Below are 57,671 nucleotides of genomic sequence, written 5' to 3' on the forward strand. Positions count from 1 at the left end.
TTTGTAAGATGGTATTTAATAGACCCATATGCGGTGTAATATTCCGGTCTTTCAATGAATGAATGAACTGGACCTGTTCTTCCGGACGCTTCAGCATATCATCTATGTTGACCTCACTTCCGGCGTCCTCATCTTCATCTAAAATCTCTTCAGGTGATTCGATCATTTTTCTGCTAAATTCGAGCAGCTTGTAAAAATGCTCCGCGCTTTCTGCCGGAAGGTGGTTTTCCTCGAGCACAGCCTCAATCGTCTGTTTGACTTCTTCATATTCTTTCAGCTGAATGAGGATCGTCATATACACTTGGAGCACAGTGAAATAGTGGCCATATCCTTCATGCAGCATTTTTTCACAAACACGCTTTGCATCCTGCAGCTCACCCAGCTCCAGAAAACAAATGGCCATTCCAAGGTGAATATCGGATTCTTCATCGTCATCGTACGATTTAGCTTCTGAAAACAAGTGAAGCGCCTCTTGATACTGTTTATCTTTTAATGCTGCCATTCCTTTTTCAATCAGTCTTTCTTTCAGACCAGGAAACAAAATGACATTATCTTTCTTCTTGTCATGCTTCATGCTTACGTTCCTTTCGGGCGCATATTTTTTATCAGTTTACCAACGAAGATTAGTAAACACAAGTAACGAGAGGTTTTCATGCAAAAAAGAAGCCGTCACACCTCGGGCGGACAGCTTCTCGTTGCTTAAGCGCGCAGCCAGCTGCTGCGCTTTTCTTCAAATGCTTGAATGTCATCTTCTAGAAGTAATGTTAATGAAATCTCATCATAACCATTTAGGAGCATTTCTCTCCAGTGAGGGTCGACTTGAAAAGGGGTGATATTCCCTTCATGATCTTCTATCTGCTGTTTTTCAAGATCAACCGTCATCTCATACCCTTTGTTCTCATATGACGCAGCAAAGGTTTTCCACACATCATAATCAAGGCGAATCGGAAGCATACCATTTTTAAAGCAGTTTTGATGAAATATATCTGCGAATGATGGTGCGATGACAATTTTAAAGCCATAATCATCAAGCGCCCAAGGAGCATGTTCCCTAGATGATCCGCAGCCAAAGTTCTCCCCTGCGATCAAAATGGATGCTCCTTCATAGATCGGCTGATTTAGTTCAAAATCTGGATTTGGGCTGCCATCGGCTAAATAGCGCCAGTCGAAAAAGGCAAAGCGGCCATATCCTGTTCGTTCGATTCTTTTTAAAAATTGCTTCGGAATAATTTGATCTGTATCTACATTGATACGGTTAAGCACAGCGGCTTTTCCTTTATGAGTGACTAAAGGCTCCATCTATGACAACTCCTTACACGACTGTTTTCTCTTGATTAAACTTCCTGACATCGACAAAGCGGCCATGTATCGCAGCCATTGCAGCCATTGCCGGGCTGACAAGATGTGTTCTCGCACCCTTCCCTTGACGCCCTTCAAAGTTACGGTTTGATGTGGACGCGCAGCGTTCGCCCTCCGGTACCACATCGTTATTCATACTAAGGCACATACTGCAGCCTGATTCTCTCCATTCAAATCCTGCTTCAAGGAAGATTTCATGAAGACCTTCTTTTTCTGCTTGCAATTTGACACTTTGAGAGCCAGGCACCACAATCGCTCTGACATGATCTGCTACTTTTTGTCCTTCAATCATAGAAGCAGCTTGACGTAAATCAGTCATTCTTGAGTTCGTACATGAGCCGATAAAGACATGCTCAATCGTAATATCTTCTATACGCTGATGCGGGTGGACACCCATGTATTCGTAAGCACGAATCGCTTCTTTTTGATCATCTTCTTGTGCAAAGTCCTCAGGTCCTGGGATTGATGCATCCACAGGCAGTACCATTCCTGGGTTAATTCCCCACGTAACCATTGGTGAAATCTCATTTCCATCTAACACAATGGTTTTATCGTAGGTTGCACCTGGATCTGTTCTAAGTTCTTCCCATTCTTTAATAGCTGCTTCCAAGTCTTCACCCTGCGGTGCATATTTGCGGCCGCGGCAATATTCGAAGGTGACTTCATCAGGTGCAATCAATCCTGCTCTTGCGCCTGCTTCAATTGACATATTACAAACGGTCATCCGCTCATCCATCGTCATGTTTCTGAATACTTCCCCAGTGTATTCAATGACATAACCTGAGCCGAACTTCACGCCGTGCGCACCAATGACGGCTAAAATGACATCTTTGGCGGTTACCCCTTTTTGAAGCTTTCCGTCTACTCTAATTTCTAGCGTTTTCGGACGCTGCTGCCAAAGTGTTTGTGTAGAAAGTACATGTTCAACCTCACTAGTACCGATCCCAAAGGCAAGTGCACCAAACGCGCCGTGAGTTGATGTATGACTATCTCCACAAACGATTGTTTTCCCCGGAAGTGTCAATCCAAGCTCAGGTCCAACGACATGGACGATTCCTTGGTCAACACTGTGAAGGTCAGCAAGACGAACGCCAAATTCCGCACAGTTGCGCTCTAAGGCACTCACTTGCTTTTTAGCAATCTCATCTTTGATCACAAACCGATTCACAGTTGGGATGTTGTGATCCATCGTCGCAAACGTGTTTTGAGGTCTTCTCACCTTGCGCCCTTTTTGTCTTAATCCTTCAAATGCTTGAGGTGATGTCACTTCATGCACCAAGTGCAGATCAATATATAAAAGGTCTGGTTTTCCCTCGCCGCTTTTGACTACATGCTGATCCCATATTTTTTCGATGATTGTTCGAGGCATAACCCTTTTCCTCCCTCTACCTAATTCCACAAGATTCTATTTACACAATGGTTTGCACGCGCTGCTTGAGTGCGTCTACAACCGCATTAGTGATTTCTTCAGTCGTTTGATAAGTTCCCTCTTTTGCTGCTAAATCTTTTGTTCGTTTGCCAGAGGCAAGAACAGCTTCGACAGCTTCTTCTATTGCAGCCGCTTCTTCTTCTAATGCAAAGGATGTTCTAAGCAAGCTTGCTGCTGATAAAATGGTTGCCAGAGGGTTTGCAACGTTTTGCCCCGCAATATCGGGTGCTGAACCATGAATTGGCTCATATAAATGAAGGCCACTGCTTGATAAACTAGCAGATGGCAGCATGCCAAGTGATCCAGTAATCATAGAAGCTTCGTCACTTAAAATATCACCGAACATATTCTCCGTCACAATGACATCAAATTGAGCGGGCTTGTAAATCAGCTGCATGGCAGCATTGTCGACGAGCATATGCTCAAATTCAACTTCTGGATATTGAGCAGCAACTTCTTCTACTGCATCCCGCCATAGTTTACTAGAAGCAAGGACATTCGCTTTATCCACAGACGTCACTTTTTTCCGTCTTGTTAAGGCCATGTCGAACGCTTCTTTTAATACGCGGACAATTTCTTCCTTTGTATAAAGGAGCGTATCAACGGCAGCTTCTTTTCCTTCATCATCCGTATAGCGTTCGCTTGGTTCACCAAAATAGAGACCGCCTGTTAATTCACGAACGATGACGAAATCGACTCCGTTAATATGATCTTGTTTTAACGGAGATGCCTCGCTTAAGCTATCGAACACCTTTACAGGGCGGATGTTGGCAAATAAGTCCAGCTGTTTACGAATGGCGAGCAGGCCTTTTTCTGGACGGAGCTCTGGCGGGTTTTGATCCCACTTTGGTCCGCCGACTGCTCCTAATAAAATCGCATCAGCGTTTTTGCATACATCTACTGTTTCCTTTGGAAGCGGGTTGTTTTTTTCATCTATTGCGATACCGCCAATGAGCGCAGTTTCGAATTCAAATTCGTGCTTAAATTGCGCCGCCGTCTCTTGAAGGACAGCGACCGCAGATGTCACGACTTCCGGTCCGATTCCATCGCCGGGCAAAAGTGCAATTTTCTTTTTCATGAGAACCTTCCTCCTTTCCTATGAGATCGCGTGATGTTTCTCAATTTCAATCAGATTTGATTTGAAGATTAAATGTCTGTTCACTGCATTGACGTAAGCTTTTGCTGATGCTTCAAGTACATCTTGCGCTACACCGCGTCCTGCTGTTTCTTTTCCTTCTATTGAAACAGTGACATATACTTCTGCTAGTGCATCTCTGCCTTTTCCATTTGATTGAATGCGGTAGTCCAGCAAATGAATTCTTTCTTCCATACAGCGCTCAAGCGTGTTGTACACAGCCTCTACACTGCCTGCACCTGTAGCTGCTTCTTGAATGACTTCCTGTGTTTCTTGATTTTTCAGAGAAACTGTTGCTGTTGGCATTTGTTCTGTTCCATAGTGCACTTGCAGACTTTCAAATTCGTAGCCGATTTTTCGGTCTGCTACTTTTTCTTCTAATATAATAGAGATCAAGTCATCATCTGTAATTTCTTTCTTCTTCTCTGTCAAGTTCTTGAAAGTCTCAAAGAATTTATTGATTTCGTCTTCCGTTAGTTTAAAGCCTAGTGTTTTCATACGGTCTTTAAACGCGTGTCTTCCGGAGTGTTTTCCAAGGACAAGCACATCTGTTGTCACGCCGACAAGCTCTGGAGAAATAATTTCATAGGTTGTTTTTTCTTTGAGGAAACCATCTTGGTGAATACCTGATTCATGTGCAAATGCGTTGTTTCCAACGACTGCTTTATTACGCGGCACAATCATTCCTGAGTATTTGCTCACTACATCACTTGTACGCTTAATTTCATTCAATTGAATCGTTGATTCGACCTGGTAAAAGTCTTTTCGAATATGAAGAGCTACTGCAATTTCTTCTAAAGCGGCATTTCCAGCGCGCTCGCCAATTCCGTTGACAGCCGTTTCAATTTGATCTGCTCCATTTTCAATGGCAGCAAGTGAGTTTGCTACAGCCATTCCTAAATCATCGTGACAGTGAGCGGACAAGTTGACGCGGTCGATATTCGGAACGTGTTCCTTCATATATTTAAAGATGTTTCCGTACTCTTTTGGCGCTAGGTATCCAACTGTATCTGGCAAGTTAATGACACTCGCCCCAGCGTCAATGACCTTTTCTACAATTTCTGCTAAGAAAGCAAGATCTGTACGGCACGCATCTTCTGCTGACCATTGGACAACTGGAAAACGTTCTTTCGCATATTTCACCATTGCGACAGCCTGTTCTACGACTTCTTCACGTGTTTTCTTGAGTTTATGCTTCAGGTGAATGTCAGAAGTGGCAATAAAGACATGAAGCCTTGGCTCCACTCCATCTTTTAATGCTTCCCATGCAGCATCAATGTCACCTTTCACACATCGTGCAAGACCAGCAACAGAACAGTTTTTAATCGTTCTTGCAATTTCTTGTACGCCTAAGAAATCCCCTCGGGATGAAGCGGGAAATCCCGCTTCAATGATATTAACCCCAAGGCGCTCAAGCTGCTTTGCAATGATTAGCTTTTCTTGTGCATTTAAGTTCACTCCTGGTGATTGCTCTCCATCCCGAAGTGTTGTGTCAAAAAAATTAATTTTCCGCACCGACGCTCACCGCTTCCTTTTTCTTTCCTTGTTTAACGAAAGGCATCATTTCACGAAGCTTTCTACCAACGATTTCAATTTGGTGCTCATTTTCATTTGCATTGATCGCATTGAAACGTGGACGATTCACTTGGTTTTCAACAATCCATTCTTTTGCAAATGTTCCGTTTTGGATATCAGTCAAAACAGCTTTCATTGACTCTTTTACTTTTGCATCCACAACGCGTGGTCCTGATACGAAATCACCCCATTGTGCTGTATCAGAGATTGAATATCTCATGCCTTCTAATCCTTCTTCATACATAAGGTCAACGATCAATTTTAGTTCATGCAGACACTCGAAGTATGCAAGCTCTGGCTGATAACCAGCTTCTGTTAACGTTTCGAATCCTGCTTTTACTAGTGAAGTAAGACCTCCACAAAGAACTGCCTGCTCACCGAATAGATCCGTTTCTGTTTCTTCTTTAAATGTTGTTTCAAGAACACCCGCTCTTGCTCCGCCGATCGCTTTCGCATAAGCAAGTGCTTTGTCTTTCGCTTGGCCAGATACATCTTGATAGATAGCAAATAGGGCAGGTACACCAGCGCCTTGCTCATATGTTCTTCTCACAAGATGTCCTGGTCCTTTTGGAGCTACAAGATACACGTCTACGTCACTTGGAGGAACAATTTGATGGAAGTGAACGTTGAATCCGTGTGCGAATACAAGTGAGTTGCCAGCTTCTAATTGATCTTTGATTTCTTCATCATATACTTTCTTTTGCTGCTCATCTGGAAGTAGTACCATCACGACGTCTGCTTGTGCCGCTGCTTCTTTTACTGTGAATACTTGATGACCGTCTTCTTGTGCTTTTGTATAAGATCCGCCTTTTCTTACGCCGACGATCACATCTACGCCGCTTTCTTTTAAGTTCAATGCATGTGCATGACCTTGTGAACCGTAACCAATGATTGCTACCTTTTGACCATTTAATACGTTTTCTTGAATATCACCGTTATAATATACTTTTACCATTTGACTCTCTCCTTTTGTTTAGACAATTGAAATTGTTTTATTTGTTTGCGGCTTTTGCTGATTATCTCTCGCAAAGGCCGTAGTGCCAGTTCTGGCGACTTCTTTAATGCCGTATGGCTTAAGTAATTCAATGAGTGCTTCAATTTTTGAAGACTCACCTGTCACCTGAATGACGACACTCTCTCTGCTCACATCTACAATAGAAGCTCTAAACGGTTCAATGACCCCTGTGATCTCCATTCTAGATGCTGGTGCAGATACGACTTTTATCAAAGCCAGCTCTCGCTGAACGATTGATTGGTTTGTAATGTCTGTTACTTTCAGCACATCGATTTGTTTGTTCAGCTGTTTTGTCAGCTGCTCGATGTCTTTCTCCTGGTCTACATGGACGACGAACGTGATGCGTGATACATCTTGAATCTCAGAATGGCCGACCGTAATGCTTTCAATGTTGTAGTGTCTTTTAGTAAAGAGGCCTGTGATTCTGTTCAGTACGCCTGATCGATTTAATACAGTCAACACAATAATTCTTTTCAAGGTTTCACCCCCACCATCTCATGAAGTCCTTTCCCCGGTGCTACCATCGGGAATACTTTTTCATCTCGCGCTACATTGACATCGATGAAAACAGGCTCTCTAGAGGTTAAGGCTTCTTCAAGCTTTTCTTTCGCCTCTTCGTCTGATGAGATTCTGATTCCTTTAATGCCATAAGCTTCAGATAATTTGACGAAGTCTGGCTGCTCTGAAAATTTAGAATGTGAGTAGCGTTCTTCGTAGAAAATTTCTTGCCATTGTCTTACCATTCCAAGGCTGTGATTATTGAGTACAATCACTTTGACTGGAAGGTTCAGCTCACGGATAACGGCAAGTTCTTGCAGGGTCATTTGGAAACCTCCGTCTCCTAAAATCGCCACAACAGTTGCCTCTTGATCAGCCAGCTGAGCGCCGATGGCTGCTGGTAATCCGAAGCCCATTGTGCCAAGACCTCCAGATGTGACCCACTTATCTGCATTTTCAAATGGATAGAACTGCGCTGCCCACATTTGATGCTGTCCGACATCAGTTGCGACAATGGCTTCACCTTTTGTGAATTGATGAATGTATTCAATCAGCTTTTGAGGCTTAAAGCCTTCTGCTTCGTTTTCAACGTACCAGAGTGGATATTCTTCCTTCCACTGATCTAATTGATTTTTCCATTCGTCTGATTCCCCTTGCTTCCCGTCTTGCTTGATCAGTTCTTCAAGAACGAGCTTACTGTCTCCAACAACCGGGATATGGGTATGAATGTTCTTGCCGATTTCCGCTGGGTCGATGTCAATATGAGCGACCTTCGCATGTTTCGCAAAATGATTGAGGTTACCTGTTACCCTGTCATCAAATCTTGCTCCGATTGAAATGAGCAGATCACATTGATGAAGAGCCATGTTCGCTGCATATGTGCCATGCATCCCAGCCATCCCTAGGAAAAGAGGGTGCTTTGCCGGGAATCCGCCAAGTCCAAGCAGTGTATGAGCGACTGGGATTTGCTGCTGCTCTACATACTGTCTTAATTCTTCAGATGCTTTGCCATGAAGTACGCCGGCTCCTGCTAGAATGACTGGTTTTTTCGCTCTGCTGACAGCTTCTACTAATTTGCGAATTTGCAAATAGTTCGGCTCTACTTTTGGCTGATAACCAGGTAAATCAATTGGCTGATCATATTCAAAGGTTCCTTCAATGCCTGCGACATCTTTTGGAATATCAATCAAGACTGGACCAGGTCTGCCTGTTGTTGCGATATGGAATGCCTCTTTAATGACACCCGGTAATTCCTCTGGATTCCTTACCTGGTAGCTGTGCTTTGTAATTGGCATTGTGATGCCGAGTACATCTGCTTCTTGGAATGCATCCGATCCAATGACTGACGTTGCCACCTGCCCTGTGAATACAACAAGGGGAAGTGAATCAATCATCGCATCTGCAATTCCTGTCACAAGGTTTGTCGCTCCCGGCCCTGATGTGGCAATGACAACACCCGGTTTACCAGATACTCTTGCGTATCCTTCTGCTGCGTGAATCGCTCCCTGCTCATGTCTTGGCAGGACATGAAATAAACCAGAATCGTAAATTTTATCGTAGATTGGCAAAACTGCTCCGCCCGGATAGCCGAAAATGACTTCTACTTTTTCTCTTTTGAGTGCTTCAATTAACATGAGTGCACCGTTCATCGTTTGTGGTGCTTTTGATTTTTCCGTCTCCATTTGTACATTTGTCCCCATTTGATTTCCTCCTCTTTGTCTTGCTTCAGTCAAGTCCTTTCACCCTTTTCCATTCAAGATAGAGATATGAGACCATATAAAAAAGCCTTCTCACCCCACAATGACACTACTTTTCACTAGGTCAAAGGGGCGAAAAAGCTTTGTTTTTCGCGGTACCACCCTTGTTCACGGCAAACCCTGCTGCCGTCTCATGGACATCTTTCGTCCATTTTGGTAACGAGTGAGCAATGTCACTCGGTCTGCCCTACTATCATTTCAAGCAGACACTCAGAGGTGAGTTCACTTTAGAAAGTAACACCGGTTTCCAGCTAGCACCGGCTCTCTGTAGATACTGACTCTAAAGCTACTAGTCCTCTTCAACGTTTATCGATATCTATTTAACTTGCATGAATGTTTTCATCTGCAAAAACGACTTTTTCTCCCTCTTCAACTACTCGCTTACGGAATTGTTCAAGAAGTTTGTTTGTGTGGAACCCAGGTTTTCCTTCACCGATTGTACGGCCGTCAACTTTTACAACGGCGATGACTTCGGCTGCGGTTCCTGTTAGAAATACTTCTTCAGCTGTATACACATCATGTCTTGTGAATGGTTCTTCTTTCACTTCGTAGCCTAAGTCTTCTGCAATCTCCATGATGGCATTTCTTGTGATGCCTTCAAGTGCTCCGATATAACCTGGCGGTGTATAAAGCTTGCCTTTTTTATAAATAAACACGTTGTCTGCAGAACCTTCCGCCACGTACCCTTGATCGTTCAGCATCAGCGCTTCACTCACACCGGCCATATGGGCTTCGATTCGGACAAGAATGTTATTTAAATAATTTAATGATTTCACTTTTGGGCTAAGGACATCTGGACGATTTCGTCTTGTTGGAACCGTCACAATATCAATACCCGTTTCATATAGGTGCTTTGGAAAAATGGCCAGCGGCTCTACAATGATCACTGTGTTGGCTCTCCCGCAGTTGTTAGGATCTAAACCAAGATCACCCGCTCCTCTTGAGACGACAAGGCGAATATAGGCATCCTTTAGGCCGTTCCTTTCAACTGTATGAATCATTTTCTCCGTGAGTTCCTCAAGTGAATATGGAATGTTCAGCATAATGGATCTAGCGGAATCATACAGGCGGTCTAAATGTTCTTTCATTCGAAAGATATTTCCGTTATACACGCGAATCCCTTCGAAAACACCGTCGCCATATAAGAAGCCATGATCGTAAACTGAAATTTTCGCATCCTCTTTTTTCACGAGTTCATCGTTTAAAAAGATCCACTGTTCCTTTTGGTCTTCCATTTTCAGTGAGCACCCTCTCTTTCAAACAAAAAGTAGTTGAATTTTCAGACACTTTATATTGAAGTGTCTCTCGCTTGCACTGCGTGTTTGTTTAGCTTTTGTTGAACCCATCTTACGCCGCTTTCCATACAGTGTCAACAGCATTTTTAAAATTATTAGACAATTTAGACTAATCAAAATTAAATGTATACGCTTACACCTTTGCTAGACAAGGAATGAAAAAACTTAAAATTTTTTGTATTTTTTCTTCAATTTATTTACTTTACATGAACGGTTTTCTTTTGAGAAAACTTTTGTGATATTTTTTCACAACATTTTTGATGAATATTGTGAGATTTCATTGACTTTGTTTTTCTTTTAGCATGCCTTTCTAAAGCGTTTTCCTATGAATTTATGATAGAATGAGAGCATCTAATAGAAGGAGGGCAATACATGGCTAACATCAGAGGTTATATCGGTACGTATACAAAGGGAGACAGTAAAGGTGTTTATACGTTTACATTAAATACGGACAAGCAGCAGATTGAGCAAGTAGAAGTCGCTGCTGAGCTTGAAAATCCTACATATTTAACCGTGTCAGAGGATCAAAAGTTTGTTTATGCTGTTGTGAAAAAAGGATCACAGGGCGGCCTTGCTGCGTATCAAATTGATTCAACAACAGGCAGACTTCACTTCATCAACCAAGAGCTTGCCGATGGAGCTTCTCCTTGCCACGTCAGCGTGGACAGTCAAACGAAAACGGCGTATACAGCGAACTATCATAAAGGGACAGCAGAGATGTATGAAATCGATGCTGAAAACGGCTCAGTGATCCGCACGCTCTCACAGGCGCAGCATGAAGGAACTGGCCCTAACGAAGATCGTCAGGAAAAGCCGCACACTCACTTTATGGGTCTCACGCCAGATGAACAATTTGCAGTGGCTGTTGACCTTGGAACAGATGGAATTTATACGTATAAGAAAGAAGACGGCAAACTTGAGCTTGCTCATACATTTGAAACAAAGCCAGGCAGCGGACCTCGTCATATCACATTCCACCCAACGAAACCTGTGGCATATGTCATGACAGAGCTAAGCTCAGAGGTCATTGTGCTTCGTTACTTTGAAGATGGTCATTTTGAAGAGATCCAAACAATCGCGACCATTCCAAGCGATTTTACGGAGAACAATCAAGGAAGTGCCATTCATGTCTCTTCAGACGGACAATTTGTTTATGCAGGAAATCGCGGTCATGACAGCATTGCGATTTTTAAAACAGACGCTGACGGCCAATTAAGCCTTGTCGAGATTGCTTCTTCTGAAGGAAACTGGCCTAGAGATTTTGTGCTTGATCCAACAGAAGAATTCCTCGTCGGTTCAAACCAAGAATCTAGCAATCTTGTGTTATACAAACGCGACAAAGAAACAGGACGACTCACTGTCTTACAATCAGACATTACCGTCCCTCATCCAGTTTGCGTGAAATTTTTAGGGTAAAGAAAAAAGCCTCCAATAACGGAGGCTTTTCTTTATACAGACGGCATACCGCCATCCTCAAGCTTTTGATCAATTAAAGACGTATCGGTTTTTTCGCCGAACCATTTTGACAGCCTGTCTTTTGCTTTCCCTTTCACATCATCATCAATGTACATTGCTACTTGAAGCAAAGCAAATGTAATGGCTCCTAAATCATCTGTATAGCCGACACCAACCAATGTATCAGGAATGAGATCAAGTGGAAGGATAAAGTAGCCGAGTGCTCCAATAATCAAGGTCTTTGCTTTGACCGGCACTTCGGGTTTTTGCAATGTATAGTAAAGTAATAGCACAGCATAGACAAGAGAGACACCAGCTTTTTGTGCCGTCTTTTTTAACTTTTCCCAAAAGGCATGATCATTAAAATGCTTCTTCGAACGCTTTAATAGTTCTTTTTTCTCAGAACGATTCATCATATCGCCTCCATCTACAGCATAGCCCTTTTCCCTTAGTTATACAAGATATCCGCCGATTCGACAAACAAAAAGCAGCAGAAAGCTGCTGCATTCTACTGCTCTTTGTAAAACTTTTCAATTGCCTTATCGATGTACACCCATCCTTTATAAGACACATGAATCGTATCTTTAAAGAAATATGGATCGTACTCATGCTTAGTCAAATCCGCGACTTCATACCCATTATCTCGAATTTGACGATTGATTTTTTCATAATAACCTGTACGGCCTTCTTTCGGAAAACCGGTGTAGTCATACCACTTTCCGTTGACAGGAATCGTTACAAACAAAGGCTTTGCCCCTGCCTGTTTTAAAATATCAAGCATGATTTGAAAATCTTTGTATTCTGGTGATTCCGCATAAGAATGACCTTCACGGGAATCCTTCATCTTTTTCATGATCGGTTTCAGCTTGTGGTCAAACAGTTTTTGATTAATATAAAACGGGTTGTCCCCTGCTCTTTTCGCACCAAAAATGCTCGCTTCTTTTTCAAGCTCAGCCCATGTTTTTCCTTTGACTGAAGGAGACGGTTGAAGCTTGCGCTCATGCCCCGATCCAATCGTATAGTACATGTCTTTCTTTTGAAGCATGCCATAGTACATTTTCGCAATAGGAGAAATCGCGCCATAAGCGAACTTGTTCCCAGATAGCTCTGCTTTAAAAAGCTCTGTAATCACCATGTCGTTTTTGACTGCTTTAAACTTCATGATTCTTTTGATCAGCTCTTTTTTCACAGTTGGATCAATTTCTTTATTATAGGCGAGATTAAGCGCTTGAAGCGCTGAATAGTTAGGGGCAAAGTGATTCTCGTCAGATCCCCATTTCACAAACCACTGCGGGGACACGATAAATACAAGCTTCTTCCCTTTTAATTCATCCATATGCGCTGCAAAGTTCATCGCATGAATTAATGATTGCGATCCACCTTTTCCAATAAGATAAGGTGTAAACCCTTGAGGATTCTCATGAAAGAAATTCGAAGGGTGATATGGATCAAAACGTGATAGTTCAGAAGATCCATAGATCGGCAAATAAGTTGGATCTTTTAGCATTTCATCTTGTAAATAAAGCCCTTGAAACATCCCTGGATCTAATTCTGTGGCTGACTTTTGTAATTTGTCTTTTGGGATCAGGTGTGAGAGCCATGCATTTGGTACAAGAAGAACACCAATGAATAGAACAGCCGCTAAAATAAGCGGCCCAAAAAAACGCTTTTTCATTACTTCATCTCTGCCAGCTGCTCAGCAATATGATTCGGCGTATCCCACACATCACGATCGAATTCTGTAATCGGAACAGTGATTCCGAGTTGACTTTCAATTGCCATAAGCAGTTCTACTGTACCAAATGAATCAAGAAGACCTTCTTCAAAAATCGCAATCTCTGGATTTTCTTTCACAACGTCGTCCTGACAAACCTCTGCAATAATACCGTATACTTGATTTTTAAATTCCATAATTTTCTACTCCCTTAATCATTAATGATGAAATGGTTTTCCTGAAAAAATATAAAATCCGAAACAAATCACATGGAATGTAATAATGATCGACACAACCATTGTGACCTTATTATCCGGCCACCACTTGTGCTTTTTATTCCATTTCTCAAATAAATTGTAACCGGACATAACAACTGCATGATATAGTCCGTAAATAATATATTGAAGGGCAAGACCATGCCAAGCACCCATCAATAGAAAGAGGACAAAGTACCCGATATTTGATACAGCCATACGGTTCTTAATCCACTTCTTTTTGGTCATAAAGAACACAAATCTCATAAACACGTAGTCTCTGAACCAGAAGGACAGGGACATATGCCAGCGATTCCAGAAGTCTTTAATGTTTCGGCTGATAAACGGTTTATTAAAGTTCTCTGGCGACTTAATGCCCATAATATAACTCACACCTACAGCAAACATTGTATATCCAGCAAAGTCAAAGAACAAATACATGCTGTAAGCATACATATACGTTAACTGCTGAACAAAGTGACTGCTGCTAATATGATGGATATTCATCAGAATATATGTGTGAATTAGATACCCAATAATGAACTTATATAAGAAGCCAATAAAAATTTTATGAATACCGGCATATAGAAGATCACTGTATGCTTCCTTTTCAGGCGGCGTATCCATATCCTTTTCAAATCGGCGGTAACGGTCAATCGGACCTGATGAAATCGTCGGGAAAAAGACAATGAAATAGACCAAACGGTGAATCGGAATTTTCTTCTTAATCAAGCCGTCTCTTGTCTCGATAATTAACTGAACACCTTTAAATGTTAAGTACGAGATCCCCAAAAAGCTCAGCCAGTTCATTGGCGGCGGCTGGTGCGGCTGATGAGTTAAAAAGAACGGTAAAATCTTTGACAGCACAAGCGGCAAAATAGATGCCACCACTGCTGCATAGAAAACAGATGCCTGATTCGCCTTTAACCTGTACGCAAGGTACAGGCGGATGATGAAGATTTGCCACACCGTGAACAAGAAGAGCAGCAACGCGCCATGGGCATCCTTTGAGAAAATAAGTGCCAGCGCCACAACCGTTGCAAACATGTTGTAGCCCTGCATTCTTTTGCCGCGAAGACCAAGAATGATCGTCGGCAAAAGAAGAATACCAATTAGAATGAAGAAAAAGAATGAACTAAACGGAATCATAGAAGAACCTCTTTCGCGATTCTCTTACGGTCAACCTTCCCGTTTGGCGTCATGTACAGCTGCTCAAGATAGACAAACTTTCTTGGGATCATGTACGCTGGCAGTGAATCCGCCATTTCTTTCTTAATCGCGCTTGTCAGCTGATACTCTTTTTCAAATGAATGAGCTGCTGGAACAATCGCTGCAATCAAGTACTCGACATGACCGTTTGGCTGGAATGGCACAATCACACAAGCATTGACATAGGTTGTCTCGCTTACATGATATTCAATTTCTTCAAGCTCCATCCGGTATCCATGAAGCTTAATTTGATAGTCGAGACGGCCATGGCACGTAATTAAACCATCCTGCGCCACACCTGCGTCACCTGTACGGTAAGCAGGACGTCCTTCGTATTCAAAGAACACTTTATCTGTCAAGGCTTGTTCACCTAAGTAGCCTCTCGTGACGCTTGGCCCCACGATGACAATTTCTCCTTTTTCACCATCAAGAAGTGTCTTGCCTTCTTCATCTAAAATGACGATGTCTGTATCAGGTTTGGCATAGCCGACTGGTAAAGAATCGTGCTGATCAAGAATCTCCTGCGTGACTTCAATCGATGTGATTGCAACTGTTGCTTCAGTTGGACCATACGTATTAAAGACCTGCGCCTTTGGAAAACGCTCCAGAAGTGCACTTGCTACAGCTACAGGAAGCGCCTCACCGCAGAACAAGAAAACTTTCAGCTCAGGTAAAAGCTCCCCTGTAAAGGAAGGGTCCATTAAGCACATTTGCACAAAAGAAGGTGTTGATGTCCACACTTCAACGTCAGATTGACCAAGTGCTGCAAACATATCCTTTGGCTTGTTGACGAGATCTTTTACTAAACAGTAAAGCGTGCCGCCTGATTGAAGCGCTGGATAGAGATCCATCACTGATAAGTCAAAAGAAAATGGTGCTTGATTTAAGAATGTGCGTCCCTCACCAATTGGGAAGTCACGGCACATCCAATCTGTAAAGCTTTCTAAATTATTGGCAGTTACCTGAACGCCCTTCGGTTTTCCGGTACTGCCAGATGTATAAATAATGTAGAAAACATCATCTTGTTGAACCCACTGCGTGGATGGCGGTGCTTCTTTTTCAAGTGCTAAAAGCGATGCCGCACTCTTCACATCAATGTGTTCTTCTACATCTAATACATTCTGCTCATTTGCACAAATCAATAGACTGGCTTTTGAGCTTTCAATAATTGAGACGATACGCTCGACAGGTATTGAGATATCGACCGGAATATATGGTCTGCCTGATTTCACACTGCCTAAGAAAGAAATCAGCATCTCTGGCTCCATATGACCGTATACAATGACAGGTTCACTGCCAGCTGCGACTGCATCGATCGCACCAGCCATTTGGTCTGATAAATGCCAAAGTTCATCATATGTGATCGATGCATGTTGAGAAACAAATGCTGGCTGTGTTGGTTTTGTTTGCTGGTATTCATGAATCGTTTGTAATAGTTTCATAATTTAATCTCCAATTAAAAATCGTTGTAAATGAATGATCCCGTATTTGCTGTGTGGAATCCGTAAATAAAGAACAATAATAGCAAAATAAGTAAGTAAAAGCTTGTATATCCTATCCATTTTACAGACTTATTTTCTGATAGCTTTTTGAATAGCATATTGATAACCTCTTTTCTTTTGACACTTATAGAGACGCATGACTCATTCAAAGAGTTTCATATCAAACCATAAAAATTTTAAGAAATGCTAAAAAAATGTCGAACCTTGGAACGTCTCTTCTGAGCAAAGCTGTCTTATTGTAACAAAGATTTAATACATTTGAAATGAAATCCGATCTTAAATTTGCCTTAAAATTGCTGAAAGCTTTCGAGAAGCAGCATATTCTTCTTTAGATTTATTCATTAACAGCTAAACCATTAAATAGAGTTCCATATTCATCTGAATTAAGTTACATTAAGTCATATAATCATTAATCTTCTAAATGGGGGGCTCATCTATTGTCAAAAGGGCTTATTCATCACATTGAACTAAATGTTTCGAATTTAAAGAATTCGATTATTTTTTGGGGGTGGTTTTTAGAGGAGTTAGGCTACGAGCCGTATCAAACCTGGGAAAGCGGTCGAAGTTGGAAATTGGGAGAAACGTATATCGTTTTCGTACAAACGGAGGAACGATTTATGGACATACCCTATCATAGACGCAGGGCAGGTCTAAACCACCTGGCTTTTCATGCCAGTTCCCGGCAGCAAGTAGATGATATGACTGAAAAGTTAAAAAGCATGGGTGTTAAAATTCTTTATACCGATACACACCCCTTCGCAGGCGGCGATAAACACTACGCTGTTTATTTTGAAGATCCTGATAGAATGAAAGTCGAATTGGTGGCACCTTGATTTTAGTTTGACTAGAGAAATAAAAGAACCCATAATTTCATGGGTTTCTCGTCATTACATGATAAGGAAAATCCGTCACAAGACAAACTGGTTCTTCGTTTTCATCTTATACACCTTACTTTTTTTAGTGGGAGAAAGAATATTCTCTCTTTTGAACATTTACTGCTTTACAATGCCTCTTTCATTAGGAAGGTTAATAAAAAAACGCCCTTCCAATGGAGGGCGGTGCTATTAACTATTTTCTTTTGAGTATTTCTTAATCAATGCTTCGCTAATCCTGCTTACGATATAGATCGCAACCGCTATAATCAGCATCAACGGAAACATGCTTAAACGATCGTCTGCAACATATACAATGATCCCCACAATGCTAGCCACTACGATTGCCGTTAAAAGATGCTTCACCTCCATCTCACCCCTTTGTATAAATCATATACATTTTATTACACAAAAGGTTTAATTGAAATGATTTCCATAAAATCAGTAAGTTTCATTTGTCCGCTCTTAAAGTAGATTGCTATCCTCCTTATGTTGTTCGTACAATCTCCATATGTTAAAATCAACTAAAATATCTATTTAATGGATCAATCAGGAGGTCATTAAGTGTCACAGCAAAGCACGCCATCCAAAACGTTATTAATTACTTTACCCTGCGCTATTATTGCCCTTGTGATGATCTTAGGGAAAATTGATACACCTGTAACAAATGTTTTATTTTATCTTGTGGCTTATAGTGTGATGGGTTTAGTTGTTTCAAGCTTAGTAAAAGACTACAGAAAAAAGAAAAATTAACTCCTCAACTTGGGAGCTGTCGTTTATGCAGCTCCCTTTCTTTATGTGGACGCTTAATTGCTTCGAGTACTAACAGAAAGTAAAGGAGAACGGAATGAAAACCCTTGATGTCTTTGAGTTGAAGAATGGAATTGACCAAACGCTGAACAAGTTGAAGCAGCAATCACATAATGTTAAGTCCCTAGAAAAGCAAATCAACCAAATCATCTCCTTAGATGGTGCATTGAAGGGAGAAGCTGGACAAGCGATAAAAGATTTTTATATGGAGTGTCACATTCCCTTTTTGCAATTCTTTCAGATCGTCATTGAAGAATACAGTGGTGCACTAAAAAAGACAAAACAGGCACTTCATGCTTTTGAATCAAACCCGAATGGTTTTATCTCTCAATCATTCATTGAACACGAGCTTGACCAAGGGTTAAAAAAAGCCGAACGGACTATTTCTGATATTGTATCCGATGTGAATCAAGCGCTCAGCAGGGTCAGCCATATTGAGCATTTGCCTCATGTAGACGAATCTGCTTTTCAACAAAGCTATCAAAAAGCCTGGCTTGAGACGTCCAAAACCATTGGACTACTTCATGCATTTGACAGAGAACAAACAAGTGCTCTAAATGAAACAAAAAGTTCCCTTCACACAATGAAGCAATACATAGATACTTTAAGCAAGATGTTCACTGGCCCGAAAATTGAAATTACCAGTTATCAAAAAGGCTCTATTTTCAAAGGTGGAAAAGAAGAAAAAATCAGCAGCAACATCAGCGAATTGAATGAAAAAATAGACAACCCTAAAGAAAACCCAATGATGATCATGCTGAACAAGCTGAATGATAAAGAGCAATCGAATGTGGATACTCTTGTGAAGAAGAAACCGTCTAATAAAATCAATCAAAACGCCGTGTTCGTAAATGGAAAAGTATATAATACAAATGAAAAGATTGACTTCGCAAATGCCAAAACAGTTGAAGTTATTCGAGATGGAATGCTATATCGGTTACGAATATCGGATCAAAACAAAGTGAAGATTGAAAGCATCACAAAGATTTCTGACTTGAAACAAACCTCAAACATCTTAAATACAGCGGTTGAATTTACAGGAATAAATGATGCCATTCGAGTCATCACAGGAAGAGACCCTGTAACAGGTGACAAAGTCGCTGACATGGACCGTCTAGTATCAAGCTTGTACATGATACCCGGAGCTAAAATCGCTAAAGTAGGAAAATACGTATTTAAAATAATGAAAGGAGAGAAAGTAGCCAAGAAGATTGTCAAAACACCTTCCTTCGGCAAACATTCCGTACCAAAAGGTCCGTATCGTGAAGTAAATGGTTTCCCTGTAAAAGTAAAACCAGGCGCTCAAGAGAAACATATTCCTGATGCACCTAACTATAAGCAAGAAGTTGCGAATGGCCGTCCAAATAAAAGCATTTTTTATGGAGATAATAAAAAAGCACAAGAATTGCTGGATAAGTTCGCTGGGAAAGGTACAAAAATAGGAGAGCACAAAGAAAGAGTAGACTTTGGACAGATGATTGGAAAATACTACGATAAAGATACCGGTAAGTATGTGGAGACTACTAGAGGCTTAATACACTACAGTAAAAACGGCGCTCATATAGTACCATCAGAGCCTTTAAAACCATAAACTAAGGGGGATTCAAATGGGATATGACCCATTAATTTCAGCATTACGAAAATATAAAAATAACGATTTGATAATAGAATGGAAAAGTGGTTTAAAAGTTATTGGAGAACCTGACACACTTTATGAAACTGATAACGGATTGGAAGATGATGATGTCAATTATACAGAGTATGACGCAGTCGCATTTCAAGTAAATAACATCTTATCCCACCCCACTAATTACGACTGTGATATATATGATTGGTTAAAGCAAGAAAAAAGTTCCTTAATTGAAATTTCACTTTATAAAGATACACCAAGTGCAGTTTATTTAGCAGACGGTCAAAAATTATGGGAATTGGACAGCGATGAATAACAAAGAAAAGCCCCTCCAAATTGGAAGGGCTTTTCATTTACTTCTGCTTTACTTCACCATATTTTGAAGCGGCTGTAATATAATGGCCTGATTTCCGTTTTTGTATAGTAGGATGTGTACTCAGTTTTACATCTTGGACACACTAGCAGATTTAATGACTTTTTCATTTGGTTTCGCCTCTTTATTTCATTTATATTGGGATAATTTAAAAACACCAAGACACTTGTCCAAACTGGATAAGCATCCTGGTGCTTTTATAATTTAACTATTTTTATAAAAATCTTTTAAGAATTTATTTCTAAATTCTTCTACGTTCTCCGAAAAATATTTTTGATTTACATAACAGGGGAAAAGGATAAGTGAGATTATAAATATATTTATAAATACTAACGAATTATAACTTAACATATTCACAAGCATTAAAATATAATGGATTATATTTATTATTAACGATAATAATAACGAGAAACATAATGCACCTAAACTATGAGTAGTAGATAATAAATGTGCATAGCGCTTTGCAATATAATCGCGCCTACTGTCCTCTTTAACTTTTGATAGTCTATTTTGCCATTCAAATTCTAGATTGAAATATTCCTTAGCCCTCTTTTTTGATAATATATTACGTTCTCTGAATTTATACCATTTTGCCTTTTCAACTGGTTGGGGAGCATCAATTAACTCTGCTATTTCAGATGTAAGTATACTCCTTCTCCCAAAACCTAATATCCAGCTCCAAGCAAAATACATTTGATGTATGAGATACCCAATTACAATGCCTATAGCTGCTGTACTAAATATAACACTAATACTTTCCACTGGACTATCAGTCGGTAGATTAGCATGAAAAACCGCTACAGGCCATAAACTCATAAGCAAGAAAACCCAACCTGGTATTCCCCACCTTATAAGATATTTAGTCTCAAAGTTCATATCATTCCCTCCCACTTTTATATCGGAAAGAATTTAGCTTATTCAATCATTTAAAAACTTTGTCGAATAAAAAAGCGACCTCCGCAATGGAAGCCGCTCTCAATTTATCACCTAATACCATCATAACCGCTCTCAGACAAAATACTTTGCCAAGATCGTGCCAAAAGTGTGCCATTATCATCCCAATTTCAAGCGATCGTATATTCTCTCTATGTATTTCCCTATTAATTGACAACTTCTTGTGCGTAAATAATGCTCATCCTTATTAGCAGTATCATCAGCCGTATATTCTGAATCTACATCCACGTTAAGATCGACTGAAATATATCTATAAAATAATTGATTAGCTATTGCCTTCTCAAGTGTCATAAATAAGCTAGTTATATTTATATCTCCCTTATCTTTATTTGCAACTGATTGTGAACAATCTTGTTCCCAAATGAATTCTTGACATTTGAATGCAAAAATCTGTAATTATCATGTCATAAAAATGGACTAATGCATGTATAGAATTTAGCTGTTCATATGACAATTCCGTATTACTTTCAACATAAATCCCCCTCCAAATATTATGCACTTTTAGTTATCCACATTATCCCGCAATTCTCCATATCTAGTAATGTGCTTTTAAAAAAAGCGACCTCCTCAACGGAAGCCGCTCCTAAATTAATTACCTTTTGTAATAGCTTTAATCATTTCCCATACCCTCTTTCATCTTTTATATAATCTATATCGGTATTTCAATTGACACTTTTAGTAAAACTTCTGATCCTTCATTATAAGTTGGATCACAATTCTATTTATATCACTTTATATACATTATCCACCAATTCATCATATCTATATTGTGTCTAACTCAAGGAATCGCTGAATCCTTGGTTCCTCTTGCTCTTTTCTGCCATTTCCTCAAGACGAGTTGGACATTTTCTCACCTCAAAATCTGGCGTATAAATGGATCCCTTAACGCCTGTCCAATTTCTGTTTTTGTATATAGTCATCTTGATCCGATGTGTACCAGCAGTGTGATTGACGATATAAAATTATTTTGTTGGCTTGGCGGTCTTGAAAGATCTCCCTAGACTAAACTGCTAATCGATCATAGCATTTTCTTCGGTTTTCGCTTCGCTCAATGCGTAATATGGATCATGCACCTCATAAAATTTCATTTCCTCTTCTTTACTTTGTTCTTGATGATTTTGGACCAAAGTGTCTATCACATAGTCTTTGTCCATTTCGACTTCCGATAAATTGGTCTGCAACTTTTATTACTTCCCAGCCTTGATTACTGACACGTGTTCAAACACCTGTAAATTCCAACCTACTCATAAAAGCTTACTGCAACCCTTCAAATAACTCCTTCACAAGTTTATTCATTATTAATACTTGGATTAGCAGTAAACAACATAGATATTAAAAGGGAATAAGTACGTTTGGAGGGAATTCAATGACACAAGATTCTGATGAGAGTAATTTGCAACAAATAAAACAAATGCAACAGATGTTTTTAGAGAAAATGAAAACTCAACCTTATCCCATGTACCCTAATTACGGAAAAATCACACGCTATGAAGAAATCCCAATTAATTTACCTGAACAACGTCAACTTCGTCATCCTGGTGTAGAAGGTTTAATGGTACCACTTCCAATTATTGAAAATACAAATTACAAAGGGAGTGGTAAGTTAGCGGGAAAAGTTGCTCTTATTACAGGAGGGGATAGCGGTATTGGTGCAGCCGTAGCCATTGCCTTCGCAAAGGAAAGTGCTGACGTTGCGATTGCATACTTAGATGAACACGAAGATGCTAATAGAACAAAAGCAAGAATTGAAGAACTTGGGCAACGTTGTTTGTTGATGCCAGGAGACTTGCGAGATAAAAGGCAATGTATCACCATTGTAGAGAAAACAGTAAAAACCTTCGGACGTCTAGATGTTCTATGTAACCACGTTGGTATCCAATTTCAACAACCAAGCCTTCTTGACATTACAGACGAACAATTCGATGACACCTTTAAAGTCAACATATACTCACATTTTTACACAACCAGAGCAGCTCTTCCTTACTTAAAACCAGGCAGTTCTATTATCGGTACTTCTTCAGTCGTAACGTATGTAGGTGAGCAACAAATGATTGATTATACAGCCACAAAAGGGGCAATTGTTGGCTGGACACGTGCTTTGGCTAAAAATGTTGTAAAAAAAGGAATTCGTGTAAACGCCGTTGCTCCAGGTCGAATCTGGACGCCGCTCATTGCAGCAAGCTTCTCGTCAGATCAAGTGGCTGTATATGGAGCATTTAATCCAATGGAACGAGTTGCGCATCCATTTGAACTCGCACCAACATTTGTTTATCTAGCTTCTGATGATTCACGTTTTGTTACAGGTCAAGTGCTGCATGTTGACGGCGGGGAATCCACACATTCCTAATATAAGGAGGTCATTGGATTGAGATATCAATTTAATCCAGAAGTAGAGTTATTACTTGTGAATCATTCAATGGAAAAAGTCACCATGGTTTATCTGGAGCATTCATGGCTAATGCCTAAAATTGGACGTAGACCGCCTTATTATTGCTACCCAAATTACGAACTGAATGATCCAATCATATAAATAAATCGCAGTTATGCAGGAACGTTTAGGGCATACAAAAATGGATACAACTATGTCAATTTACGCTCATGTCATTGAAGAAGCTGATCAGAAATCAGCCACTCATTTTGATAGCTTCTTTGATACAAAAACAGGGAACGGAAATACTTAAAAATAAATCCGCTCCCAAAACCCTGTTTTTGAGCGAGTTACGAACTTATGTTCCAATGAACAAAAAAGCCTGAAATCCTTGATAATAAAGGGTTTCAGGCTTTTAATTTAGTACGTCCCAGGAGAGATTCGAACTCCCGACCGACGGCTTAGAAGGCCGTTGCTCTATCCTGCTGAGCTACTGGGACATGTTGTTATGTAGTGTGCTGCGGTGTATTACCTCAGCGACAAGATTTATTATATTACTATTGTTCTTTAAAGTCAACGGTTTTTCGAAAGTTTTTTCATAAGGGGCAAATGCTGCACCCTTATGAAATACCTTCCAATGTGACAGTGTTTTCGAGGTCTTGTATGGCCTGACCTTCGTCCGTGAAAAACTGTACGTTTGCTTCGCTTCCATCTAGTGTCAGTATAGCATAGCTGCGCTCTTTTCGCACTCTTGGCAAGTGCACGCTGCCTGGGTTAATGAGGAGTTTTCCTCTTAGCAGTTCACTGCCTGGAATGTGCGAGTGGCCAAAGCAGATAATGTCTGCGCCCAGCTCTTCTGCACGATAGTAGACTTGAAGCAAGGATTGTTTGATGCCATGCAGATGTCCGTGAGTGAGAAATAGTTTTCCGCCTCCATCAAGTGGGAGCAGGAGCTCTTCTTCAAAATCGCCCATAAAGTCACAATTTCCTTTGACGACTTTGTATCCTTCAAGTGCTGGGTGGTTCGTTTCGAGTTCTGAATCTCCGCAGTGAATCATCATGTCAACTTCAGCCGCATGCCGTTTGGCAATGGTTTGAAGTTCGTCTGTGAGTCCATGACTGTCACTAATGATGAGTATCTTCATGGCTTCATTCCCCCTTATTCATTTGCGTCTAGCAGTGATGAAAGCTTTTGAAGCGCGACCGCTCGATGGCTGATCTTGTTTTTCTCCTCTGGTGATAATTCGGCCATCGTCTGGTCTTTGTCTTTGACGATGAAAATTGGGTCGTATCCGAAGCCATTTTCGCCGATTGGTTTTTCTGCGATGAAGCCTTCTACTGATCCTTCTACCGTCTTTGTTTCTTTTCCCGGTATGCTGACAGCAAGGGCACATCTGAATCTGGCTGTTCGGTCTTCTTTTTCAATGCCTTGAAGTTCGCTCAGCACTTTTTCCACATTCTCCGCATCGTCTTTATGCTCACCTGCGTATCTCGCTGAATACACGCCAGGTTTTCCGCCCAGATAATCAATCGACAGACCGGAATCGTCTGCAATGACCATTTCACCTGCTTTGGCTTGAATGGCCTCCGCTTTGATGATGGCATTTTCTTCGAAGGTTTGTCCTGTTTCTTCAATTTCTTCAGTAAAGCCAATGTCTGCTAGTGTTTTGACCGTGAATCCTTTTGGCTCAAGAATGGCTTTGAATTCTTTCGCTTTGCCCGCATTGTGCGTTGCAATGATGGCTGTTTTCATCCTGATCAAACCCTTCTCTTTATTCGATGACTTCTCCTGTTACTGCTTTTTGCTTTTCGATTAATTCTTTGATGCCCTTTTCGGCTAAATCAAGCAGTCCGTTTAGCTGTTCTCTTGAGAATGTCGCTTCTTCGCCTGTTCCTTGAAGTTCAACAAAGCGACCAGCGCCTGTCATGATGACATTCATATCTACTTCAGCAGAAGAATCTTCTTCATAGTTTAAATCTAACAGAAGACCTTGCTGAGAATCAATTCCGACGGATATCGCCGCTAAATAATCAGTAATCGGGTTTTCTTTGATGACTCCTTCAGCTCGCAGCTTTTGAATCGCAAGTGTCATGGCAACAAAAGCACCTGTGATGGATGCTGTGCGTGTGCCGCCGTCTGCTTGAATAACATCACAATCAATCCAAATGGTGCGTTCGCCAAGCTTTTCTAAGTCAACGACTGCGCGGAGTGCTCGTCCAATTAAACGCTGAATCTCCATAGTACGCCCTGTGACTTTTCCTTTAGATGATTCTCTTATCGTTCTTTGTGCAGTTGCTCTTGGAAGCATGCTATATTCTGCTGTAATCCAGCCTTTTCCTTCTCCTCTTAAAAAAGGAGGTACGCGGTCTTCGATCGATGCGTTACAAATCACCTTCGTATTTCCCGCTGAGATTAAGACAGATCCTTCTGGATGCGTAATGTAGCCTGCCTCTATTTCAATTTTTCTCAATTCGTCATATTGTCTTTCATCTAATCTCATGTTTTACCTCCGTTACGATATACATTCCTCGCGAGTGCCAGCGGGGTTCTCCTACTAACTTTGACAACCTCAGCTCGTTCTAATCGCTTGGAATAAAAAAGAGGCAGCGAATATGCATGCCTCTTTTTCTCCATTATATCAATGTGTGACGTTAAAAACTACCTGTATTCACTTGTTCTGGTCGTGAAACCGGCTTTGTGAGCTCTGCTCCTTTTTCGTTCACAAGCTCAGCCTTGCCGTTCACCTTGACTGATACGCTTTTGACGTCCGGCAGCTCGGTTAATGTGAGCACAATGCTATCAAGAACTTTTTGTGAAATAACCTTTTTCTTTTCATCCGCACTGCCAAAAATAGATTCGTTGAAATCAAGTGTCACATGGCCATCTTTTACTTTTGGTACATCATTCAGCTTCACATCTTGATCAAAGTCTGTAAGCAGATGGCTTTTTTTGCTTGGTCCAGAGACGAGCTCATCAATTGCTGCTGTAATCGGATCATCCTCGTCTTTTGGCGCTCTTTTGGTCACCGGAACGTAGTACGTCTGTTCATCAGATTCAGCTAAATAGTAAACCGTCACTGGCTTTGTCGCTGTCATATCAGCAGCAGCCTCGTGCTGGATATTAATACCGTCTTCTCTGCTTAAATCATCTGAGATAGGTGTACCGTTCACTGGCATTTCTTTTAGTTCATGTCCATTCATCTTCAATTTGACTTTGGCTATGGAATCAAACTGAGTTAACGTCCAAGTGACAGATTGCAAAATGCGCTGCTCGTCTTCTTTTTTATAGTTTTTAAATTCATTTGAAAAATCGACAACCGCCGTTCCGTCTTTAATATCGACAGATACGCGCGTATCCGCTGGCAGCACTGCTCTGAAGCCATTCGGCATTAAGTTAGAAATAGGTCCCCCATCCACGAGATATTCAAGGGTTTGTTTGGCACTTCCTTCATTTTTCGGCAGTGGAATGGATTGAGAGACGACATACCCGTTTTTATCAATTAAATATAATTCTCTCATGACCGTATCTGCCTGCTTCTCTTCTTTTCCTTCTTTGGCTGTTTGTTTATCTTCTTTATTTTCTTTCACATATGTGACGTTTTGTGGTGGATCAATCTCTGTTTTCGCTTGGTCTGTTTGAAACAATCCGCATCCTGACAAAAGCATGGCTGACGCGATACACGTAACAGCTGCTGTAGATCCTTTTTTCAGCATACTTCACCCTCCTCTAGTAGTTTGTACTACTATGTATACGAGCTCCCCCAGAGGATTAGACCCTTTTCATAAAAAAATAACCCACTTCAAATAGAAGCGGGTTATTGCTGGTAGATGTGTTCAAGTGACACGGTTTCGACCTTCCCTGGCAGGTAGCCAAACCAGTCACGAGCGATGTTTTGAAAATTTTGCTGCTGCCCTGTTGTGTAAAATGTATGGACAGGCGTTTCTTTAGAGGTATTTAACAGCCCTTTATATGAAAGAATCGTACTTGCTTCTCTCGCGGTCTCATCTCCTGATGAAATAATGCTGACATCACTGCCCATAAAGCGCTGAATCGGCTCTTTTAAAATCGGATAGTGTGTGCAGCCAAGAATAAGAGTGTCAATTCCTGTTTCTTTCATCGGTTCAAGGGAATCTTTGACCACTGCCTCTGCTGTCTGATCTAAAAACGTACCGCTTTCCACAAATGGGACAAGGAGCGGACACGCCAAACTTTGAACCGTTAGACCTGCTTTTAGTGACAGCAGCGCTTCTTTGTATGCCTCGCTTTTGATCGTATTGATAGTGCCAATAACGCCAATATGCTGGTTGTTTGTCACCTTGATCGCTGTACGGGCACCAGGCTGAATGACGCCAATAACCGGAATATCAAGCGTTGCTTTAATTTCATCCAGTGCGATCGCCGTTGCTGTGTTGCATGCAATGACGAGCATTTTAATATGGTGGTGTTTTAGTAAGTAGTGTGCCATTTCCCACGTATATTGAAGAACTTCTTCTTCTTTCCGCGGGCCATATGGACATCGTTTTGTATCGCCTACATAAATGATTTTTTCTTTTGGCAGTTGTCTCATGATTTCCTTTGCAACGGTTAAACCGCCGACGCCGGAATCAATGACGCCGATTGGTTGATCCAACAAAATCGCCTCATTTTCTTTTCATTTGCTGCTGTAGTTTCGTTAAGGATTGGTTGAAAACGATGGCTTCTTCTTCTGAGAAAGCCCCTAGAAGTTCACTGACGTATTCTTGGCGTTTAGCAATCACTTCTTGAATGATCCGCTCGCCTTCAGGCAATAAATGAATGCGAACCACGCGGCGGTCAGATGGATCTTTCACCCGTTCGACAAGTTCACTTTTTTCCATTCTATCAATTAAATCAGTGGTTGTGCTGCAAGCCAAGTACATCTTTTGTGACAGCTCACCTATTGTCATATCTCCGAATTCATAAAGCCACTGAAGCCCGATGAATTGTGGAGGTGTAATCGTATATTGATTGAGGATTTCTCTGCCTTTTTGCTTAATAATTGCGGCAATGTGGCGTAATGATTTTTCAATCTCTGCAACATGGCCTGATTCATTCGTTTCCATTTTATTGATACCTCACTATAGCATCTCACTTTGATTAAAACGTATATGTCTATTTTCCTCGTTTTTTAAAGAAAATGCAAGAAGAGACTCATGGAAACCATATAGAAATAACCGGTTCCTCCCCAATATGGAAGGAAAACCGGCTGACTTTAGAGCTCTAGCTCACCCATACGCAGAAGCTCGACTACGGCCTGTGAACGGCCTTTGACTCCTAGCTTTTGCATGGCATTCGAAATATGATTTCGAACAGTCTTTTCGCTAATAAAAAGCTCGCTTGCAATTTCTTTTGTTGTTTTATCTTGGACGAGCAATTCGAATACTTCTCTTTCTCTTTTGGTTAATAGCGGCTTGGATTGAAACTCTTTCTCCTTCAAGTATTGTAACCCTCCTTGCTAAGGTGAGAGCTCTAGTCTCTATAGAATGGGATTCTGTATAGTCGAGATATCATATGCCGGGTGCCTGAGGTAGGTGACGTTAAAATCAAGAAATCCCGCATATCAGCGTCCAAATTCTGCGCTTTCATCCACGCAAAAAAGGACGAGTCTCCTCCCCGAGACATCGTCCTTTTTTGCGTGGTATTTAAAAGATTGAAATGGCGCCTGTTAACAATGCAATAAGTGTTGTAAAAAGGGCAGTTAACACGGTCCATAGCAGTGCATATTTTTGCAAATCACCAATATCTTTGTTCAGCATACTGACAAGCAGCAGTGTTGAAGCTACAAGCGGACTCAGTAAGTGAACAGGCTGCCCTATGATAGAGGCACGTGCAATTTCCACCGGATCAATCCCATAAGCTGCGCCGGCTTCAGCCAGGATTGGCAGCACTCCGAAATAGTAAGCATCGTTTGAGAGCACAAATGTAAATGGCATACTCGTCAAAGCAACAATCAGCGGGAAAAATGAGCTGTAGGAATCCGGAATCATGTAAATGACCAAATTGGCAATGGACTCAACCATTTTTGTTCCAGAAAAAATCCCTGTGAAAATCCCTGCGGCAAATACAAGTGTGATAACCGTTAATGCGTTTCCTGCATGAGATAAAATTCGCTCGCGCTGATCTTCAACCTTTGGATAGTTGATCATCAGAGCGATGACAAATCCAATTAAGAAGAGTACAGGAATTGGGATGATATCCATGACGAGTGTGACCATGACAGCAACTGTAAGGAAGAAGTTAATCCAAATCAGATTCGGTCTCTTGATATCGGCTACTCCATCTTCAATTGACGCAGCCAATTCAGGAGAAATAGACGGCTCTTCTTTGTACTGAATCTCTGCAATCCCAATCCGTTTTCTTTCTTTTTTCCCAAGTACATAAGCAGTAAAAAGTATAAAAAGACCGCCTCCAACCATCGTTGGGAGTAATGGAATGAAAAATTCGCCTGCATCTAATCCAAGCGCCGCGATTGCACGAGTAGCTGGACCGCCCCATGGCGTCATTCCGCTCATAATTCCTAATGATAATAATGAAATTGTTCCTAAAATTAATGGGTTCATCCCAATTCTTAAGAAAAGTGGCAGCATAGCTGATACGGTAATCATGTACGTTGTTGTTCCATCACCATCTAATGCAACAAGCATAGACAAAATCGCTACCCCAAAAGCAATTTTGACAGGATCACCTTTTACAATACGTAGAATGAGTTTAATCAGAGGATCAAACAATCCAGCATCCAGCATGACACCGAAGAATAAAATCGCAAATAACAATAAAGCAGCTGATGGTGCAACAGTTTTCAGTCCATCAAGCATCATGTCCCCTAACCCTTTGTTAAAGCCGCCGATCAATGCAAATATGATAGGTACAACGGTTAGAGCCACCACCGGATGCATACGTTTTGTCATAATGAGAAATGTAAATGTCAAGACCATCAAGATCCCTAAAATAGCTAGCACTTTATATCCCTCCATCCTCTTCTTTACATGATCTGCAAGCGCCCCCTTGCACTTGCGATCTATATGTTAGCGCTTTCTATTTCAAGGATATAATAGCTTTTTTTATAATGAAAATATTGATTTTTTCGTATATTCAATAAATTTCTTTTATAATCAACCTTGCTGATTTCTTAAAAACTCAATGAACGCTTTCACCACAGACAAATGAAGTGAGTCTGGCTGGTACATGAGCCATGTATCTCTTAAAACAGGCTGTCCATCTTTATACGAAAGTCCTTTTACAAATAACTCATCACTTGGTCTGAGGCAAATTTCTGGGACAATGGCATAGCCTAAACCATGCTTCACCATCTCTTTTGATGTATCCTGACGGTCTGTCTCCATCGTGACAAGCGGAGGCATTGTGAATGTTTCCTGCCACCATCTGTTAATCAGCCGTTTTAATGAACTGTCTGTATGATAGTCAATGAGCGGCAGATTCGGGAGATCCTTTAGCTGAATTTCTGATTTTGAAATAATGCAAAGACGCTCTTTATCGAGCAAAAAACGCTCTCCATTCCAGTCATAATCACCTCTTAAAATTCCTAAATGCACACTTGATGTTCCTAATAAATCCATTACCTTTGTGCTCCAGCCTGTGTTGACCATAAATTGAACATGTGGATACTGCTTAGAAAATTCTTTTAATATTTCTGGCAGTTTATACTGGGCAAAGTTACTTGAGACCCCTAACCGGATCGTTCCTTTGACCTTTTTTTGCATATTGAGCATGCCATCTTTCGTTTGCTGCAGCTGTTTGAGCATGTCATTTGCGTATTTAGCCAAGTATTCGCCCTCTGATGTAAATTCAATTCCTCGTTTTCTTTTAAAGAAAAGTTTCATATCAAACTCCTCTTCAAGCTGTTTCAATCGATAGCTTAAGGCAGGCTGAGAGACAAATAATTTTTCTGCCGCTTTTGTGATGTTCTTTTCTTCATAAAGTACCTTTAAAAACCGCCAATCTTTTTCATCCATTGTATGCCCTCCTTTTTTACTAATTATAAAATATTTTTATTGATTTCTCTTAAAATAATGTATTTAACTTATTTCTTATTATACTTTACCATTTTGGTTAGATAAACAGTTAATTAAAAATTGAGGGTGAGAGTCATGAGAAAAGTTCCAATCACAATCATGCGAGGCGGTACAAGCAAAGGAGTATTCATTCACGCTGACAATGCACCATATGAACACGATGAGCTCGAGGCATTTCTATTAGACATTATGGGCAGTCCTGACCGGCTGCAGGTCGATGGGATCGGCGGCGGTAATTCTTTAACAAGTAAAGTGGCCATTATCGATAAAGCCACACGCCCGGATGTGGATGTGAACTATACATTTGCACAGGTCAGTATTAATGAGAGATATGTCGACTTTAAAGGAAACTGCGGGAACATCTCATCAGCCGTTGGACCATATGCGATCATTAAAGGACTTGTTCAAGCAGTTGAGCCCATTACGACTGTACGTATCCTCAATACCAATACAAATAAAGTCATTACGGCAGAGGTCGAAGTTGAAAATGGGGAAGTAAAATTTGAAGGACAGGCAGAAATTCCAGGCGTAAAAGGAACTGGTTCTCCCATTTATTTATCCTTTGAGAAACCTGAAGGAGCTGTCACAGGTAAAACCTATCCGACTGGAAACAAAATTGATACGATTCAAACAAAGTTTGGGGAGATTCCAATCTCGATCGTTGACATTGCAAATCCAATTGCCTTTATTCGCGCGAAAGATATTCAATTAAAAGGAACTGAATTACCTGAAGAGTTTACAGACGAATTACTGGATGATTTAGAAGAAATTCGTTCTCTCGCTGCTGAAATGTGTCACTTTGCACCAAAAGAAATGGCCACATTACAGTCTCCAGCTGTTCCAAAGCTTGCGCTCATCAGCGAGCCTGCTGATTATGTAGATACAAATGGAATCTTGAGACGAGCAGAAGATATGGACATCATCGTTCGTATGCTATCGATGCAAAGGCCACACCAAGCACTTGCCATTACTGGTTCTGTCTGTGTAACGGCCAGCTGTTTCTTGGATGAAACGCTTCCTTCTCAGCTGTTCCAAGGTCAAGATGACACCCTTCGTATTGGGCATCCTGCCGGGATTATGCAAACGGAAATTGACATCTCTCAAAACAGAGTCAAAGTCATTCGAACTGCAAGAGAAATTCTAGACGGAGTTGTTTTCACAAAACAAGACTATGTGATTCAGCCTCATATTAAAAGAGAAGCTTAAAGCAGACGATGTTCTCGTCTGCTTTTTTTAATGCTGAAGCGGTGCATCGATATCTCCGGCAGAATGAGCTTTTATTTGCCCTTTCTCATCTTTGAGCTGGAGATGACCGTAGCGGTTGACTCCGCACCAAATGCCCTCTTCCCATGTTTGTTTTTCACGGTCTAACGAGATCCGCAGCGGTTTATGAAGACGATATAACCGTTTGTTATAGAGGGAAGTGAGTGCTTCAAACCCTTCATTCTTCCAGCGTGTATGATATTTTTCAAAAGCGGCGGCAAGTTCCTTCACAAGCTGATCGGCTTTTACCTCTGTAAGCTCTGATAGACAAATGGTTTTGTACGGAACGTGCTCCGGCTTTGTCTTCACATTGATGCCAACTCCGATATAAATGGCGTTACGGTCCGCTTCAATCAATGTGCCTGATACCTTTGCTTCATTGATGAGAATATCATTTGGCCATTTGATCGCCAGCTGATCCTCAGCCCTTATGAGAGGTTTGAGTACATCGTAGATTGCTAGTGCCGTCAGCGGAGCAATCGTTGACTGGGTGGAGAGTTCTTCTGGCGGCAAAACCGTCATGGTCAAAGCGACATTCCCTGCTGGCGTTTCCCACGGTCTGCCTAGCCTGCCTCTCCCTTCTGTCTGCTGATGTGCATAGACAGCAAATGAAGGTTTTACTCCTTGCTGAATGAGCCTTTTCGCTTCATTATTTGTACTATCAATGGTGTCATATTGAAAAATCTTCATGTGTTCTCCTTTTGTTCTTCTTAATATGGTCTTTTTATTATAACAAAATGAAGCTTACACGTTGCTGAGGCTGCATGCTACCCATTTCGCTGAGCTTGAAATGTCTCTTTTTCTTCCTCTGTAAATGGGACAGATGCGCCTGTTTCTTTATTAATTTGCACCATGGTGACTGAGCCTGTAAAGCATGGTTCCTGCTGCTCGTTTTCTCCTAAATAATGAAGGATAAGTGAGCTTGATCCGACTTTTTCCGGCTTTACATACACACGAAGCCGCTCCCCAATCTCCACCTGTTTGATGTAATCACATTGCAGGTTTGCCACGACTGTAATCGTCTCTTTCACACGTTTCATTCGTTTATCCACAATTCCTGTTTTTTGAAAAAAGGCAATCCGTGCTTCTTCAAAATACACAAAAGGGGTGACATTGTTCATATGGCCGAACATATCCGTTTCTGAAAAACGGACAGTCGTTTCGACATAAAATCGAAAGGATGCTCTCCATTCTTCAAATGGTTCCTCAATATATGATGGAAGTCTCACTTCATCATCTCCTTATTCATCAATAAACGCCTCTCCCATATTGGAAGAGGCGTTTATTTTGTGTTCCATCCAGCCTCTTGTAAACACTCATCATGATTGGCAAAGAGGACTGAATGTGATGTTATTCTGCGTGATCGCTTCCGAAGAAGTTACGGAAAGCTTGTAATGTTGTATCTCGGTTAAGTGCTGCAATTGACGTTGTCAGCGGGATTCCTTTCGGACAAGCCTGCACACAGTTTTGAGAGTTCCCGCAGTTCGCAAGACCGCCGTCTCCCATAATTTCTTCTAGACGGTCAGACTTATTCATCGCACCTGTCGGATGTGCGTTAAATAGACGAACTTGCGAAAGCGGAGCAGGGCCCATAAAGGAAGACTTATCATTTACGTTTGGACAAGCTTCAAGGCAGACACCACATGTCATACATTTAGAAAGCTCATACGCCCATTGACGTTTTTTCTCAGGCATTCTTGGTCCAGGTCCAAGATCATATGTGCCATCGATCGGCACCCATGCTTTTACTTTTTTCAAGGAGTTGAACATGCGGCTTCTATCAACCTGCAAGTCTCTCACGACCGGGAATGTCTTCATCGGCTGGAGACGAATCGGCTGATCTAATTGATCAATTAGTGCTGTACATGACTGGCGCGGTGTTCCATTAATAACCATGGAACAAGCTCCGCACACCTCTTCAAGACAGTTCATGTCCCAGTTGATCGCTGTTGTTTTTTCACCTTGTTTATTGACCGGGTTACGTCTAATTTCCATGAGTGCAGAAATGACGTTCATATTCGGACGGTAAGGGATTTCGAATTCCTCATCATAAGGCTTTCCATCTGCTGTATCTTGACGTGTGATAATGAATTGAATTGTGTTTTTTTCACTCATCTTATTTCTCCACCTTTTTCTTCGAGTAATCTCGTTTACGAGGTGCAATTAACGATACATCGACGTCCTCATAGTGGAATGCAGGCTTTTGATTTTTCCCTTTGAACGTAGCCATCGTTGTTTTAAGGAATTCTTCATCGTTTCTTTCTGGGAATTCCGGTTTATAGTGTGCGCCTCGGCTTTCATTCCGGTTATATGCCCCGATCGTAATGACTCTTGCCAGCTGAAGCATATTGTCAAGCTGACGCGTGAAGGCAGCGCCTTGGTTGCTCCATGATGCGGTATCATTGATGTTGATCTTCTTGTAGCGTTCCATTAGTTCTTCGATCTTCTGATCTGTTTTTAAGAGTTTGTCATTGTAACGAACCACTGTAACGTTATCCGTCATCCATTCTCCAAGCTCTTTATGAAGCACGTACGCATTTTCAGTACCATCCATGCTGAGGATGTTGTCCCATTTCTCCTGCTCTTTCTTCACGGCGCTGTCAAATAGTGCAGAAGAAAGGTCTTCCGCAGATTTTTCAAGACCGTTAATGTACTTCACCGCATTTGGTCCAGCGACCATTCCGCCGTAAATCGCAGAAAGAAGTGAGTTTGCACCAAGTCTGTTTCCGCCGTGCATTGAGTAATCACATTCTCCGGCAGCGAATAGACCTTTGATATTCGTCATTTGATCATAATCGACCCATAATCCGCCCATAGAGTAATGAACAGCCGGGAAGATTTTCATCGGCAGCTTACGCGGGTCGTCACCCATGAATTTTTCATAGATTTCAATGATTCCGCCAAGCTTAATATCAAGCTCTTTTGGATCTTTGTGAGAAAGATCAAGATATACCATGTTCTCTCCGTTGATGCCAAGCTTTTGCTCGACACATACGTCAAAGATTTCACGCGTTGCAATGTCACGTGGTACAAGGTTCCCGTATGCTGGGTATTTTTCTTCAAGGAAGTACCAAGGCTTCCCGTCTTTATATGTCCAAACACGTCCGCCCTCACCACGAGCTGATTCACTCATAAGACGAAGCTTGTCATCTCCTGGGATCGCTGTCGGGTGAATTTGAATAAATTCTCCATTTGCATAATGCGCACCTTGCTGATAGACGATAGATGCTGCAGATCCAGTGTTAATCATAGAGTTTGTTGATTTACCGAACACGATTCCAGGACCGCCTGTTGCCATGATAACTGCATCTGATCGGAAGGATTCAATTTCCATTGTCGTCAAGTTTTGCGCGACAATCCCGCGGCATACTTCCTCGTCATCTAAAACAGCGCCAAGGAATTCCCAGCCTTCATATTTCGTGACAAGTCCTGCTACTTCATAGCGGCGAACCTGCTCATCCAGTGCGTATAATAGCTGCTGGCCTGTTGTAGCTCCAGCAAACGCGGTACGGTGGTGCTGTGTTCCCCCGAAGCGGCGGAAGTCCAATAATCCCTCTGGTGTTCTATTAAACATAACACCCATACGATCAAGTAAGTGGATAATGGACGGCGCTGCTTCACACATTGCCTTTACTGGCGGCTGGTTGGCTAAGAAATCTCCGCCGTATACCGTGTCATCAAAATGCTCATAAGGTGAATCCCCTTCACCTTTTGTATTGACCGCTCCGTTGATTCCGCCCTGTGCACATACAGAATGCGAACGTTTCACAGGTACGATTGAAAATAGTTGAACAGCTGTTCCCGCTTCTGCTGCTTTAATAGTTGCCATGAGACCAGCTAAGCCGCCTCCGACAACGATGATGCTAGAATTACTCATTGTAGCCCCTCTCCCTCTTCTACTAATCTATTTCCTCTTAAACAAAAGCGAAAATTGCTCTTAGCCCTACATATGAAAGCGCTATAAATATACCTAATGTCACATATGTGGAGATTCGTTGTGAGCGTGGTGAAACAGTAATTCCCCAGCTGACAGCAAATGACCACAAGCCATTAGCAAAGTGGAAAATAGTAGATAAAACGCCGACAATATAGAAGCCTAGCATAAATGGAGAGCTTAAAATATTCGCCATCATGTCATAGTTGACTTCAGCTCCAAGCTGAGCTTGAATTCGTGTTTCCCATACGTGCCAAGAGACAAAAATCAATGTGATAATACCTGAAATTCTTTGCAATCTGAACAGCCAGTTTCTTAAGTAACTGAAGCGAGACGTGTTGTTTTGTGCCGTAAAGGCTATGTACACCCCATAAACAGCATGATAGATCAGTGGTAAGAAAATCACGAACAGCTCAAGTGCATATCTGAAAGGAAGCTGTTCCATAAAGTGTGCAGCTTTGTTAAACGCCTCTGGTCCATTTGTCGCAAAGTGGTTAACCACTAAGTGCTGTATTAAAAATAGACCGACCGGAATGACGCCAAGCAAAGAATGCAATCTCCGATAAAAAAATTCTTTGTTCCCCGACATTACTTTACCCCCTAGTAAAAAAAGTGCAATTGCTTGAAAATTGTCTTACCCCCGCTTCTTTCAATTGTAAGCACTTTATTCAAATTTATTGACAATTTCATTTTACTCCTATGTCAAAAAAGCGTCAAGAAACCGCGTACATAAATTAAAATTTTCCGAAATTTAAAAGTTTTAAATCAAAATTCGTTTTACTACAATAAGAATTTCTTAGACTTCAGGGAAAACTCTGTCATCATATGCCCACATAAGCTATAATAAATTGTTGAAAGAGGGGAGCCGTACAATGAATAAATTCGAATCTAACTTAGAACAGCTAAAAGAAATTGAAGTCAATGGATTTGCCTACGAGCTGATACGCGAAGTTCTGCTGCCTGATATTCTTGGTCAGGACCATTCATCTATGATGTATTTTGCGGGTAAACTGCTTGCTCGTAAATTTCCTCAAGAGTCATGGGAGAAGATCCCCGAATTTTTCCATGATGCCGGATGGGGGACTCTCACAATGGTCCATTCGAAAAAACAGGAAATTGAGTTTGAGCTCGAAGGTCCACTAGTATCAAATCGACTCACCTATCAAAAGGAGCCATGCTTTCAGATGGAAGCGGGTTTTATTGCTGAACAAATTCAGCTTCTAAATGAGCACGTGGCTGAATCCTACGAACAAGTGAAAAAGCGTGCTGAGAAAGTCATTTTAACCGTTAAATGGGATTTAAGAGACCCTAGCTAATACTCTTGATAAAAGGCGCGGACTTCAGGTCACGCCTTTTTTATATGTCTACATCTATCATAGCATACTTAATGAATGGGTTTACGCCCGTTTCAGCCGTTTCCATATAGAAAAAAGAGGCGACCCTCTTTCGTGAGATCACCTCTTTACCTTTTTAAGAGTGAGCAGCGGCGCTCACCTTTGATAAATCAAACGCGTCATGCAGCGCTTCAACCGCTTTGACCATATCATCACGGCCAACGAGCGTTGAGACTTTGATTTCAGACGTACTGACCATTTTCACTTGAATGTCTTTTTGCGCTAACACAGCAAACATTTCAGCAGCTACCCCTGGATTTGAGACCATTCCAGATCCCACGATGGATACTTTTGCTAATTTGCTTTCTGTCTCAATCTGTTCGTAGCCAAGCGCCCCTTTATATTCTTCTAATACTTCAACTGTTTTGGACAAATCATCCGTTTTGACAGAGAAAGAGATCGACGTCTGATTGGTGCTTGTGGCAGACTGAATGATGATATCGACATTGATATTCTGTTTCGCAAGCGTCGTAAAAATGGTCGATAATGTTGTTAAACCGCTTGAAAGCCCGCACACTGTCACACGTGTAATCTGATCTTCAAATGCGATGCCTCTGACGACTAAGTTTTGTTCCATGGATGATTCCTCCTCAATTAACGTACCCGATTCATTTTCAATACTAGAACGGACTTCTAGCGGGACTTGATAATTTTTCGCAAATTCAACAGCTCTTGGATGCAGAACCCCAGCTCCTAAATTAGCCAGCTCAAGCATCTCATCGTATGAAATGCCTGCAAGTTTCCGCGCAGATGATACATAACGCGGATCTGTCGTAAACACTCCTGGTACATCTGTGTATATATCACATTTATCAGCTTTTAGTGCGGCAGCCAGTGCCACAGCTGTTGTATCTGATCCGCCGCGGCCAAGAGTTGTGATATGTAAGTCATCTGCAATTCCTTGGAAGCCTGCCACAACAACGACTTTCCCCGCACTTAATTCCTCTTTTATTCTTGATTCATCAATGTCCACAATTCTTGCATTTCCGTGTACATGCTCTGTTTTCATACCAGCCTGCCAGCCTGTAAAGGAAATGGCATCATAACCTCTTGCTTGTAGCGCCATCGATAATAATGAAATGGTCACCTGCTCACCAGTTGCGAGCAGCATATCCATTTCTCTTTTGCTTGGATCGTCTGTGAGTTCTTTCGCTAGGTCTACTAGAACATCCGTTGATTTGCCCATCGCTGATACAACCACAACCACATCATGTCCTGCCTCGCGTTCATCGATCACTCTCTCTGCGGCATTGCGAATTTTTTCTGTCGACCCAACGGAAGTTCCGCCAAATTTTTGTACAATTAGTCCCATGTCTACCACCCTTTTTCAAAAGTTCACGTGTGAGAGAAGAGGCAGCTTTGGAGACTGTCCGCTCACTGCAAATAAAAAAGCAATGAGAGAACAAATCTCCCATTGCTTTAAAATCATCATTAAACGATGCAAACAATGAGATAGCCCTCCAAGAAATGAATTCTTGACAGCCCTACATTTCTTCAATGTACAGCCAGCGAATAAAATGAGTGGATTTTATTCACTTCGGCGACGCTCCCCTTTCAGCCCTCTTCTTAGATCCCATCGATCTCCGAAGGCTTACTCTTGAAGTTCGCACCTCTATCTTCAACAAACAACACGTTCATTTATTAAATTAGTCACATCTTAACAGACTTTTAATAAAAGTACAATCTATTTTTTTAATGCTTCCATTAAAAGTTCAGCCGTCTGTTTCGGAATGCCAGCCTCCTGAAAGTCTTGGATAGAGGCTTCCTTCATCTTTTTCACAGAGCCAAAATGTTTAAGGAGCTGCTTTTTACGCTTTTCTCCGATACCTGGTACATCGTCTAAAATAGACTGGAATGCATTTTTTCCGCGGAGCTGCCGGTGAAAGCTAATAGCGAAGCGGTGCACTTCATCTTGAATGCGCTGCAATAAGTAAAAGGCCTGGCTATTCCGCTCCAGCGCAACAATTTCAAGTGTATCTCCTATCATGAGATTCGATGTCCGGTGTTTTTCATCTTTTACAAGACCTGCGACTGGGACAGACAGATTCAATTCATTTTCAAGCACATCGATGGCTGCGTTGATCTGTCCTTTTCCTCCGTCAATTAAAATTAAATCTGGCAGCGGCAGTTCATCCTTTAACACACGGGTATATCGTCTTCTAATGACTTCACGCATGGATGCATAATCATCTGGCCCTGAGACGGTTTTTATTTTGTATTTTCGGTATTCCTTTTTATAGGGTTTCCCGTCCTGAAAGACGACCATGGCAGAAACCGGGTCTGCTCCTTGAATATTTGAGTTATCAAATGCCTCGATTCTGTATGGCATATAAATATTAAGCGCATCCCCGAGCTGCTTCACCGCACCAATTGTCCGCTCTTCATCACGCTCAATGAGCGAAAATTTTTCTTTTAAGGCGATTTTGGCATTTTGATGCGCAAGTAAAAGCAGATCCTTTTTCTTTCCTTTTTTCGGCTGGTGAACGTTCGTCTCAAGCAATTGCTCAATCATCTCTTGATCGACACTGTCCGGAACCAGAATTTCCTTCGGCAGAAAATGGTTGTTCTTTTCATAAAATTGCCCCATAAACGTGAGGAACTCCTCTTCAGGGTCCTGATACATTGGAAACAGGCTCACGTCACGTTCAATCAATTTCCCCTGTCTGATAAAGAAGACTTGGACACACATCCAGCCTTTATCATAGGCATAGGCAAAGACATCTCGATCTGATAAATCACTCATCGTCATTTTCTGTTTTTCCATCGTTGAGTCGATATAAGCGATTTGGTCTCTTAGTTCTTTTGCCCGTTCAAACTCTAAATTTTCAGCAGCTTCCTGCATCTTTTCGGTGAGTTCTTTTTTGATTTGCTGATGTCCCCCGTTTAGAAACCTTGTGATTTCGTCCACGAGCTGCTTATTCGTTTCCTCGGAAATGTCATACACACATGGCGCAAGACATTGTCCAAGATGATAATAAAGACAGACGCGGTCAGGAAGGGTGGCGCATTTTCTCAGTGGATATAAGCGGTCGAGCAGCTTTTTTGTTTCTCGAGCTGCTTGTACGTTTGGGTATGGACCGAAATATTTTCCTTTGTCCTTTTTTACATTGCGGGTGACGATCAGCTTAGGATGGCGTTCATTCGTAATTTTTATAAAAGGATACGTCTTGTCATCCTTGAGCATGACATTGTATTTTGGGTCATATTTTTTGATTAAATTCAGCTCTAAAATAAGCGCCTCGATATTAGAAGAGGTGACAATGTATTCAAAATCTTCAATTTCACTGACAAGCCGCTGCGTTTTGGCGTCATGTGATCCAGTGAAATAAGAGCGTACCCTGTTTTTTAAAACTTTTGCCTTACCTACATAAATGATCGTATTTTGTCTATCTTTCATTAAGTAACAGCCTGGTTGATCCGGCAGGACTGACAGCTTTTCTTTGATTAGTTTGTTCATATTTTCATCCGTCCTTGTTTTCCTCTTTCACTCCTTCTAGTGTATCACGAACATTTGTTTTATACCATGTTGAAAGAAAAGCGGCTCTCGTCTTTACGAGAACCGCTTCAATGATTATGCCGCTTGGACATAGATCGGTTTATAGATGTTTGTTGACAAGTTCAGCAAGTGCTTCTTTTGGTTTGAAACCAACAGAAGTTTCTACAACTTCACCGTCTTTTAAAACAAGAAGTGTTGGGATACTCATAACGCCGTATTTACCAGCAGTTTCTTGGTTATCGTCTACATCAATTTTTACGATTTTCATTTTGTCGCCCATTTCTTGATCAAGTTCTTCAAGAACTGGAGCAATCATTTTACAAGGTCCACACCATGGTGCCCAAAAGTCTGCAAGAACAACACCTTCTGCAGTTTCTTGTGAAAATGTTGCGTCAGTAGCTTTTACGATTGCCATTATTCATTCCTCCAATGTAAATTATGCTTTTTAGTATAGCATCTACCAATGTGACTTGCGAATGAAATGCTTACGAATCATTTTTTAGGAAATGAATTAAAAAACAAACCGTATAATCGCACCAATAACAACAATCGCACCGATGATCATTAGAATGGTTCTAAGCATATGACATGACACCCTTTCCGCTTCATTTACAATGTATGATGCCCCAACATTCTTCTCATCAAACATCGAAATATGCAATTAAGCGAGGTCGACAGTTATCATGACCACTGACATTGGCGGCAGCTCCACCGTTAATTCGCCGGACTTTACAGTCATTTGCTGAAAGTCTTTTGGCTGAACAGAATGAGGTTCATCGAATGTATTATGGGCATTCATGCGATCGGCCGTCAGCACACGTCCAGTGACTTTCGTTTGTTCATCAATACCTTCAATAGCAAGGGATATCTCTGTTTGTTCATGCGGATTCAAGTGACAGTAGCTAATATGCATCTTCACTGATGAACGCGAGGCTGACACACTGACCTGAGGAATTTTTTCACCTCTTCGTTCATACGGCGGTGAAACGATCTCCACTTCAAGCGCATCTTCCTCTTGATGCACTTGAAACATGTGAAATACATGATACGTAGGTGTCAGAAGCATCTTTTCGTCCTTTGTTAATACCATCGCTTGCAGCACATTGACCGTCTGAGCAATATTTGCCATATGAATCCGCTCGCAATGGCGATGAAAAATATGAAAATGGAGGGCGGCCACAAGGGCGTCTCTTAGCGTGTTTTGCTGATATAAAAACCCAGGATTTGTTCCTGGCTCTGGGTCATACCATGTCCCCCATTCATCAATAATCATCCCGATTCGCTTGTCTGGGTCATAACGATCCATGATTTCTCCATGGTCTTCGACAAGCCGTTCCATCTCATAGGCCTTTTTCAGCGTGATAAACCATTCATCTTCATCAAATTCAGTCGCTGACCCCTTTTTCTCCCATGTACCAGGTACGGTGTAATAATGTAAACTGAGCCCATCCATCCACGGTGCAGCCCGCTCCATCAATACTTTCGTCCAATTCACGTCATTAGAGTTCGCGCCGCAGGCGATTTTATAAATACGCTGGCCTGCAAATTCTCTTACGTACGTTTGATAGCGTTTATATAAATCTGCATAGTATTCAGGCGTCATATTCCCGCCGCAGCCCCAGCTTTCATTGCCTACACCAACATAGGTCAGCTTCCAAGGCTCTTGTTTTCCATTTTGAATGCGCCAGTCTGACATAGGTGTCCCATTTGGAAATGTCATGTATTCGACCCAATCTGCTAATTCTTGAACAGACCCGCTTCCCACATTGCCGCAAATGTAAGGCTCACATTCAAGCAGCTCACACAATGTCATAAATTCATGCGTACCAAATGCATTGGATTCAACCGTACCACCCCAATGGGTATTGACCATTGGCTTTCGTTCACTCAGATCACCTACACCATTTGCCCAGTGATACTCGTCTGCGAAACAGCCCCCCGGCCACCTCAGCACCGGAATATGTAATGCTTGAAGAGCCTTCAGCACATCGGTACGAATCCCTTCAATATGATCAATCTCTGAGTCTTTTCCTACCCAAATCCCGTCATAAATCCCTCTTCCTAAATGCTCCTGAAAGTGCCCATAAATGTGTTTAGAAATGCGTCCAATCACGTCATTGATTTTTACTGTCCCCTTCACTTGTCAACCGCTCCTTTTCTTCTTGATTACATACAAAAAAACCCAGAATACCTAGGCATTCTGAGTGTATGAGCGTTACGAGTGGATATTCATCTTTTTTAACTCTTCATTCAAAAGCTGTACCACTTCAAACAAGTCACCGACGATTCCGTAATCGGCGATTTTGAAGATTTCCGCTTCTGGGTCTTTGTTAATCGCCACAATGACTTTACTGTTAGACATTCCCGCTAAATGCTGAATCGCTCCTGATATCCCGCATGCAATATAAAGGTCAGGTGTGACGACTTTTCCCGTCTGCCCAATTTGCAGGGCATAATCACAATAGTCAGCGTCACAGGCGCCACGCGAGGCTCCGACTGCTGCCCCCAGCGTCTCAGCGAGTTCATTCAGCGGTTTAAAGCCTTCCTTGCTCTTAACCCCGCGCCCTCCAGCAACAATGACCTTTGCTTCCGATAAATCTACACCTTCTGACGTTTTTTTAATGACTTCCTTCACGATCGTCCGAAGGTTCTGAATATCGACAGAAACCGGTGTGACTTCTCCGCCTCGTGACGCATCCCGCTCAAGTGGTGCCACGTTGTTTGGCCGGATGGTTGCTAGAAGCAGGCGGTCTGTCGAAATGACTTTTTCAAAGGCTTTTCCAGAGTAAATCGGTCTAGTGAAAACAAGATGTTCACCGGTAACGCTTACATCGATCGCATCTGAAATCAAGCCAGTCTGGAGACGTGCAGCTATTTTCGGCGACAAGTCTTTTCCGATCGACGTATGGCCAAAGAGCACAGCATCCGGATCAACCTGATCTAATATGGATTGAAGTGCCTGCGCAAAACCATCTGACGTATAATACGAAAGGTGCGGATGCTCCACAATCATGACATGATCCGCTCCATAGTAAAGCAGTTCATCTGCTAGGTCTTTGACGTCATCCCCTATTAACACGCCAATGACCTCACCGCCATCTGCCACTTTGTGAGCGGCAGCAATGGCTTCAAATGTCACATTTCTTAACTTACCGTCACGACTTTCTCCAAGTACAACAACTTTTTTACTCATCTTCAAGCTCCCCCTTGTTCTCGTGATATCGTAAAGTGGATGTTTAGATGACTTTTGCTTCATTTCTGAGTAGATCTGTCAGTTCTTTGACTTGATCCTGAAGCTCGCCGCTCAGCACCTTGCCACCCTCTTTTTTCTCCGGTAAGAAACGTTCAATTGTTTTGATTTTATATGGTACATCGTCTTCATCCAGATCTAAATCATCAAGTTCCAATTCTTCTAAAGGCTTTTTCTTTGCCTTCATAATGCCTGGTAATGATGGATAGCGAGGCTCATTGAGTCCTTGCTGAGCTGTGACGACAAGCGGGAGTTCGGCAGAAATGACTTCCACATCCCCCTCTGCATCTCGTTCAATCGATACAGAGCCGCCATCAATTTGAATACTTGTTATCGTAGTCACATATGAAAAACCGAGTAATTCAGCAAGACGCGGGGCTACCTGTCCAGAGCCGCCGTCAATTGCTACATTCCCTGCTAAGATCAAGGAAGCTTCTTTGTCTTTTAAATAGTGATAAAGAATGGTAGAAGCTGAATATTGGTCCCACTCTTCTAAGTCATCCTCCACATTTAATAAGACGGCCCTGTCACAGCCCATAGCAAGCGCTGTTCTCAGCTGTTTCTCTGCATCCTCACCGCCAACTGTCACAACGGTCACTTCTCCCCCGTGCTCATCGCGAAGCTGAATGGCTTCTTCAATGGCATACTCGTCATAAGGATTAATAATGAACTCTGCTCCATCTTCTTGAATTGCACCAGACTGAATCGAAATTTTCTCTTCCGTGTCAAACGTACGCTTCATCAAAACAAATATATTCATTTATTTCTCCCCCTTGTGTCGTACTTATCCCTTATTCCCCTTTAAAGTTCGGTTTGCGCTTTTCGATAAAGGCCTGGATGCCTTCTTTGGCGTCATTTGATTGGAAAACTTCACCAAACTTTTTGGCTTCAAGCTTCATTCCGCCGTCATATGAATACAATTTTGTGGCGTTCAATAAATCAAGCACATATTCAAGTGATTTTGGGCTTTTCGCGGCAAATTTCCCCGCAAGTGTTTTGGCCGCTTCGAGCGCTTCTTCCTCTGTTTCTGCCAGCTTTGTAACAAGGCCGCACGTAAATGCTTCTTCACCTGTAATCGGTTCAGCTGTTCCCATCATTTCAAGCGCTTTAGCAGAACCAACGTAGCGCGGGAGGCGCTGCGTGCCGCCGAATCCTGGAATAATGCCAAGGTTTAGTTCTGGCAGTCCAAGCTTTGCATCTTTTGTTGCGATTCGGATATCACAAGACATAGCAAGCTCAAGGCCCCCGCCTAATGCTGCTCCGTGAATTGAGGCAATGACTGGCTTTGGACACTGTTCAATCCGTTCAAAGACTTGCTGTCCTCTATCAGCGAGGCTTGCATAATCAGACTCTTCCTGTAAAGTCGTAAATTCTTTAATATCAGCACCTGCTGAGAAGAATCTGCCTTCTCCGTGGATCACAATCGCTCTTACTTCTTCATTCTGTTCGAGCTTATCGAACATGTCATTAAGCTCAGTGAGCAGCTGAGAGGATAAGGCATTTGCAGGCGGGTTCTGAATCGTGATGAGCGCTGTCTGTCCTTCATGATGTAAGCTGAGTATTTTTTCCATGTCAATCATCCTTTTTCACATTGTCTTTAGGATTGATGTATTCCGTTTAACAGCAGATCATGTACACTTTCTGCGAGTGCAGGCAGATCATATTTTTGATCATTCATGACCCATGTTGTTGCGGTTTCATCAATCGTCCCAAATACCATTTGTCTTGCTAAGCGGACATCTAAATTTTGTCTGAATTCTCCTGTTTTCTTTCCTTCTGTTAAAATCGACTCGAGCATATTTAAATACCCTTTTAGCACCTCATTGATTTTTTGCCGCAGCTCAAGGTTTGACTGCCTGAGTTCAAGCTGTGTCACAAGAGCCAAATGATGATTTTGCGCCAGCATGCGAAAATGCTCCTCAATCAGCAGTAGTAGCTTTTCTTTTGCAGACGGCTTCTTTTGAATATCTGTCTCCATCCGTTCGATGAATTGTCCCATTTTTTCTTTGAACAATGAGATGAGAATATCCTCTTTGTTTTTGAAATAAAGATAAATGGTTCCGTCTGCCACCCCTGCTTGTTTCGCAATCTTTGAAACTTGTGATTGATGATAGCCGTTCTCCGCAATCACCACAACTGCAGCATCAATAATTTGCATGTACTTCGGTCTTTTCTGCTTCAATGTGCTTCGTCCCTTTCTAAATTGAATGAGCATTCATTCATAACTTTATGTTAAAAAGAAACGGGTGATTTGTCAAGTGATCTTCTTCTTTCTTTTCAACCTTTATCATACCAGAGCAGACTGTCAGCATTCAAATCATCCGGCCGCTCGACCGGATGATGAAGGCCGTTATTTCTTCAATTGATCGACAGGTGTCTCAGATGATGAAGCTTGCTTTCTTTTTTCTTCTTCAATTAATACTCTGCGCAAAATTTTTCCGACAGCCGTTTTAGGCAGTGATTCTTTAAATTCATACACGCGCGGTACTTTAAATGAAGCAATTCTCGTTCTGACAAAGCGATCGAGTTCATCCTCTGTTAAATAAGCATCCTTTTTCGGCACAACAAACGCTTTTACTGTTTCTCCTCTATAAGGATCTGGTATACCTGCGACAACGACTTCTTGTACAAGCTCATGCTCATATAGGGCTTCTTCGACCTCTCTTGGGTAAATATTATAACCGCTCGCAATAATGACATCTTTTTTCCGGTCAACGATATAGAAAAAACCGTCCTCATCCATATACCCAATATCTCCGGTGAAAAACCATCCATCCCTTAATACAGCTGCTGTCTCCTCTGGCTGATTCCAATAGCCTTTCATAATTTGCGGCCCTTTGACGATAATTTCTCCGTGCTCATACGGCTCTTTAAGGCCACCCGTTTCCTCACAATAAATGCCTGCGTCTGTCCCAGGCCACGGACAGCCAATGCTGCCTGTTTTGTTCGCTCCCCATAAAAAGTTAGAATGGGTCACTGGTGAAGTTTCTGAAAGACCATACCCCTCTACTAAACGCCCTCCTGTTAATTTCTCAAAGCTCTGTTTGACTTCAACAGGAAGAGCCGCCGAGCCGCTTAAACATGCAGTGATGGACGACAGGTCATATTTTTCAATGTTCGGATGATGCAGCAAGGCAATATACATGGTGGGTGCACCTGGAAAGAGCGTCGGTTTCTGTTTTTCAATCGTTTTGAGGGTATCAGCTGCGTCAAACCGCGGAAGGAGAATCATTGAATGCCCTTCTTTGACAGCAAGATTTAATACGGTCGTCATTCCGTATACATGAAAAAACGGAATGATGCCGAGGATTCGTTCTTTGCCTCTTGTCGTTTTATACATCCAAGAAGCGCACATTTCAGTATTCGCTAAAATATTTTCATGCGTCAGCATGACCCCTTTTGGTAAACCGGTCGTTCCGCCTGTATATTGCAAAACAGCGACATCCTCTTTCGGTTCAAAGGCAAGCGCCGGAATCTGTTCTTCTGACGATTCTTTCATGATTTGTGAGAAGTGATGAATGGTCTCACTTTTCTCTACTTGGATGACCATTTTATTTTTTCTTTTTTGGACGAGAGGAAACAGAATGTTTTTCGGAAATGGTAAATAATCCTGTAGTTTGGTGAAGATCAAGTGCTCCATACTTGTCAGCGCTTTCATTTTATAGGCCTTTGGATACAATAAATCCAGTGTAATCAGCACTTTTGAGCCACTGTCCTCCATTTGATATGCCAGTTCTTTCTCCGTATAAAGCGGGTTCGTTTGGACAACAATGCCGCCTGCAATTAAAACAGCATAATAAGAAATGACAGATTGAGGACAGTTTGGCAGCATGATCGCTACTCTGTCGCCTTTTTTCACGCCAATTTTCATCAGGTAACCAGCTAGTTTCAATGCTTCTTCCTGGAGCTGTTCATAGGTGATGTTTTTTCCTAGAAAATGAATGGCTGTATGCTCAGGTGCAGCCTCTGCGGAGCTGAATAAGTAAGATTGTAACGTCTCATTTGGGATGGTGAGTTCGTGGGGAATTTGATTCGGGTAATGCAGAAGCCAACGTTTATCTGACTGCATAAAAACCCTCCTTCCTGAACTTTCGTACTATTTTATTATAGCAAACTTTTCCTTAAGGCAGTTTGCTTTTTTCAAATAGAGCTTGGTTCCATGCCATCTTTATTTCTTCGCTGGGGTTTCGATCGATGCTCTTTTTCCTTCATGATGCCACTGTTCATATAATCCGCCAATTGCACGGAATGACTCATTTACTCTCTCCACGATCTGTTGATGGATACTCGGGTTATTAGGTAAATGCGTCTGGATATTGTCGACTTGATACTGCCTCATCATGTCTATGTAGACTGTAAGAAAGATCGTGTCTTCTAAAATCCAGTAAATGACTTCATCCGCCGCTTTTGTTCTTTTATGCAGCATTTGGATTCCTCGTTCATATTGAATGAGAATATAGCCGCTCGGATCGATTTGAATATAAGGGCTCAAATCATCAAAAAATCCAGTCGTTTGAAATGGACGTGCAATATACGGTTCATATATGTCTCTTGGCAGGGAAGTCATTTGGAGACAAGTATCAATACGCTTTATGAGTTCGTCTTTTTGCAGAATTTTCTTCATGTGATTCGCCGCCTTTGGGTGAGATAAAAGCTGCCAAGGAATTCCTGACAGCTTTCTCACTTTGTCTTCTTCATTTCACAGGAACATGTAAACGGCACCAATGACCGCAAAAGTGCAGGCAACTACGATTAATACTTTTGCTAGCTTTTCCATGTCGTCTCCTTAAATGCCGGCTGCTACTACGTAAGACAGCCCAACTGAAATAATGAGTGAAATAAACCCGACCGCTCTATTATCATTCTCAATCTCTTTGTCTACTTTAAATCGCGGTGTTAAAAATTCAAAAATGAAATAGCTGACAAGCAGCATCACAAAGCCGTATACGCCCCATCCAACCATTTGCAGAAGGGAATTGTGCTGTGCGATTGAATGCTGAAACACATTCGCAATCCCAAAAATCTTTCCACCTGTTGCCATGGCAACAGCTAAGTTCCCACGCTGGATCTCTTCCCAGTTTTTATAGGAGGTAACGAGTTCAAAAATGGTTAGAAATAAGACAAGACATAGGACGGCCACGCTGTAATAGGCGGCAATTTCCACAAGTTCATTTTCCCAAAAGGCTTTCATGCGTTTTCTCCTTTTTACTTTAATTCGACGATGGTAACGCCTGATCCTCCCTCGCCTTGTTCCCCAAAACGAGCATTTTTCACACTTCGGTGCTGTTTCAGTAATTCCTGAACCCCTTTTCTAAGGGCGCCAGTTCCTTTTCCGTGAATGATTGACACTCGCGGATAACCAGCTAAGACAGCATCATCTAAATATTTCTCGACTCTGCTTAAGGCATTTTCATAACGCTCGCCCCTTAAGTCAAGCTCAAGCGATACATGATAGTCTTTTCCTTTGACTGCCGTAATGGCTTTTTCCTGCTTAAATTCAGGTGCTGATTTGATAAATTCCATGTCTTTTTCTTTTACTTTCATTTTCAGAATGCCCATTTGGACACTCCATTCTTTGTCACCTGTTTGTTCAAGCAGCGTTCCTTTTTGCCCGAAGGTGAGCACTTTCACTTCGTCGCCTGATTTTAGCTGTCTTGCTGCTTTTTTCACCGGCTCTGGCTTTTTCTTCCGGTCAAACTCAGGAACTGCTTCTTCAAGACGCTTTCTCGCATCGATGAGTTCATGCTCTTTGAATGAGCGATGCTCATTTTTTATCGACCGAAGCTCTTGAATAATATCTTCTGCTTCTTTTGAGGCTTGTTCAATTTTTTCTGCCGCTTTTTGTTCAGCTTCTTCTAGCAGTTTGTCCTTTTGCTCATTCCATTCAAGAATTTGTCTCTGCAATTCTTTATGAAGCTTTTCTGCTTCTTTTCTATAGATTTCTGTCTCATGCAGCTCTTCTTCTGCTTGTTTCTTGCTGTCTTCTAATGAAGCAATCATTTGGTCTACTTCATTATGTTCGGCATGCATATCCGCTTTTGCCCGGTCAATGAGGTGATCTGGCAAACCAAGACGTTTAGAAATTTCAAATGCATTACTTCGTCCGGGCACACCGATGAGCAAGCGGTACGTTGGTGATAAGGTTTCAATGTCAAACTCCACACTCGCATTTGTGACACCTTCTCGGTTATATCCGTAAGCCTTCAGCTCAGGATAGTGAGTCGTTGCGATGACGCGTGCATTTGTTTGATGCACTTCATCTAAGATACTCATGGCCAGCGCGGCACCTTCAGCAGGGTCTGTTCCTGCCCCTAATTCATCAAATAACACGAGTGAGTTAGATGTCAAATTCTTTAAGATATCCACAATATTGACCATATGAGATGAGAACGTACTCAAGCTTTGCTCAATCGACTGTTCATCTCCAATATCAGCAAAGACTTGGTCAAACACCGCCACTTCCGATCCTTCTTCAACTGGAATATGAAGGCCTGACTGCGTCATCAGCGTGAGAAGACCAAGCGTTTTTAAGGTAACTGTCTTACCCCCTGTATTTGGGCCAGTAATGACGATGGTTGAAAAATCTTTGCCGAGCTCGATGTCATTTGCCACAACCTGATCCCTAGGCAATAGAGGATGTCTTGCCCGCTTTAAATAAATCTCCCCTTGATCGTTCACAGCAGGCTTTGTGGCTTTTTCTGCCTTTGCATATTTTGCTTTAGCAAAAATAAAATCTAACGTCTGAAGCTCCTTTACATTGTGAAGCAGTTCCTCAATGTGTTCTGACACACTCTCTGTCAGCATTTGCAGGATCTTTTCGACCTCTTGTTTTTCTTTTAAACGGGTTTGCTGCAAGGTGTTATTTAAATCCACGACCACTTGCGGCTCGATAAAAAGGGTTGCCCCAGATGATGACTGATCGTGAACAATTCCGCCATAATTCGAGCGGTACTCCTGCTTTACTGGAATCACAAACCGATCATTACGAATAGTGACAATCGTGTCTGACAGCATTTTCGAAGCAGATTGTGAGCGAATCATGGATTCTAATTTATCACGAACTTTTGATTCAAGTGAACGTAATTGTATGCGCAATGAACGAAGTGCCGGGGTGGCATGGTCGAGAACTTCTCCATTATCACCAATACAGCTTTCGATTTCTTTTCTGACTTCAGGCAGTAAAATCAGTGTCTCTGCATATGTATGAAGTCGTGGTATGTCTACACCATCTTCATACATAGACTTGAGAAAATGCTTCATATTCTTCACAGCATATAATAGTCCTGCAATTTCCATGAGCTCAGACGGGCTTAATGTACTGCCGATTTCTGCCCGTTTGACCCCGCGTCTAATATCCGTCAGCCCGCCAAATGGCGCCGATCCCTTTAAGCGGATAACATCCTGTGCTTCTGCTACCTCTTCCAGCAAATGCTGAATGGTTTCTATATCCGTCAGCGGCGTTAAATCCTGCGCTCTTTCTTTTCCTAATGAGGATGCGGTATAGGACATGACTTTTTCTTTTACTTTATGAAATTCTAATGATGCTAACACTTTTTGTTGCAGCATGGTCCAGCCTCCTAACGACTACCTGTCACGCGTTAAAAACTTTTTGATCTCGTTTAGAGAAAAAGTATTCACGACATTTGCTTTTGGTGTCCAGCCTTTTCTTGCAGCTGTTACACCAACTTCCATATGATCCAGCATGGCGATATTGTGTGCATCTGTATTGATCATGATGTTTACACCTGCTTCGTTTGCTTTCATTAAATGCTCTGTTCTCAAATCAAGTCTTGACGGGTTGCTGTTGAGCTCTAGTGCAGTTCCCGTTTTCTTCGCAAGCTCTATAAGCTGATCTATATTTAAGGCATAGCCGTCCCGTCTGCCGATCAAACGGCCTGTTGGATGTGCAATTAAATCCACATGCTGATTCCGCAGCGCATTTTCAAGGCGCTCCATGATGACTTCCTCTGGCTGAGAAAAGCTCGAATGGATAGACGCAATCACAAAATCCATGTCTGATAAAAAGTCATCATCATAATCTAATGATCCATCCGGGAGAATATCCATTTCGACCCCTTTGAAAATGTGAAAATGCTCAAATTCTTGATTCAGCTTGTCAATTTCTTTTGCTTGCAGACGTAAACGTTCTTTTGTTAAACCGTTTGCTACTTTTAAATATTGCGAGTGGTCTGTAATCGCCATGTATTCATAGCCTTTTGCGATACATGCCTCTGCCATTTCGCGAATAGAAAATGCGCCGTCACTCCAAGTCGAGTGCATATGAAGGTCGCCTTTAATATCTTTTAACTCTACAAATTGCATACTTTCTTTATACGTATCAATCTCCGCTCCGGTTTCACGAATTTCTGGCGGAATGAGCGGAAGTTCAAAATGCGCATAAAAAGCGGCCTCGTCTTCAAACGTTTTGACTTCTCCAGTTTCAATTGTTTCTAAACCATATTCACTAATACGCTCTCCGCGTTCCTTCGCCAGCTGGCGCATGCGAATATTGTGATCTTTTGAGCCGGTGAAATGATGCAGTGTTGTGGCAAATTGATCTGTTGTCACAAGCCGGAAGTCTACACTGATCTCAAAATCAAGGGCAAGAATGACAGATACCTTCGTATCACCGCTTGCGATAACGTCTTTGACATCATCGAGTGCAACGAGCTGCTCTCTGACTTGTTCAGGATCGCTGGTTGCAATGATATAATCTAGATCTTTGACAGTTTCCCGTGCACGTCTTAAACTGCCAGCTCTTGAAAAACGAAGAATACCCTTCATCTGTTCAAGCGCATGATCAATCCGCTCTGCCACATCTAATGCAAAGCCAATTGGCAGTCGTTCTGGCTGCTTACCGGCCTCCTCAAGAGCAGCGAGAATCTTTTCTTCTGTTTTTTTACCGAAGCCTGCAAGCGCTTGTACTTTTTCCGCTTCACATGCTTCCTTTAATGACTGTGCATCATGGACTTCAAGCTCTTGATAAAGCTTAGCAATCTTCTTCCCGCCAAGTCCTTGCAATTTCAAAAGAGGGACAAGTCCTTCAGGCACTTCCTTTTTTAATTGTTCGAGTGTTTCTGATTGTCCTTTTTCGATATACTCTGTGATCACAGCAAAGGTTCCTTTTCCAATGCCGGGTAATGCTAATAGATCATCTATTTGAGAAAGGCTGCGGTCGTCTTGTTCCAGTGCCGCTGCTGCTTTGCGAAAGGCAGAAATTTTAAAAGGATTATCTCCTTTTAGTTCCATATATACTGCAATTGTTTCAAGAAGTTTGATAATATCTTTTTTATTCATCTCTCATCCTCCAGCCGCTTTGGCATCTTCCTATATAAATATACAAACTTTCCCTTCATCCTACAACTTTCTGTCATGGAATGAGAAAAAACTTCTCCAGGAAAGGAGAAGTTTTTAAACTCCATACGTCGACCATAGGTCTTTGACAAGACCGGACAGGTAAGGGGTGTTGTTTACGATCACATCTGCTAACATTGATTTGCTCATCATTGTTTGCAGCGCATCTACTGGAAGTAATGCAGCGACAAACAATAGAATAAACACAAATAAATAGGTTTCAAGAAATCCTAAAACACCGCCAAGCAGTTTGTTCACCTGTTTAATCACAGGTATACTTGCAATGGTTGTGAGCAATCCGCCAATGATGGCGAGCAGGATTTTGGTCAAGATAAACAGAATGATAAACGCAATGGTATTATAATAAGCTGTTTCTAGATTCCCGCTAAAAAAAGCGAGCTGCGGTTGACCGCCGCTAAAATTAGGTGCAGGAATCCACGTAAGCTGTGGTGCCAGTGACTGATAAAACATGGACGCCACTAAGATAGAAACAACAAAGCTGATCAATTTAATAAATTGAAGAATAAACCCGCGTTTTAGACCGACAAGCGTTCCCATAAGAAGCAAAAACAAAATGATGATATCGATCACGGTAATTTCATTCCTTTTCTTTTAGCTGAATCTCTAATTTTTCGTATTGCTCTTTTAATTTCAAGTAGTCGTGGACGACATTGACTGCTGTCAGTACAGCTAATTTGTTTATATCAAGGTATGGATTTTTTTCATTTATTTCTCTCATTTTATCATCAACAATTGACGCAACATGCCGCATATGAATCTTCGTTTCTTGACCGATGATCGTATAGGACTGTCCGTATATCTCAACTGTTGTTTTCGTTTTACCGCCGTCAGACAACGTTTCTCCTCCATTCCACGAGAATCCTAGTCTCTATCATAACATGTTTAGACATTGAATGGAAAGACGAGCCCTTACCTGTTATGGTACACTTTAGAAATCAATGATATCAAGGTAAAAAGGAGTTATCCACTGTGCCCCAATCCGTTTTAAAAGCAACATCAGAAGACCTCAAAAAAATGAAGAGCGCGTATGCGCACCATTTAACAGACACTTTGCCGCCAGGCGCCCTCTTTCAAGCAAAAGTCCCTGGCTGTACGATTACAGCTTATCGATCTGGAAAAGTGCTCTTTCAAGGACAAAAGGCAGAAGCTGAAGCCAGTCAATTCAGCCATTTACAAGCAGCTGATACGAAAAGTCAAAAATCACCTGCTGTCACAAAATACAGTCCGCCGCCAGGCATTGCTTCCATGTCGGTCGTCGGTTCAGATGAAGTAGGTACAGGTGATTATTTTGGACCGATCACAGTCTGTGCGGCCTATGTTGATGCCAGCCAGCTTGCTTTAATGAAAGAGCTTGGCGTAAAAGACTCAAAAGGATTAAAGGATCCGCAAATTATCAACATTGCCAAGGATCTCATCAAAACCATTCCGTTCAGTCTTCTCGTTCTCCGAAATGAAAAGTACAATACAATGCAGGAAAAGGGCATGAGTCAAGGAAAAATGAAAGCACTGCTTCATAACCAAGTCATCACCTCTGTGCTAGAAAAACTCGATGGAAAGCAGCCAGAGGCCATTTTGATTGACCAATTTGCAGAACCAGGCATTTATTTCAAGCATCTTGCCGGGAAAAAAATTATTCGGGAGCGGACGTATTTTAGTACAAAAGCAGAAGGCATCCATTTGTCAGTCGCTGCAGCTTCCATTATCGCAAGGTACGCCTTTTTAATTGAAATGGACAAATTATCACAGGCTGCAGGTTTTGACATCCCAAAAGGGGCCGGTCCTCATGTAGATAAGGCCGCCGCCAAGCTCATCAAAATGCATGGTGAAGATGCTTTACGTCAATTTACAAAGCTGCATTTTGCCAACACACAAAAAGCGAAAAAAATGCTATAAAAAAAGCTAGGGCCCATGAGGCCATAGCTTTTTTTCTTTAACCGCGTAAGACGGCTTGATACGTATCTTCTAGTGCTTTCAATACTTTTGTATGAACAGCTGTGACTTCTTCCTCGGTCAACGTTTGTTCAGGGTTTAAATATTGAAGTGAGAATGCAACAGATTTTTTGCCTTCTTCCATATGTTCCCCTTCGTATACATCAAATACAGATAGGTCTGTGAGTAATTGACCGCCTGCTTCATAGATCACACGCTCCAGCTGTCCGCTTGAGATATGCTGATCGACAACAAGTGCAATATCTCTTGTCACAGCAGGGAATCTCGGAATCGCTGTATATTTCATATCCTTCGTTTCAGATGTCATCACATCTGTTAAATCAAACTCGAACACATACGTTTCTTTTAGATCCAATTCTTTTTCAACGACTGGATGCAGTGCGGCAACAAAGCCAATGACTTGACCATTTAAGTGAACATCTGCTGTTCGCCCTGGGTGAAGACCCTCACGTTCTGCTTGAACATATGTGATTTGGTCTGACACACCAAGCTTCTCGAACAATCCTTCAGCAATTCCTTTCGCTACATAAAAGTCGACAGCTTTTTTCTCGCCCTGCCAAAGATTCTTATGCCATAAGCCTGTCAGCGCACCAGCGACATGTTCTTTTTCCACTGGTTTTGCCCCTTCAGCTTCTGCTAAGAAAACAGAGCCCGTTTCATAAAATCCGAATGAATCAGCTTGTCTTGCCAAGTTATATGCTACAGAATCAAGTAAGTTTGGCAGAAGACTTTGTCTTAGCACACTGCGTTCCTCACTCATTGGCAGAGAAAGTCTCGTTTCATAAGCTGGATGCAGGGCAAAAGCTGTGGACTTATGCTGATTCGTCAATGAATACGTAATCGCTTGAGAAAGTCCTGCGCCCTCTAAGAAACGTCTTACCTTTCTGCGCTTTACTTGGTATGGCGTGAGACCGCCAACGGTGCCGGCTGTCGCAGGCAGTGTAGATGGAATATTATCGTAGCCGTATAATCTTGCGACTTCTTCAATGAGGTCTTCTTCAATCGTAATATCCATTCTGCGGGAAGGAACTGTTACGACAAGAACATCATTTGATTCGCCCACTGTAAAGCCTAATTTGTTGAAAATCTGAATCATATCTTCTTTTGAAATGCTCATTCCAAGCACCTTGTTGACACGCTCAGTTGAGACGTGAATGACATTCATACTTGCTTCAAGGTGATTTTCCTCAACTGTACCACTTAGCACTTCACCGCCTGCATACATACTGATCAATTGAGCTGCTCTTTCTGCTGCCGGCTTCGTACGCTGCGGATCGAGCCCTTTTTCAAATCGTGTGCTTGATTCACTGCGAAGCCCTAAGTCTCTAGATGCTTGACGGACTGTTTGACCGTTGAAATATGCCGCTTCTAAAAGAATCGTCGTTGTCTCATCACGCACCTCTGATTCAAAGCCGCCCATGACGCCAGCTACCGCGTGCGCTTTCGTTCCATTCGTGATGACAAGATGCTTTGATGACAATGTACGCTCTTGCTCATCGAGTGTTTGAATGATTTCGCTGTCAGACGCTTTACGTACAACCACCTGCTTTGAACCAAAGCGGTCATAATCAAAGGCATGAAGCGGCTGGCCGTATTCAAGCAGTACAAAGTTTGTAATATCTACGACGTTGTTAATTGGACGGATGCCTGCATTCATCAATCTTGTTTGCATCCAAAGCGGTGCTGGTCCAACCTTTACATTTTTAATGATCTTCGCTGCATAAAGTGGATTCGCCTCTTGATCCTCAATTTT

At 41.8% G+C, this 57,671-nt stretch carries 57 protein-coding genes, 1 tRNA gene, 1 riboswitch and 1 other annotated feature (2 of these 60 only partly in view); of the genes, 9 read left to right on the forward strand and 49 right to left on the reverse strand.

The window, feature by feature from the left end; translation table 11 throughout:
• The 9 genes from ddcA to ilvE all read right to left on the reverse strand — a co-directional run.
• Window positions 1-574, reverse strand: partial view of a DNA damage checkpoint antagonist DdcA gene (ddcA, locus tag NSQ76_RS13605; RefSeq protein WP_024423182.1) — the 5' portion only. The gene continues 434 nt to the left of window position 1, outside the view; only the first 574 of its 1,008 coding nucleotides appear in the window; its start codon is at window positions 572-574; its stop codon lies beyond the left edge, outside the window.
• 125 nt (window positions 575-699) lie between these two features.
• Window positions 700-1,299, reverse strand: a complete 600-nt coding sequence (gene leuD, locus NSQ76_RS13610; RefSeq protein ID WP_024423183.1) for a 3-isopropylmalate dehydratase small subunit — start codon at window positions 1,297-1,299, stop codon at window positions 700-702.
• 13 nt (window positions 1,300-1,312) lie between these two features.
• On the reverse strand, window positions 1,313-2,728 hold the full coding sequence (gene leuC, locus NSQ76_RS13615) for a 3-isopropylmalate dehydratase large subunit (protein WP_024427828.1): 1,416 nt from the start codon (window positions 2,726-2,728) through the stop codon (window positions 1,313-1,315).
• Between the two features lie 40 nt (window positions 2,729-2,768).
• Window positions 2,769-3,866 (reverse strand): 3-isopropylmalate dehydrogenase, encoded by a 1,098-nt coding sequence (leuB, locus tag NSQ76_RS13620; RefSeq protein WP_135032547.1) that lies wholly within the window; start codon window positions 3,864-3,866, stop codon window positions 2,769-2,771.
• A gap of 18 nt (window positions 3,867-3,884) precedes the next feature.
• Complete coding sequence (locus NSQ76_RS13625; RefSeq protein ID WP_024423186.1) at window positions 3,885-5,438, reverse strand: 2-isopropylmalate synthase; 1,554 nt, start codon at window positions 5,436-5,438, stop codon at window positions 3,885-3,887.
• Window positions 5,425-6,453: a ketol-acid reductoisomerase gene (ilvC, locus tag NSQ76_RS13630; RefSeq protein ID WP_024423187.1), complete on the reverse strand. Its 1,029-nt coding sequence runs from the start codon at window positions 6,451-6,453 to the stop codon at window positions 5,425-5,427. Before ilvC ends, NSQ76_RS13625 begins: the two co-directional genes overlap by 14 nt.
• A gap of 18 nt (window positions 6,454-6,471) precedes the next feature.
• Window positions 6,472-6,990 carry an acetolactate synthase small subunit gene (ilvN, locus tag NSQ76_RS13635; protein ID WP_007501584.1) on the reverse strand — a complete coding sequence of 173 codons (519 nt, stop codon included), beginning with the start codon at window positions 6,988-6,990 and terminating at the stop codon, window positions 6,472-6,474.
• Window positions 6,987-8,711: an acetolactate synthase large subunit gene (gene ilvB / locus NSQ76_RS13640; RefSeq protein WP_025092480.1), complete on the reverse strand. Its 1,725-nt coding sequence runs from the start codon at window positions 8,709-8,711 to the stop codon at window positions 6,987-6,989. The genes ilvN and ilvB overlap by 4 nt, the downstream gene beginning before the upstream one ends.
• 122 nt (window positions 8,712-8,833) lie before the next feature.
• Window positions 8,834-9,080, reverse strand: a binding site (T-box leader).
• Window positions 9,081-9,088: 8 nt separating this feature from the next.
• A complete protein-coding gene (ilvE, locus tag NSQ76_RS13645) occupies window positions 9,089-10,003 on the reverse strand; it encodes a branched-chain-amino-acid transaminase (protein WP_024427825.1) in 915 nt (304 codons plus the stop codon).
• Between the two features lie 432 nt (window positions 10,004-10,435).
• Between ilvE and NSQ76_RS13650 the strand changes: the two genes are divergently transcribed.
• The gene (locus tag NSQ76_RS13650) at window positions 10,436-11,479 is read left to right on the forward strand and encodes a lactonase family protein (RefSeq protein ID WP_034621158.1); all 1,044 of its coding nucleotides are present in this window, start codon (window positions 10,436-10,438) and stop codon (window positions 11,477-11,479) included.
• 32 nt (window positions 11,480-11,511) lie between these two features.
• Here the strand turns inward: NSQ76_RS13650 and NSQ76_RS13655 are convergent, their stop codons facing one another.
• From NSQ76_RS13655 to NSQ76_RS13680, 6 genes are all read right to left on the reverse strand, one after another.
• Window positions 11,512-11,931, reverse strand: a complete 420-nt coding sequence (locus NSQ76_RS13655) for a YkvA family protein (RefSeq protein ID WP_034621160.1) — start codon at window positions 11,929-11,931, stop codon at window positions 11,512-11,514.
• A 95-nt stretch (window positions 11,932-12,026) separates the two neighbouring features.
• Window positions 12,027-13,193, reverse strand: a complete 1,167-nt coding sequence (gene dltD / locus NSQ76_RS13660; RefSeq protein ID WP_025092477.1) for a D-alanyl-lipoteichoic acid biosynthesis protein DltD — start codon at window positions 13,191-13,193, stop codon at window positions 12,027-12,029.
• Entirely contained in the window at window positions 13,193-13,429 is a 237-nt protein-coding gene (dltC, locus tag NSQ76_RS13665; protein WP_024423191.1) for a D-alanine--poly(phosphoribitol) ligase subunit 2, read from the reverse strand. Before dltC ends, dltD begins: the two co-directional genes overlap by 1 nt.
• Window positions 13,430-13,450: 21 nt before the next feature.
• Window positions 13,451-14,635: a D-alanyl-lipoteichoic acid biosynthesis protein DltB gene (gene dltB, locus NSQ76_RS13670; RefSeq protein ID WP_034621161.1), complete on the reverse strand. Its 1,185-nt coding sequence runs from the start codon at window positions 14,633-14,635 to the stop codon at window positions 13,451-13,453.
• Window positions 14,632-16,137, reverse strand: coding sequence for a D-alanine--poly(phosphoribitol) ligase subunit DltA (gene dltA / locus NSQ76_RS13675; protein WP_034621164.1), 1,506 nt, complete (start codon window positions 16,135-16,137; stop codon window positions 14,632-14,634). The genes dltB and dltA overlap by 4 nt, the downstream gene beginning before the upstream one ends.
• Window positions 16,138-16,151: 14 nt before the next feature.
• The gene (locus NSQ76_RS13680) at window positions 16,152-16,301 is read right to left on the reverse strand and encodes a teichoic acid D-Ala incorporation-associated protein DltX (RefSeq protein ID WP_024427820.1); all 150 of its coding nucleotides are present in this window, start codon (window positions 16,299-16,301) and stop codon (window positions 16,152-16,154) included.
• Window positions 16,302-16,634: 333 nt separating this feature from the next.
• On the opposite strand from NSQ76_RS13680, the gene NSQ76_RS13685 reads away from it, so the two are divergent.
• Window positions 16,635-17,030, forward strand: a complete 396-nt coding sequence (locus tag NSQ76_RS13685; protein ID WP_024427819.1) for a VOC family protein — start codon at window positions 16,635-16,637, stop codon at window positions 17,028-17,030.
• A gap of 231 nt (window positions 17,031-17,261) precedes the next feature.
• Here NSQ76_RS13685 and NSQ76_RS13690 read toward each other — a convergent pair whose 3' ends face one another.
• Window positions 17,262-17,441, reverse strand: a complete 180-nt coding sequence (locus NSQ76_RS13690) for a hypothetical protein (RefSeq protein WP_025092472.1) — start codon at window positions 17,439-17,441, stop codon at window positions 17,262-17,264.
• A gap of 192 nt (window positions 17,442-17,633) precedes the next feature.
• On the opposite strand from NSQ76_RS13690, the gene NSQ76_RS13695 reads away from it, so the two are divergent.
• From NSQ76_RS13695 to NSQ76_RS13705, 3 genes are all read left to right on the forward strand, one after another.
• Window positions 17,634-17,822: a hypothetical protein gene (locus NSQ76_RS13695; RefSeq protein ID WP_034621166.1), complete on the forward strand. Its 189-nt coding sequence runs from the start codon at window positions 17,634-17,636 to the stop codon at window positions 17,820-17,822.
• Between the two features lie 94 nt (window positions 17,823-17,916).
• Window positions 17,917-19,470 (forward strand): T7SS effector LXG polymorphic toxin, encoded by a 1,554-nt coding sequence (locus tag NSQ76_RS13700; protein ID WP_034621169.1) that lies wholly within the window; start codon window positions 17,917-17,919, stop codon window positions 19,468-19,470.
• A 16-nt stretch (window positions 19,471-19,486) separates the two neighbouring features.
• Entirely contained in the window at window positions 19,487-19,825 is a 339-nt protein-coding gene (locus NSQ76_RS13705) for a hypothetical protein (protein ID WP_034621171.1), read from the forward strand.
• A 261-nt stretch (window positions 19,826-20,086) separates the two neighbouring features.
• Here NSQ76_RS13705 and NSQ76_RS13710 read toward each other — a convergent pair whose 3' ends face one another.
• Both NSQ76_RS13710 and NSQ76_RS13715 read right to left on the reverse strand, forming a co-directional pair.
• Entirely contained in the window at window positions 20,087-20,758 is a 672-nt protein-coding gene (locus NSQ76_RS13710) for a hypothetical protein (RefSeq protein WP_034621174.1), read from the reverse strand.
• Window positions 20,759-21,846: 1,088 nt separating this feature from the next.
• Window positions 21,847-22,017 (reverse strand): hypothetical protein, encoded by a 171-nt coding sequence (locus tag NSQ76_RS13715; RefSeq protein ID WP_162472407.1) that lies wholly within the window; start codon window positions 22,015-22,017, stop codon window positions 21,847-21,849.
• Between the two features lie 185 nt (window positions 22,018-22,202).
• On the opposite strand from NSQ76_RS13715, the gene NSQ76_RS13720 reads away from it, so the two are divergent.
• Window positions 22,203-23,183, forward strand: coding sequence for an SDR family oxidoreductase (locus NSQ76_RS13720; RefSeq protein ID WP_341054328.1), 981 nt, complete (start codon window positions 22,203-22,205; stop codon window positions 23,181-23,183).
• A gap of 447 nt (window positions 23,184-23,630) precedes the next feature.
• Here NSQ76_RS13720 and NSQ76_RS13725 read toward each other — a convergent pair.
• The 10 genes from NSQ76_RS13725 to NSQ76_RS13770 form a co-directional block, all read right to left on the reverse strand.
• A tRNA-Arg gene (locus NSQ76_RS13725) sits at window positions 23,631-23,704 on the reverse strand.
• Between the two features lie 120 nt (window positions 23,705-23,824).
• Window positions 23,825-24,349: a YfcE family phosphodiesterase gene (locus tag NSQ76_RS13730; RefSeq protein ID WP_056768068.1), complete on the reverse strand. Its 525-nt coding sequence runs from the start codon at window positions 24,347-24,349 to the stop codon at window positions 23,825-23,827.
• Window positions 24,350-24,363: 14 nt separating this feature from the next.
• Window positions 24,364-24,966, reverse strand: a complete 603-nt coding sequence (locus NSQ76_RS13735) for an XTP/dITP diphosphatase (protein ID WP_162860205.1) — start codon at window positions 24,964-24,966, stop codon at window positions 24,364-24,366.
• 10 nt (window positions 24,967-24,976) lie between these two features.
• The gene (rph, locus tag NSQ76_RS13740) at window positions 24,977-25,705 is read right to left on the reverse strand and encodes a ribonuclease PH (protein ID WP_024427165.1); all 729 of its coding nucleotides are present in this window, start codon (window positions 25,703-25,705) and stop codon (window positions 24,977-24,979) included.
• A 151-nt stretch (window positions 25,706-25,856) separates the two neighbouring features.
• Window positions 25,857-26,918: a GerMN domain-containing protein gene (locus NSQ76_RS13745; protein ID WP_024423204.1), complete on the reverse strand. Its 1,062-nt coding sequence runs from the start codon at window positions 26,916-26,918 to the stop codon at window positions 25,857-25,859.
• A gap of 101 nt (window positions 26,919-27,019) precedes the next feature.
• Window positions 27,020-27,838 (reverse strand): glutamate racemase, encoded by an 819-nt coding sequence (gene racE, locus NSQ76_RS13750; protein WP_369810464.1) that lies wholly within the window; start codon window positions 27,836-27,838, stop codon window positions 27,020-27,022.
• 7 nt (window positions 27,839-27,845) lie between these two features.
• The gene (locus tag NSQ76_RS13755) at window positions 27,846-28,286 is read right to left on the reverse strand and encodes a MarR family winged helix-turn-helix transcriptional regulator (protein ID WP_024423206.1); all 441 of its coding nucleotides are present in this window, start codon (window positions 28,284-28,286) and stop codon (window positions 27,846-27,848) included.
• Between the two features lie 149 nt (window positions 28,287-28,435).
• Entirely contained in the window at window positions 28,436-28,660 is a 225-nt protein-coding gene (gerE, locus tag NSQ76_RS13760; RefSeq protein WP_003184172.1) for a spore germination transcription factor GerE, read from the reverse strand.
• A 205-nt stretch (window positions 28,661-28,865) separates the two neighbouring features.
• The gene (locus NSQ76_RS13765; RefSeq protein ID WP_024423207.1) at window positions 28,866-30,182 is read right to left on the reverse strand and encodes a CitMHS family transporter; all 1,317 of its coding nucleotides are present in this window, start codon (window positions 30,180-30,182) and stop codon (window positions 28,866-28,868) included.
• Between the two features lie 153 nt (window positions 30,183-30,335).
• Window positions 30,336-31,196, reverse strand: a complete 861-nt coding sequence (locus NSQ76_RS13770; RefSeq protein WP_024423208.1) for a LysR family transcriptional regulator — start codon at window positions 31,194-31,196, stop codon at window positions 30,336-30,338.
• A 135-nt stretch (window positions 31,197-31,331) separates the two neighbouring features.
• Here NSQ76_RS13770 and NSQ76_RS13775 point away from each other — a divergent pair, with 135 nt between their 5' ends.
• Entirely contained in the window at window positions 31,332-32,462 is a 1,131-nt protein-coding gene (locus NSQ76_RS13775) for a 2-methylaconitate cis-trans isomerase PrpF family protein (protein WP_024427166.1), read from the forward strand.
• A 27-nt stretch (window positions 32,463-32,489) separates the two neighbouring features.
• Here the strand turns inward: NSQ76_RS13775 and NSQ76_RS13780 are convergent, their stop codons facing one another.
• The 5 genes from NSQ76_RS13780 to NSQ76_RS13800 all read right to left on the reverse strand — a co-directional run bounded on the left by NSQ76_RS13780 (window position 32,490) and on the right by NSQ76_RS13800 (window position 37,042).
• A complete protein-coding gene (locus tag NSQ76_RS13780; RefSeq protein ID WP_341054338.1) occupies window positions 32,490-33,209 on the reverse strand; it encodes a biotin--[acetyl-CoA-carboxylase] ligase in 720 nt (239 codons plus the stop codon).
• Between the two features lie 77 nt (window positions 33,210-33,286).
• Complete coding sequence (locus NSQ76_RS13785) at window positions 33,287-33,748, reverse strand: acyl-CoA thioesterase (protein ID WP_024423210.1); 462 nt, start codon at window positions 33,746-33,748, stop codon at window positions 33,287-33,289.
• A gap of 121 nt (window positions 33,749-33,869) precedes the next feature.
• On the reverse strand, window positions 33,870-34,634 hold the full coding sequence (sdhB, locus tag NSQ76_RS13790) for a succinate dehydrogenase iron-sulfur subunit (RefSeq protein WP_060596956.1): 765 nt from the start codon (window positions 34,632-34,634) through the stop codon (window positions 33,870-33,872).
• Window position 34,635: 1 nt separating this feature from the next.
• Window positions 34,636-36,396 carry a succinate dehydrogenase flavoprotein subunit gene (gene sdhA, locus NSQ76_RS13795; RefSeq protein WP_024423212.1) on the reverse strand — a complete coding sequence of 587 codons (1,761 nt, stop codon included), beginning with the start codon at window positions 36,394-36,396 and terminating at the stop codon, window positions 34,636-34,638.
• A gap of 37 nt (window positions 36,397-36,433) precedes the next feature.
• Window positions 36,434-37,042, reverse strand: a complete 609-nt coding sequence (locus NSQ76_RS13800; protein ID WP_024423213.1) for a succinate dehydrogenase cytochrome b558 subunit — start codon at window positions 37,040-37,042, stop codon at window positions 36,434-36,436.
• 283 nt (window positions 37,043-37,325) lie between these two features.
• On the opposite strand from NSQ76_RS13800, the gene NSQ76_RS13805 reads away from it, so the two are divergent.
• Window positions 37,326-37,769, forward strand: a complete 444-nt coding sequence (locus NSQ76_RS13805) for a YslB family protein (RefSeq protein ID WP_024423214.1) — start codon at window positions 37,326-37,328, stop codon at window positions 37,767-37,769.
• Window positions 37,770-37,923: 154 nt separating this feature from the next.
• On the opposite strand, the gene NSQ76_RS13810 is transcribed toward NSQ76_RS13805, so the two are convergent.
• The 15 genes from NSQ76_RS13810 to zapA all read right to left on the reverse strand — a co-directional run bounded on the left by NSQ76_RS13810 (window position 37,924) and on the right by zapA (window position 54,803).
• Window positions 37,924-39,159 (reverse strand): aspartate kinase, encoded by a 1,236-nt coding sequence (locus NSQ76_RS13810; RefSeq protein ID WP_341054343.1) that lies wholly within the window; start codon window positions 39,157-39,159, stop codon window positions 37,924-37,926.
• Between the two features lie 133 nt (window positions 39,160-39,292).
• Window positions 39,293-39,470, reverse strand: a riboswitch (Lysine riboswitch).
• A 61-nt stretch (window positions 39,471-39,531) separates the two neighbouring features.
• Window positions 39,532-41,304: an excinuclease ABC subunit UvrC gene (gene uvrC, locus NSQ76_RS13815; RefSeq protein WP_025092459.1), complete on the reverse strand. Its 1,773-nt coding sequence runs from the start codon at window positions 41,302-41,304 to the stop codon at window positions 39,532-39,534.
• A 139-nt stretch (window positions 41,305-41,443) separates the two neighbouring features.
• Window positions 41,444-41,758 carry a thioredoxin gene (gene trxA, locus NSQ76_RS13820; protein WP_007501629.1) on the reverse strand — a complete coding sequence of 105 codons (315 nt, stop codon included), beginning with the start codon at window positions 41,756-41,758 and terminating at the stop codon, window positions 41,444-41,446.
• Window positions 41,759-42,004: 246 nt separating this feature from the next.
• Window positions 42,005-43,483 (reverse strand): alpha-N-arabinofuranosidase, encoded by a 1,479-nt coding sequence (locus NSQ76_RS13825; protein ID WP_341054348.1) that lies wholly within the window; start codon window positions 43,481-43,483, stop codon window positions 42,005-42,007.
• Between the two features lie 75 nt (window positions 43,484-43,558).
• Window positions 43,559-44,536 (reverse strand): electron transfer flavoprotein subunit alpha/FixB family protein, encoded by a 978-nt coding sequence (locus tag NSQ76_RS13830; protein ID WP_341054351.1) that lies wholly within the window; start codon window positions 44,534-44,536, stop codon window positions 43,559-43,561.
• 43 nt (window positions 44,537-44,579) lie between these two features.
• Window positions 44,580-45,353: an electron transfer flavoprotein subunit beta/FixA family protein gene (locus NSQ76_RS13835; RefSeq protein ID WP_024427173.1), complete on the reverse strand. Its 774-nt coding sequence runs from the start codon at window positions 45,351-45,353 to the stop codon at window positions 44,580-44,582.
• A 31-nt stretch (window positions 45,354-45,384) separates the two neighbouring features.
• Window positions 45,385-46,164, reverse strand: a complete 780-nt coding sequence (locus NSQ76_RS13840) for an enoyl-CoA hydratase (RefSeq protein ID WP_025092456.1) — start codon at window positions 46,162-46,164, stop codon at window positions 45,385-45,387.
• A gap of 26 nt (window positions 46,165-46,190) precedes the next feature.
• Window positions 46,191-46,775 carry a TetR/AcrR family transcriptional regulator gene (locus NSQ76_RS13845; protein WP_024427175.1) on the reverse strand — a complete coding sequence of 195 codons (585 nt, stop codon included), beginning with the start codon at window positions 46,773-46,775 and terminating at the stop codon, window positions 46,191-46,193.
• Window positions 46,776-46,943: 168 nt separating this feature from the next.
• Window positions 46,944-48,662, reverse strand: a complete 1,719-nt coding sequence (locus NSQ76_RS13850; RefSeq protein ID WP_341054358.1) for an AMP-binding protein — start codon at window positions 48,660-48,662, stop codon at window positions 46,944-46,946.
• A 99-nt stretch (window positions 48,663-48,761) separates the two neighbouring features.
• Window positions 48,762-49,217 (reverse strand): immunity 63 family protein, encoded by a 456-nt coding sequence (locus NSQ76_RS13855; protein WP_268478217.1) that lies wholly within the window; start codon window positions 49,215-49,217, stop codon window positions 48,762-48,764.
• 162 nt (window positions 49,218-49,379) lie between these two features.
• Window positions 49,380-49,784, reverse strand: a complete 405-nt coding sequence (locus tag NSQ76_RS13860; protein WP_007501637.1) for a DUF350 domain-containing protein — start codon at window positions 49,782-49,784, stop codon at window positions 49,380-49,382.
• 14 nt (window positions 49,785-49,798) lie between these two features.
• A complete protein-coding gene (locus NSQ76_RS13865) occupies window positions 49,799-52,156 on the reverse strand; it encodes an endonuclease MutS2 (RefSeq protein WP_024423224.1) in 2,358 nt (785 codons plus the stop codon).
• Window positions 52,157-52,177: 21 nt separating this feature from the next.
• Complete coding sequence (gene polX, locus NSQ76_RS13870; protein ID WP_341054365.1) at window positions 52,178-53,890, reverse strand: DNA polymerase/3'-5' exonuclease PolX; 1,713 nt, start codon at window positions 53,888-53,890, stop codon at window positions 52,178-52,180.
• A gap of 114 nt (window positions 53,891-54,004) precedes the next feature.
• Window positions 54,005-54,538, reverse strand: coding sequence for a CvpA family protein (locus tag NSQ76_RS13875; protein WP_024423226.1), 534 nt, complete (start codon window positions 54,536-54,538; stop codon window positions 54,005-54,007).
• 7 nt (window positions 54,539-54,545) lie between these two features.
• Window positions 54,546-54,803: a cell division protein ZapA gene (gene zapA / locus NSQ76_RS13880; protein WP_341054368.1), complete on the reverse strand. Its 258-nt coding sequence runs from the start codon at window positions 54,801-54,803 to the stop codon at window positions 54,546-54,548.
• Between the two features lie 179 nt (window positions 54,804-54,982).
• On the opposite strand from zapA, the gene rnhC reads away from it, so the two are divergent.
• Window positions 54,983-55,861: a ribonuclease HIII gene (gene rnhC, locus NSQ76_RS13885; protein WP_044335331.1), complete on the forward strand. Its 879-nt coding sequence runs from the start codon at window positions 54,983-54,985 to the stop codon at window positions 55,859-55,861.
• A 37-nt stretch (window positions 55,862-55,898) separates the two neighbouring features.
• Here the strand turns inward: rnhC and pheT are convergent, their stop codons facing one another.
• A protein-coding gene (gene pheT, locus NSQ76_RS13890) for a phenylalanine--tRNA ligase subunit beta (RefSeq protein ID WP_326484193.1) crosses the window boundary here: on the reverse strand, window positions 55,899-57,671 show its 3' portion. Its footprint extends 642 nt past the window's final position; 1,773 of the gene's 2,415 nt are visible here — the last part of the coding sequence; its start codon lies beyond the right edge, outside the window; its stop codon occupies window positions 55,899-55,901.

The sequence above is a fragment of the Bacillus sp. FSL M8-0256 genome (assembly GCF_038005765.1).
In the GTDB taxonomy this organism is placed as follows: domain Bacteria; phylum Bacillota; class Bacilli; order Bacillales; family Bacillaceae; genus Bacillus; species Bacillus safensis.

Excerpts from the sequence above, each read along its gene's own strand:
- leuD (WP_024423183.1), bottom strand. The coding sequence starts at position 1,299 with ATGGAGCCTTTAGTCACTCATAAAGGAAAAGCCGCTGTGCTTAACCGT.
- leuC (WP_024427828.1), bottom strand. The coding sequence starts at position 2,728 with ATGCCTCGAACAATCATCGAAAAAATATGGGATCAGCATGTAGTCAAA.
- leuB (WP_135032547.1), bottom strand. The coding sequence starts at position 3,866 with ATGAAAAAGAAAATTGCACTTTTGCCCGGCGATGGAATCGGACCGGAA.
- ilvC (WP_024423187.1), bottom strand. The coding sequence starts at position 6,453 with ATGGTAAAAGTATATTATAACGGTGATATTCAAGAAAACGTATTAAAT.
- ilvB (WP_025092480.1), bottom strand. The coding sequence starts at position 8,711 with ATGGGGACAAATGTACAAATGGAGACGGAAAAATCAAAAGCACCACAA.
- ilvE (WP_024427825.1), bottom strand. The coding sequence starts at position 10,003 with ATGGAAGACCAAAAGGAACAGTGGATCTTTTTAAACGATGAACTCGTG.
- NSQ76_RS13650 (WP_034621158.1), top strand. The coding sequence starts at position 10,436 with ATGGCTAACATCAGAGGTTATATCGGTACGTATACAAAGGGAGACAGT.
- NSQ76_RS13655 (WP_034621160.1), bottom strand. The coding sequence starts at position 11,931 with ATGAATCGTTCTGAGAAAAAAGAACTATTAAAGCGTTCGAAGAAGCAT.
- dltD (WP_025092477.1), bottom strand. The coding sequence starts at position 13,193 with ATGAAAAAGCGTTTTTTTGGGCCGCTTATTTTAGCGGCTGTTCTATTC.
- dltC (WP_024423191.1), bottom strand. The coding sequence starts at position 13,429 with ATGGAATTTAAAAATCAAGTATACGGTATTATTGCAGAGGTTTGTCAG.
- dltB (WP_034621161.1), bottom strand. The coding sequence starts at position 14,635 with ATGATTCCGTTTAGTTCATTCTTTTTCTTCATTCTAATTGGTATTCTT.
- dltA (WP_034621164.1), bottom strand. The coding sequence starts at position 16,137 with ATGAAACTATTACAAACGATTCATGAATACCAGCAAACAAAACCAACA.
- NSQ76_RS13690 (WP_025092472.1), bottom strand. The coding sequence starts at position 17,441 with ATGGAGGTGAAGCATCTTTTAACGGCAATCGTAGTGGCTAGCATTGTG.
- NSQ76_RS13700 (WP_034621169.1), top strand. The coding sequence starts at position 17,917 with ATGAAAACCCTTGATGTCTTTGAGTTGAAGAATGGAATTGACCAAACG.
- NSQ76_RS13705 (WP_034621171.1), top strand. The coding sequence starts at position 19,487 with ATGGGATATGACCCATTAATTTCAGCATTACGAAAATATAAAAATAAC.
- NSQ76_RS13710 (WP_034621174.1), bottom strand. The coding sequence starts at position 20,758 with ATGAACTTTGAGACTAAATATCTTATAAGGTGGGGAATACCAGGTTGG.
- NSQ76_RS13720 (WP_341054328.1), top strand. The coding sequence starts at position 22,203 with ATGACACAAGATTCTGATGAGAGTAATTTGCAACAAATAAAACAAATG.
- NSQ76_RS13730 (WP_056768068.1), bottom strand. The coding sequence starts at position 24,349 with ATGAAGATACTCATCATTAGTGACAGTCATGGACTCACAGACGAACTT.
- rph (WP_024427165.1), bottom strand. The coding sequence starts at position 25,705 with ATGAGATTAGATGAAAGACAATATGACGAATTGAGAAAAATTGAAATA.
- NSQ76_RS13745 (WP_024423204.1), bottom strand. The coding sequence starts at position 26,918 with ATGCTGAAAAAAGGATCTACAGCAGCTGTTACGTGTATCGCGTCAGCC.
- NSQ76_RS13755 (WP_024423206.1), bottom strand. The coding sequence starts at position 28,286 with ATGGAAACGAATGAATCAGGCCATGTTGCAGAGATTGAAAAATCATTA.
- NSQ76_RS13770 (WP_024423208.1), bottom strand. The coding sequence starts at position 31,196 with ATGGATGAAAAAGATTGGCGGTTTTTAAAGGTACTTTATGAAGAAAAG.
- NSQ76_RS13775 (WP_024427166.1), top strand. The coding sequence starts at position 31,332 with ATGAGAAAAGTTCCAATCACAATCATGCGAGGCGGTACAAGCAAAGGA.
- NSQ76_RS13780 (WP_341054338.1), bottom strand. The coding sequence starts at position 33,209 with ATGAAGATTTTTCAATATGACACCATTGATAGTACAAATAATGAAGCG.
- sdhB (WP_060596956.1), bottom strand. The coding sequence starts at position 34,634 with ATGAGTGAAAAAAACACAATTCAATTCATTATCACACGTCAAGATACA.
- sdhA (WP_024423212.1), bottom strand. The coding sequence starts at position 36,396 with ATGAGTAATTCTAGCATCATCGTTGTCGGAGGCGGCTTAGCTGGTCTC.
- NSQ76_RS13800 (WP_024423213.1), bottom strand. The coding sequence starts at position 37,042 with ATGTCGGGGAACAAAGAATTTTTTTATCGGAGATTGCATTCTTTGCTT.
- NSQ76_RS13805 (WP_024423214.1), top strand. The coding sequence starts at position 37,326 with ATGAATAAATTCGAATCTAACTTAGAACAGCTAAAAGAAATTGAAGTC.
- NSQ76_RS13810 (WP_341054343.1), bottom strand. The coding sequence starts at position 39,159 with ATGGGACTAATTGTACAAAAATTTGGCGGAACTTCCGTTGGGTCGACA.
- uvrC (WP_025092459.1), bottom strand. The coding sequence starts at position 41,304 with ATGAACAAACTAATCAAAGAAAAGCTGTCAGTCCTGCCGGATCAACCA.
- trxA (WP_007501629.1), bottom strand. The coding sequence starts at position 41,758 with ATGGCAATCGTAAAAGCTACTGACGCAACATTTTCACAAGAAACTGCA.
- NSQ76_RS13830 (WP_341054351.1), bottom strand. The coding sequence starts at position 44,536 with ATGAGTAAAAAAGTTGTTGTACTTGGAGAAAGTCGTGACGGTAAGTTA.
- NSQ76_RS13835 (WP_024427173.1), bottom strand. The coding sequence starts at position 45,353 with ATGAATATATTTGTTTTGATGAAGCGTACGTTTGACACGGAAGAGAAA.
- NSQ76_RS13840 (WP_025092456.1), bottom strand. The coding sequence starts at position 46,164 with ATGGAAAAAATACTCAGCTTACATCATGAAGGACAGACAGCGCTCATC.
- NSQ76_RS13850 (WP_341054358.1), bottom strand. The coding sequence starts at position 48,662 with ATGCAGTCAGATAAACGTTGGCTTCTGCATTACCCGAATCAAATTCCC.
- NSQ76_RS13855 (WP_268478217.1), bottom strand. The coding sequence starts at position 49,217 with ATGAAGAAAATTCTGCAAAAAGACGAACTCATAAAGCGTATTGATACT.
- NSQ76_RS13860 (WP_007501637.1), bottom strand. The coding sequence starts at position 49,784 with ATGAAAGCCTTTTGGGAAAATGAACTTGTGGAAATTGCCGCCTATTAC.
- polX (WP_341054365.1), bottom strand. The coding sequence starts at position 53,890 with ATGAATAAAAAAGATATTATCAAACTTCTTGAAACAATTGCAGTATAT.
- rnhC (WP_044335331.1), top strand. The coding sequence starts at position 54,983 with ATGAAGAGCGCGTATGCGCACCATTTAACAGACACTTTGCCGCCAGGC.